A 57,671-nucleotide genomic window follows, 5' to 3' on the forward strand; every position below is an offset into this window, starting at 1 on the left:
TTCTCGGACTTCTGCAGAAGTACATCATAAAACAGCATCCGATTTTTTTGTGAAACTGTACGAACAAGGTGATTTTATTGAAGAGGAAACCGAACAATTGTACGACGATGAGGCCAAACAATTTTTGGCAGACCGCTTTGTCGTCGGAACTTGCCCCAAATGCGGCAACGAGGAAGCGTATGGTGATCAGTGTGAACGCTGCGGGTCTTCGTTGAACGCTACGGATCTCATCAACCCAAAATCGACCATCACGGGAACAATACCCTCCCTAAAAAAGACCAAACATTGGTTTTTGCCTTTAGATCGATATGAAGGATTTTTAAAAGAATGGATACTGGAAGGACATAAGTCCGATTGGAAACCCAACGTATATGGCCAATGCAAATCCTGGATCGATGACGGTTTAAAGCCTCGTGCGGTGACCCGTGACCTCGACTGGGGTATTCCCGTACCTGTTGAAGGAGGTGAAGGCAAAGTGCTTTATGTGTGGTTCGATGCCCCCATTGGTTACATTTCGTCTACCAAGGAATGGGCCGAACGGGAAGGCAAGGATTGGGAACCTTATTGGAAAAGCAAGGACACCAAATTGGTCCATTTTATCGGGAAGGACAACATCGTCTTCCATTGTATCATCTTCCCAAGTATGCTAAAGGCACATGGCGACTTTATTTTACCTGAAAACGTTCCTGCCAACGAATTCCTGAACCTGGAAGGCAACAAATTGTCCACCTCCAAGAACTGGGCAGTGTGGTTGCACGAGTATTTGGAGGAATTCCCGGATATGCAGGATGTGCTTCGTTATGCCTTGACGGCCAATGCCCCCGAAACGAAGGACAATGATTTTACCTGGAAGGATTATCAGGCACGAAACAACAACGAATTAGTGGCCATTTTTGGCAATTTTGTGAACCGCGTTGCGGTACTGACCCATAAATATTACAACGGGGTGGTTCCAACGCCAAACGCCTTTTCTGAAGTGGATATTGAAACTTTGGAGGCCCTGAAGGGATTTCCTGAAATCTTGTCCAACTCTTTGGAGCGTTACCGTTTCCGTGAAGGCAGTCAGGAACTGATGAACCTGGCACGTTTGGGCAACAAGTACCTGGCCGATGAAGAGCCCTGGAAACTCATCAAAACAGATGAGGAGCGGGTAAAGACCATCATGTATGTAGCGCTTCAGATCGCAACAGGACTTGCCGTGTTGAGCGAACCGTTTTTACCGTTTACCTCAAAGAAGTTAAAAGGGATTCTTCGCATTGCTCAGAATGACCAAAACAGTGTCATTTCGAGCGCAGTCGAGAAATCTATTGGTTGGGATGATATTTCTTCAGAAGACATCTTACTCCCTGCCGGACACACCATCAACCCAAGTGAACTGCTCTTCCGAAAGATTGAGGATGCCGAGATACAACAACAATTGGACAAACTGGAAGCCACTAAAAAATCGAACGCACAAATGGAAAAAGAAGTAGCACCACAAAAAGACATCATCACCTACGATGATTTTGCCAAGATGGATATGCGCGTGGGCACCATTGTGGAAGCGGAAAAAATGCCCAAGGCCAACAAGCTGCTGGTATTGAAAATCGATACGGGTCTGGATACCCGAACCATTGTTTCCGGTATTGCCGAAAGTTTTAAACCAGAAGAAATCATCGGTAAAAAAGTGACTGTTTTGGTGAACTTGGCCCCAAGAAAACTACGTGGTGTGGAAAGCGAGGGCATGATCTTGATGACGGAAAACCAAGAGGGAAAACTCGTTTTTATGAATCCCGATGAGGATGGGGTCGGGAATGGTGAAACCATCAATTGACATAAAAAACAATAACGTTTTATAACCTCTTTCAAAAACCCCAAGAACAAGAAAGAGGTCTAACCTACTTAACATTTAAAAGAAAATGCAACTCGTACCCTATATCGTACAACACACCCAATTACCGGAAAAAAGTGTGGAGAATACCGTGGCACTTTTGAACGAGGATTGTACCATTCCGTTTATTTCGCGATATCGAAAGGAACGCACTGGAAATTTGGATGAAGTCCAAATCGGCGCCATTGTGCAGTATAAGAACCAGTTTGAGGCCCTGGAAAAAAGAAAAGCGGCCATCATCAAGGCGGTGGAAGAACAGGGAGCCCTCACTCCGGACCTCAAGGCCAAGTTTTTGGGCTGTATGGACCTGACCAGTCTGGAAGACCTGTATTTACCTTTCAAAAAGAGTAAAAAGACAAAAGCGGAAACCGCCCGTAAAAATGGGCTGGAACCCTTGGCGAAAATCATCATGGCACAAAACGCGGATGAAATCGAATTTATCGCCTCCAGATATTTGAGCAAGGAAGTCCAAAATGAAGATGAAGCCTTAGAAGGCGCCCGCCACATCATAGCCGAATGGATCAACGAACGGGGCGATATCCGCAATCAATTGCGCAGCCAATTGGAGCGACATGCCTTGATTACGACCAAAGTCATAAAAACTAAAAAAGAGGACGAAAAAGCCCAAAAATTCCAAGATTATTTTGACTGGAGCGAACCTTTGGACCGCTGCCCCTCACACCGATTTTTGGCCATCATGAGAGCGGAAAAGGAAGGATTCATCCGGGTGAAAATCGAAATTGATGAAGAAAGGGCCCTTCAGAATATGGAAAGGCGCTTAATCAAATCGAACAACGCCTGTGCCGAACAAATCGAAATGGCCATCGCCGATGCCTACAAAAGGCTTTTGTTTCCTTCCCTTTCCAACGAACTTTTAAACGTTGCCAAAGAGAAGGCCGACTTGGCCGCCATTCAAGTGTTCTCCAAAAACCTAAAGCAATTACTGTTGGGTGCGCCTTTGGGCGAAAAACGCATTCTCGCCATCGACCCTGGGTTCCGGACGGGGTGTAAAGTGGTCTGCCTGGATGAACAGGGCGACTTAAAACACAACGAAACCATCTATCCCCATGCGCCACAAAATGACCGAACTGGGGCCATCAAAAAAATAAGTTCTTTGGTGGATGCCTATAAAATCGAGGCCATTGCCATAGGAAATGGGACCGCATCGCGCGAAACCGAGCAATTGATCAAACGCATTACTTTTAAAAAGCCCCTTGAAGTATTCGTGGTGAGCGAAGCAGGGGCCTCCATTTATTCGGCTTCCAAGATTGCCCGGGATGAGTTTCCCAATTATGATGTTACGGTACGGGGAGCGGTTTCTATTGGTCGCCGATTGGCCGATCCATTGGCCGAACTGGTAAAAATCGATGCCAAATCCATTGGGGTGGGGCAATACCAGCACGATGTGGACCAAACCCAATTGAAATCCTCCTTGGACACGGTAGTGGAAAGTTGTGTGAACGCCGTAGGCGTCAACATCAATACGGCCAGTGTTCCCTTACTCAGTTATGTTTCGGGTATTGGTCCCAAATTGGCCGAAAACATTGTGGCCCATCGCAATGAAAATGGAGCTTTCAAAAACAGGGATGAAATTAAAAAAGTGGCCCGTTTGGGCGGTAAGGCCTTTGAACAGAGTGCCGGCTTTTTGCGCATCAAAAATGGCGATAATCCTTTGGATGACTCGTCGGTACACCCTGAAAGTTACAATCTGGTGGCCAAAATGGCCAAGGATCAAAAAATTCCACTTCAGGAAATCGTTGGGAACAAGGCCGCCCTGCAGCGCATCGACCTAAAATCCTATTGTACGGAAACCATTGGAATGCCCACTTTGGAAGATATTGTAAAAGAGCTGGAAAAGCCAGGTTTGGATGTGAGGGAAAAAGCCAAGGTGTTCACGTTTGACCAGAACATCAGGGAAATTACAGATTTGAGACAAGGGCAATTGCTGCCCGGTATCGTGAACAACATCACCAACTTTGGATGCTTTGTAGATGTTGGGATCAAGGAAAGTGGTCTGATCCATATTTCCAACCTATCCGATACATTTGTAAAGGATGTCAATGAACATGTAAGCCTTCATCAACAAGTGATCGTTAAGGTGTTGGATGTGGATGTCCCCAGAAAACGGATCCAGTTGGCGCTGCACAAATAACTTTTTACATGCTCAAGATTGCCTATCATCCCATCTACAAACATCATTTACCGGATGGGCACCGTTTCCCCATGGCCAAATATGAGTTACTGCCCCAACAATTGCTGCATGAAGGAACTTGTGGCGAGGAAAACTTTTTTGAACCCTCCATTGCCGATGATGAGCACATTTTAGCCGTGCATGCTGAAGGGTATTACCGCGATTTGTTGAACCTGGAGATTCTTCCAAAAGAAGCCAGAAAAATAGGGTTTCCCCTGAGTAAAGAACTGGTTCTCCGGGAACACATCATTGCCGATGGCACCATAAAAGGATGCGAATTCGCCCTGGAACATGGCATCGCCATGAACATTGCCGGGGGCACGCACCATGCCTATTCCAATCGAGGGGAAGCTTTTTGTATGTTGAACGACCAAGCCATCGGTGCCCGATACTTACAGCGTAACAAGCAGATTAACAACATCTTGATCGTAGACTTGGATGTGCACCAAGGGAACGGAACCGCTGAAATTTTTCAGACCGACCGTTCTGTTTTTACTTTTTCCATGCATGGAAAGGGCAATTATCCTTTTAAAAAGGAAGTTTCTGATTTGGACATTGCTTTGGAGAAGGGCACTACGGACCAGGAGTATCTTTCCATCCTTAAAAACACCTTCCCTTCGTTGATCAAGAAGGTACAACCCGAATTTATCTTTTATCTCTGTGGGGTCGATGTTTTGGAAACGGACAAACTGGGCACCCTTTCCCTTTCTTTGGAAGGATGCAAGGAACGGGACCGATTTGTATTGCAAACCTGCCACGATGCCAACATTCCTGTGCAGTGTAGCATGGGTGGCGGGTATTCGCCTGAAATCAAGATTATTGTAGAGGCCCATGCAAACACCTTTCGTTTGGCACAGGATATTTATGCGTAATTTTGCCTATCCTAGCTTTCAACCTTGATGAGAATATTAAAATACCTGTTTGTCTTGATGATGGCCTATCCCATGTTTGGCCAAGAAAAGGAAACCAACCTCTGGAACGATTTCACCTATGACATCGGGAATATTTTTGGCGGAGTAGGCTATGCCTATTCCAGACCCTTTCACTGGCAAGGGAACGATTGGGCCAATTTAGGATATTTGACAGGAGGCACCCTTTTATTGGCCACCGTGGATGATGAAGTGAACCATTGGAAAAATGGGTTTAGGGAAGATATCCCCAATTTGGTTATCGATTATGGAAACGAATACGGAAGCCCAGAGAACAATTACATGCTGACTGGCGGGGTGTATCTGGCAGGATTGTTCACCAAAAACGAGAAATTGAGGAGAACCGGGGTCTTGTTGATTTCCTCGGCAACCGCTGGCGGATTTTTGCAGCAAGTGAGCAAACGTATCATTGGGCGGGCCAGACCTAAAAGTGGGGAAAGCTCGGATACGTTTGATCCCTTCCACCTGAACCGCGTCTACAATTATGATTCGTTTCCTTCGGGTCATGCCATGCTGGCCTTCAGTAATGCCTATGCCATTGCAAAGCAATTCCGAAGTCCTTGGGTAAAGGCCGGAATTTATACAGTTGGGTTGATCCCCGGTTTTGTTCGGGTGGTGGATGACTTCCATTGGTTTTCCGATGTGGCCTTCAGCACGGTGCTCAGTATTTTCATTGTGGAATCCATTGACCGGTATCTGGATTCGAAATATGATGAAAAGTATAACAACAATACCAAACAGGTCAGTTGGAACCTTTCCTTCGGCCCCAATACGATGGGTGTATCCCTTCGGTTTTAATCCAAGCTAAACTATAGTGTTAATTATTTATTTAGATTGAATTAAAATAATTAGTTTTGCCTTCTCTACTCCAAGTGATGGGTAAAAAGAAGAAGGAAAAAAAGAAACTCAAAAAAGCATTGTTGAAGAATTTGTCCAACCAAGGCAAATTGAAATCCAAATGCTGTGAAAAATTCAAAAAAGGGGAAAGCAAACGTTGTTCCAAATGTCCTTGTTTTGACCTTTTGAAGAAAGTGGCCTAGCCTCTTCCCCACCTCCACTACTTCTATTCCATCCCTTTTCCTGGTTGTCCCATTTCCCAAGCTCCCGATTATGTTCTATTTTAGGGACAAATTAAAAACCATCATGTTACGGAAAACCTCTCTACTCATCGCACTGCTGCTGGCCAACAGCGTATTTCTTCTGGCCCAGGAACAAGACCCTGTCATTCAAGCTATCTTAAAGGAAGCCAATGAAAACTCCCAACTCGAAACGCTTGGTCACGAGTTGATGGACGGTATCGGACCTCGATTGGTCGGAACCCCACAAATGAAAAAGGCCCATGATTGGGCCGTTGCCAAATATGCTGGCTGGGGTATTTCCGCCAAAAACGAACAATGGGGCGAATGGAAAGGCTGGGAACGCGGCATTTCGCATATCGATATGGTATACCCAAGGGTACAAAGCCTGCAAGGGACCCAATTGGCATGGAGCCCCGCCACCCCTAAAAAAGGGACTACCGCCGAGTTGGTGGTGTTACCTATGGTAAAGGATTCCATGGAATTTGTAAAATGGTTACCTACGGTTAAGGGCAAGATGGTCATGGTCTCCAAATTGGAGCCTACGGGAAGACCTGATTACAACTGGGAAGAATTTGCTACCGAAAAGTCCTTCGAAAAAATGAAAAAAGAGCGCGACGAACAGGACAAGGCATGGAACGCCAATATGAAGAACATGGGGTATAATTCCAGAACCCTCCCCGAAGCCTTGGAAGCCGCAGGAGCTGTTGGTATCGTTGCTTCCTATTGGTCCAAAGGTTTTGGCGTAAACAAAATCTTCAGTGCCCGTACCAAAAAAATCCCTACAGTGGATTTGGAATTGGAAGATTACGGGATGCTATACCGTTTGGTGGAATCCGGTCAGAAACCACAGATCCATGTGGTGGCCGAATCCAAGGACTTGGGGGTATCGCCAACCTTTAATACCATTGCAGAAATCAAAGGTTCCGAAAGACCAGATGAATACGTGATCCTGTCCGCCCATTTCGACTCTTGGGACGGAGGCACCGGAGCCACCGATAACGGAACCGGTACTTTGGTGATGATGGAAGCCATGCGCATCTTGAAAAAAGCCTATCCCAACCCAAAGCGAACTATTTTGGTGGGACACTGGGGCAGTGAGGAACAGGGACTCAACGGTTCTAGGGCCTTTGTAGAGGACCACCCTGACATTGTATCCGGTGTACAGGCCGTTTTCAATCAGGATAATGGCACTGGACGGGTTGTTCGCATTTCCGGTGGTGGATTCCTAAATTCCTATGACTATTTGGGCAAATGGCTGCATGCCGTTCCGAAGGAAATCACGGATGAAATCGAAACTACCTTCCCCGGGACCCCGGCGAGGGGAGGCTCGGATTACGCCTCATTCCAAGCAGCAGGTGCTCCAGCATTCGGCCTAAGTTCGTTGAATTGGTCGTATTGGAACTATACCTGGCACACCAACAGGGATACCTATGACAAGATTATTTTTGATGATGTTAGGAACAATGCCATCCTCACCGCTATCTTAGCTTACATGGCGAGTGAATACCCAAAAAAAACAGATCGTGAAAAAGCTGTTCTGCCCATTAGCGACAGAACAGGTGAACAACTAGAATGGCCCACCCCACGTTCACCCGAACGCAAAGGAGGTTTGGAGGAAAACTAAACGGTATAAAATAAAATCGCCCCGAAAATTCCGGGGCGATTTTTATTATGGACGAACTCAACTAGAAGATGCTAATTCCAACTCTGGGAGAGGATACTTGGAGTCCAGTACCCACATACGTTCTTCTGGGATACTGATAATCGTAATAGGTGTAATAGAAATGCGCATGACCGTAATATTCCCTGCTATGATGGCAATGATCATCACAATGTTGGGCATGTTCGGCATAGGCATCCTGTTTTCCTTTCATATAAGCTTTGTAGGCTTCCTTGTCCCGCTTTCTTAAATCCTTTTCATATCGTTTTTGGTCTTTCCAGAAATCCTTTTCATCCTCTTCATTGTTGGTGGTCAACGACTGTTCGTAAACAGCATCTTCTTTGGCGCGTTGTTCGTAATAGGAAAGTTTGTCCTGTTCCTTTTCTTGACTTTCTTGGGCCGAGACCGATGCCGAGATGAACAAGGCCAACATCGCAGTAATCGTTCCTATATATTTCATAGCTTCAAATTTTAGGGTTCTTATAGTAATTACGGAAGAACCGTTCATTTGGTTTTATAACAACTTAAAATGGATTTACCCTAATTGCATAAAAAAAGGGGCGCAATGGCCCCCTAATTGTTTTTAAAGTGAAATGCTACTTCCCAAGCATCAATAGTTCATTGCACTTGATCTCCGTGATATAGCGCTTTTCGCCCTCCTTGGTCTCATAGGCACGGGACATTAATTTGCCTTCGATCATGACCTCTTTTCCCTTGGCGAGATAATTTTCTGCGATTTCCGCAATCTTGCCCCAGGCCACAATGTTGTGCCATTGCGTATCGGTCACCTTTTCGCCTTCGGCGTTTTTATAGGTTTCATTGGTGGCCAAAGAGAATTTGGCCAGCTTGTTGCCATTGTCAAGCGTTACCATTTCAGGGTCATTGCCCAAGTTCCCAATCAACTGTACTTTGTTTTTAAGTGAATTCATGATGTAAGATTTTAGCGTTAAACAGTTCATGCCATCGAATTGTCATCATTCGACAGGGCAAACATAGAAACGGTCCAAAACCTCATTCGGTTTGAAATCATTTGCTTTCGTTTGTAATCGGATGTAAACAATTAAAAATAAATATAGGTGCCCAATATGTAGCACCTATCAAGAATTTACCACAAGAATGAATAATATTTATGGGATTTACCGGGAAGTAATTTTTTTTGGGGAGTCCCGTCCTCATGGTTGGATGCCCACCGAATCAGGCAAACAGAGCATTACAGGAACGGTATCCAGTCATTAAAGAGCGTAACGCCTCGCCCACCAATTCAAAGCTAACATTGGCGGCTACTCGTCCTTCTTCTTATCGACGCTGATCTTCAACACATCGTCCAACGTCCCGTCGATCTTCAGCTTCTTTTCGTACTTTTTAGTACTTTCTTTTGACTTATTGTGATTTTTTTTGTACTTCATACAATACAAATTTAAAAAAGGTGTTGTATATTTGCATTGATTTATCAATCAAATTTTGATTTTTCCAAAATTTTTCGTATGAACATGTCTAAACAAGCCAAAAAAGCAAAGTTATTGGACTTTGACTTTGTTGGAGAGGAACACTTTTCCCTTGAAGATATGTTGCATAATGCTTATCTCGAAGGGAAAAAAGATTTTCAGAAAGAACTTGTGCAAAAGTTGCAAAAAGGATTGCAGCACTCCGCTGTTACTTCATCCTTATTTAAAGAAAAACTAAAGGACGCAGAAATTACCGTTAAGGATATGTTTCTTCGTATCGTAGACTTTTCTGATTTTGAGTGTCTTGTAGTCATTGATGATCCTGATTATTATGACAAGGATAAAAGATGGAAAGCTTATGGCATTTCGAGAAACATCAATGAAAATATTGATGATATTAATATTAATTTCTCGTTGATGCCCTTTTCAGAAGAGATGTCTAAAGACACCATGATTTCAGAGGGCTTTTGTTATAAGTATGCCGGAAACTCCGAAGCCTAGCCCACCATTTGAACACGCAGTACATAATTGGGAGGTTTGTAAAGAACTTCACAAACTCACAAAATATGGTGATTGGGTAGTTACCACCGCATTTTATTCAGGAATGAAATTCATGGAGGACACCTTGTTTCCAAACACCTATGACCATCCTGTCAAACCAGGAGAACAAAATGAGTACAAAACATTTAATGCTTATGTACGTGATTTTGGAAAAACATTGGGAGCAAACAAGCATAAAATAATGTCTGACATGGTGAACGCTCATATAGATGATGAAGAGGTTGTAAATTCTTATGAAGATTTAAAACAATCATGCCATACAGCGAGGTATATCAATTATAAAGTCGGCGAGGATAGGGTTAAAATGGCACTTGAAGCAATAGAAACCATTAGGGTTTTTTGCGTCCAATGATTTAATAGTTTTCCGTTAATGCCTTATAACCGAGAACACTCTCCGCATCTTCCAAAAACCCGTCAAACCTTTCCTGTGGTGTCAACTCCCTGGTGTTGAACCTAGCCGCAAATTCATCCAAATAGCGGCTCACGTGCTTGTCGCTCACTTGGTGGTAGATACCATTGATTCCACGCTTTAGAACACTCCAAAAGTTCTCTATGGTGTTTGTGTATACATTTCCATCGACATACACTCCAACGGCGTGTTTAACGCTCTTGTGCGTATAATTCTTTCTTAACTTTCTGTATACAGGGGCTTCGTCAGTATGTATTTCCGCCCCCTTAACAACATGAGTATGGATAAATGGAACCATATTGCTAGTGGTAGCATCGGGTACATGCTTGATTACTACTTTGCCGTTACGCTCAATCAATCCTAAAATTACCTTTTTAGCCTTGTATGGCTTCCCTTCATTAGTAAGTTCAGGATTTTTCTGTGATCTTTTCTTTCCATAATGTTTGAACTTTTCAGAACCGCCCAAATACGTTTCATCCCCTTCTACCATATTGTTTTCCCCTAACATTCTTGGGCTTTTGTCTTTCAGCATTTCACGTATGCGGTGCAACAAAAACCAAGCGGTTGGCTGAGATATATTAAGTTGAGTGGCTAATTGGACACTTGAAATCCCCTTTTTACAGGTGGTGGCCAGATAAATAGCAGCGAACCAAATCCTAAACTTGATGTTGGAACTTTGGAATATAGTTCCGGTCTTGACCGTGAAATCCTTTTTACACTCTTTATCACTACATCTCCACCCTCTTTTTGTCTTATAGGGTTTCAATGACCCACAATGTGGGCAAGCAGGGTTTCCGCCCCATCTTATTGCTTCATAATGGGCTATACATGTTTCTTCATCTTTGAAGTGGTCGAGAAGTTGTATTAGTGACTTGAAATCCATCTGTTTTAATTATCTATACAAATATAATCGAATATATTGATATGTACAAATATTATCGAATTATTTTGTATTTTTGACCTATGGCTACATACAAGGAACAGCAAAAGGGCAAAAAATACTTTGTTCTCATTGAGGATGGTGTACCGCTAGGTACGTTTGGAAACCTAAAAAAGGTTGTCGAGTTCATGGATGGAAAGGATTTTCCAAGTTATTGGACACTGGTAAGGTATAAGGTATATCCAATTGTCCACGGTAATTATAAGATTTACAAGGTGAGCCATTTTTAATAAGATTTTTTTATCAACACATATAACATCTTTAAGACCCTTACAAATAGAGTTTTCAACTTCTGGTGTTAATAAATAATCGTTGTATAATCTACTGTAGATCAACTATAGATTATGAAATACATTACCTTTGGAGTATAAAATCAAAAAAGCCTCTACTTTGGTCGGCAGGGCTTTTGAGATTTTAAATGATAATACAAAAATTGGGGAGTACATGGTGTCGGAGCATCATTTGAAAGGTCGCAACCGCTGGGTTCAAGTCCCAGACTCTCCACTTTTTTGTATTGCAAATGTAAGGTTTTTGTTTAGAAGTATAAAAATAATTTTATAGTCATGTCCGATATATCGCTTGAATCCCTTGAAAAAGAAAGAGATAGTCTCATAAGAAAAATTGAGGCTATTGAGCGAATGATCCATGAGTATCATAAAGATAAGGATAAGCCTTTTTTTTATGTTTTGGATAAATCTGGCAACTATAAAATGATATTTGAATCCAATTTAGATACAAAAAAGCCATTGGACGGTTTTCCTTTTAAAGAAACGTGGTTGAATCAAATTGTTTATTTGCTGAAGGATCGAGGTAGATTTATGGGAAACGAAGAAATAGCAAATGCATTGACAGATTACCACTATAGTTTTAATGTAGATAAAATGAAAAGAAAGGTTTCCGTTGTAATTTCAGCAGCATATAAAGCGAAAAGGATAAAAGGGTTGATAAAGGTAGGGGTTACGAAATCCGCTAAGGATGCTTTATGGGGATTTGATAAATGGCTGACAGAGGATAAAAAAATTAAAGAAGAGCACCGTCCCTTTGAAATGGGACACATTGAAGAAATAATAATGGTATAAAATTAAGGTGGCACTGAAAAGATAGGTCCAGATTCACGGTTGACGAGCCAGAACTGTACATTGCTTTAAGTGCCACTTTTACAATCTTCGGTGATGAAAGGCCCTGCAAACATATACAGGGCTGAAAGTCAAATCAGGCTTTGTCTCAATAGCAAATGACCTGAACATTCCTTTATCATCATCAAGGGAAGGGAGTATGTCTTCACGGGCTGCTCCCTTTTTTGATTCTTCAAATCTATATAATATACGACTTTGATCCAAATTTTTGGGCCACTTTTCGCTGATCCACCATGTCAAGCTTGATTTTTTTACTGGCACCGGTGGTTTTCTTGTGGTAAATTCTTGATAGGTGCTCAATATGTGACCTCCCCTCCCATTCCTGTGTCTTAACAGAAATACCAAACCCCCAACGCTATGCCCATTCGCTGTATCAACAAATACTCCGTGATCAAAAGGTTCAGTCTTGGTAAAAGAATGTACGACCAATTGGAGATCATTTATATCCAGGAACACGATGCCTTGCACGAGGAGCCGCAAAAGGTCTTCGACAGCCAAAAGGAATATGTAACGGACATCTCCGCAGATATTTATAAGTGCCTGAGAAAGGGGTTTATCGTTCCCTCTGGAGACAATCAGTAAATTTCTCATCCATGGTGCACCACATTATGTTAAATCATGTTAAATACTTGATTTTCCGATATATAAGTGTATATTGATAGTATGGATGTAGCACTAAAACATAGCACAGTCTTCTAGGTCGACGCCCCGACCGACATCCTTGTCATGGGAACATCTTTTCCCATCATTTAAACAAAAACCAGCGCATCGCAACATTTTAGGTCGGATACCTTCCACCCCATTGTTTGCGTGCCAGTATCAACTGAAGTCAAATCAAAAATTCAAAAAACATGGAAACCGTAAAAGCAAAAAACAAGACATTCAAAAAATTGGGATTCACCTATTTGGAAACCGCCGAGATCGTGGTCACCTTGAATACGCTGTTGGCCAATTACCAAGTATTCTACAACAAGTTAAGAAACTTTCACTGGAACGTAGAGGGTCCCGACTTCTTTGAACTTCACGAGGAGTTCGAGAACGAATACAACACTACCAAAGAGCAAATAGACATTGTGGCGGAACGTATCAGGGCCTTTGGCATAAAGCCAAACTTCACCCTGAACAAAACCATGGAGATGGCCCACATCAAAGAGCCTACCAAGGAGCTTACCGCCATTGAAATGGTACGTGAGGTGCTTCGGGATTACGAAACCCTGCACAACAATATGTTGGATGGCATCAACGCTTCCCTGGAAACCGGTGATGTGGTCACGGAAAACATGTTGACCGATTTCTTGACCCGATTGGAAAAAAGAAACTGGATGTTCACTTCCTACCTCAAATAATCCAACAGAGACCCTTAAAACGATTCATTAACTATAAAAAAAATAAAACCATGAAAACATTGACAACCATACTATCACTTTTTTTACTGACCGGACTTGCGGGTTACGGACAGAGCAAGGATTCCGGCCAAATGAACGCCACCATACACAAAACCTTTGCCGTTGAGCAAAATGGTACCGAGGTCCCATACAACGTAAAGGTCTTGGAACACAGGAACTACCCTTTGGTCCTGAACCAAAAGGAGCAAAAAATGGTCAATCAAGACCGTAACGCAAAACCTGCCCAAGTCACCAAGCTCATTGCAGTAGACTCTGACAACGACAATGAATATGAGCACTATATGGTGTTGAAGTACAGAAGGTCCGTTACCGACAGTTTTAAAGTAGTCCCTACCAAAAAAGGGTTTGCCGTTAAGGTTGACGACAAGACCATGCAGTACTTCGTGAACAAGGGAATCTATTTTATCGACAATAAAGACCAGGATTTCTTCCTCGTGGAGGAGTTTAAGGAAATAGGATAATTTTTAGGTTTTGTTTTTTGATTGACAAAGGGCCGGGAGTTTTTTCCCGGCTTTTTTGTTTGCCATTATCGAAGGATTTCCTCCTATCTTTGGGGCAAAACACTATCTATGCAACCTTGGTTGAAACCCGTTACCCTTGAAGGAAATTTGGTAAGACTTGTGCCCATGAAAAAGGAACACAAGGTGGATCTAGCCTTTGCCGCATCTGATGGCAACCTTTGGGAACTTTGGTACACCTCCGTCCCCACTCCTGCTACCACGGATGCCTACATCAACACTGCCTTGTTGGAACTAGAGTCAGGCAAATCGCTCCCCTTTACCATTGTGGACAAAAAGACCAATGCCGTGGTGGGCACCACCCGCTACATGAATGTGGACGCCGCACATAAACGGCTGGAAATCGGCTCTACCTGGTATGCCAAAAAAGTACAGCGCACCGGGGTGAACACGGAATGCAAATACCTGTTGCTGAAATACGCCTTTGAGAATTTGGGCTGCGTTGCCGTGGAATTCCGCACCCATTTCCATAACCATCCGTCCCGAAATGCCATTCAGCGCTTGGGCGCCAAACAAGACGGAATTTTGAGGAACCACCGCATTGATGCACTAGGAAATTTAAGGGACACCGTGGTATTTTCCATCTTGGAGAACGAATGGAAAACGGTGAAAACGTCCTTGGAATTCAAGATGCAAAGAGGACCGTTGCACTAGCCAAAAACACCTAAGCTTTGCTTTTTTTGAGCAGATGGGCAAAATTATAGCTGGTCAGTTCCAGGTTTTGAAAGCTTTTGGCCTTGGCCTCATCCAAATTGCCGATCTGGTTTAAAATGGAAACAGCATAATCCAATCCCATGTGTTGCATTTCCGCAATGGTCACATCTACCGAGCCACAAAACGCGGCCACGGGAACCTGATACTTTTGGGCAGCCTTGATCACCCCGTTGATGGTTTTGCCAGAAAACGTTTGTCCGTCCAACTGGCCTTCCCCGGTGATGACCCAATCGGCTCCTTGCACCACTTTCTCAAAATTGGCCAGCTGCATGACCAAATCCACCCCAGAGGTCAGGCTGGCGTTCAGGAACACCACGGCTCCTCCCCCAACGCCCCCAGCGGCACCTGCCCCGGGAATTTGCTGTACATCCATATCAAAAGTGGTGTGAAGCACTTTGGCGAATTGTTCCAAACCTTGATCTAAAAAGGCCACCTCATCGGGTGAGGCCCCTTTTTGTGGACCGTAAATTTTGGCGGCACCTTGTTCCCCGTAAAACGGATTGTTCACATCGCAGGCTACTTGAATTTTGGCTTTAGCCAACTGTGGACGCACCTTTTCGGTATCGATTTGAGCCACCAACCCTAAATATTTACCGATGGGTTCTAATTCTTTGCCTTTGGCATCCAAAAACCGATACCCCAAAGCCTGGGCCATGCCCATGCCGCCATCGTTGGTGGCGCTTCCGCCGATGCCTAAAACTAGGGTTGTCGCCCCTTTTTCCAGGGCATCCAAAATGAGTTCCCCGGTGCCCAAGGAAGTAGTGTGCATACAGTTCATTTCAGCCTTTTGGAGCAGCTTGTAGCCCGAGGCTTCGGACATTTCAATAAAAGCGGTGTGTTTGTCTTGGGAAAGCAAATAGGGCGCTTCTATTTCTCTGAACAAGGGATCATGCACCCGCACGGGAACGGAAGACGCATTCAGGTAATGGCTCACCACCTCAATGGTGCCATCCCCGCCATCCGCCAAAGGTCTTTTTACGATTTCCGCATGGGGAAAGACTTTTTGGATTCCACTGGCCACCGCATCGCAGAATTCCTGCCCGGTGAGGGAACCTTTGTATTTATCGGGTGCGAGGAGGAATTTCATGGTCTATTTAATTTTTGTAACGGTTTCGGCCAGGTGTAATGGTGAAATCGGGACTGCCCCATGATGGGAACTTAATATCGAAATTGATCTAAAAAACTTGTTTTTTTAATATCTCACATCAATATTAAATCCGACTCCCATACTGCTATGCTTCTTAAATTTTGCCTGACTTGATTTTTTATAGAGCGTTCCGCTATTGAACATTCCAACAGAAAAAAATATAGCTTCCCCTTTGTTGTTTTCCCCTTCCGTTTCCACCCATTCCAAGGTAACCATAACATCGTCGTTCAAAACAATGTCATAGGGTTTTAAATCCACGGTTATTTTGCCGACTTGTTTTGGCTCAATGGGAACGATAATATTCTGCGTAAGCATGTTTTCTTTTGGTCTGTTATTTTCAATGTTATAAAAATTAACCCTAAAAATAGCTGTTGCACTTAATCTATTGTAAGAAATATTGAAATTAAAGGCATCTACAAAGGCCGGGGTTTTCCTAACGTTGATCTTAACACCCATTTCAGCGCCAAGTTGGTCATAACTAAATCCCGTACTTATAAACTTCGACTCCGTTTTGTTCCCAAGTGTTTTTTTCTTGAAAGCCTTTGCGGTGACGACTACTTCGTTCAATGTACTTATTTCTTCTTCCAGTTCTATGGATATAGGCTGTTTTCTTGACAAAAAATCGTTGACCAAAATTTCAACCGGTTTGTACCCAATGGACGAAAACCGTAGGGTATCCTTCTCCAATTCCTTATTTAAACTGAACATAAATTTTCCATGGGTATCTGTAACCGTCCCGATTTCTTTGTTCAAGATCCCGATGTTTACGTAGGGCAGTGGCTCATGGCTTTCATCATCGAGAACCATACCTTCTATGTCGGTCCCAATTTGGGGTGTCCCGGATATACTGTAAAGTTCTTCGGTGACGTAGCTTGATTTACTTAAATTCTTCCAAGCAGATTGAAAAACAGCTTTGTTCCCAAACGATTCCTTGAAAAAAGCCGTGGCCAGTTTTACGATATCGTCATAGATCAGCACCGAGCTTTTTGAAGCTTCCAGTATCGAGGGAATACATGTAAAATCGGCATGGACACTCTTTTTGAAGCGCAAATAGTATTTTTCGGAATTCAGTTGCCTGAAGTAGTTAAAGTCTTTTGAGGGTTGAAACCCGTCAAGTTTATCACCACTTTCCAAATAAAGGTACTTGATAGGTTGTGTTTCGGGATCCAAAAGATTTGAATCAAGGATTTCCTGAATAAATCGGTCATTTTCATCCTCTTCCCCAAAATAATGGGTTTCTGTTCCGTCGAGCGATACAAAGGATTTTGTATTGGGGTTTCTATCGATGAAAACGGCTGAACTCATTCCGCCCCAACTATAGCCAATAATGCCAATAGTATTAAAATCGGCATTGAACAGGTTGTTCTCTTTGAGATAGCGTATTGCAAATTCAGCGTCATAAACTTGTTCAAGCATATCCTCTTTTTGATTGGTCATATCGCCAGGATAGCGACCCACCGACCAAACAGAAACCACCAAAAATCCATTCTGGGCCAATGCCTCAAGGATTTTATAGTTTTCAAATCCCATTCCATTAAAACCTGCCATATAAATAATGACGGAGTGTTTAGACGGGGAAGGTTCGAGGTCCAAAAAGCTATTTGTTTCAATATCCAGCAGTTGTTTGCCGTCTGCACCAATACCTAATTGGGCCACATAAAACTGGGCCAGTTCGTTCGTTATTCCAGAATAATCTTCGGTATCTTGATAGTTGACCGCTCGCTGTTCAAAAAGGTTGAACAGATTCCCGAATTTTAAGGTGCTTGCCTTTTCGTCATTTGATGGATACCAAATGTCCAAATCCACGGGTCTATAATAGAGTTTGTCCGTCTGTTCCGTGTTTGGTTTATAGGTTCTTGTACTGTCTTTTAGTTGGAAAGATCTATAGCCAGCGTTATAGGTTTGGGCAAGGTTAACCCCAAAAGTCAGTAGGGATACAAGGATGATCAGTTGGTTTTTTTTCATTAAAAAGTACATCTATGTTATAGACGTTCATAATATGCAAAGGGTTGTCTGTGTTTTTCAAAATGCGGTACAACACCTAAGCTAAGAGGACTTGAGAGACCTTATGGATCCCACTGGCCACTGCTTCGCAGAATTCCTGCCCGGTGAGGGAGCCTTTGTATTTATGGAGTGCGAGGATGAATTTCATGGGTTTTGGGAATTAGGCAAGAACAAGCAATTACTGATAGCCATTGTTAGGCACAATTAGTTTATTAATTCACGTTTTAATTTGAACTCATATTGTTCCTTTTTCGCTTGATAAACAGGAATTGTTTTTTCCTTGCAAAAAGAGATGATTTCTTTCTTGTGTTCATTAGATGTATTCAATCCTATTACAACTTCACGAATACTATTTTCTGGTAATATTATTACTCTGTTCGGTTCTTCATTGGGTTTGTCAAAGTATAATTTAGTTAGTCTGTACTCTTCTTCATATTCCCAATCTTTTGCTTTAAAATGAGTTTGATAAAAACTTGTCATAATTTCATTTTCTGCATTTATTGGGTCAATTTTAGGTAGGTCATTCGTATATGTTACTCTACCTCCTTTTCCAAAATATCCACTGGTTCTTATAATTTCCTCATCAAATCCTAGACAATAACCTTTATGAAAATCTCCATAATGGCTCCACATAAGTATAGAATTCCATCTTTCGCTCAATGATAAAACACCAAGATATTTATCTGTGTATTCAATATCTAAAGCTTCAAATTCTTTTTGATATTGGTCAAGATTTTGAAGTCTTTCTCTTAAATGATTTCTTTCAAATTCGATATCTCTTCCTTGTGATATGAGATATCCTAAATTACCTTTAATTCCCTTTTCAATATATTCTTCTATTCTTTCAGGTGTATTTAATAAGTGATGATTTTTTGTTACACGACAATCGAAAGGATCATTAAAATCAGATGGTGGCGAAAGAAAAACTTGTCTTTTAAGCAACACGTCTTTATGGTAGTCATTTGTCCAACTTCTATATTTATATACTATTTCAGGTAATTTCGGTTTCATAGAATTTTTTGGGTCATAATTGTGCCTAACTGTTTGTATATGAGGCGCAGCATCCCAAAGGGTGCTATGATTTCATATACCGTGTTGGTGATTCGTGTTTATTTATTCGGGTAAGCATCACTGTATTCATCTGTTTTAAAGTCGTAGATTAAAACTGGATAGTTTGTTGAAAAAGTCAGTTTCCATTTTTGCTTATATGCTTGAATTGTATAATCTTCATTGAATGAGTCTAGAAGATATGGACTGTATCCTCTTTTGTCAATTCCAGGATTGTGGAAAATGGGTAATTCTATTTTGATTACTTCTTGATTGGAATTGTCAGATTCAAATTTAGGTTTCATCTTAGCAACATTCTGAAAAATTGAAGAAAGAATGGAAGTGAAGTTCTTATTTAAACCTCCAATAATAATTTGGCAATTATCAAACTGTAATTTTAGTTTTTGAATTCTTAATCCACCAAAAGGCTTATTAACCGTGTTTAATTCTTCAAGCGCATTAAATAGTGGCTTTAGAATATACTTTTTTCCTCCTGCTTTTATAGTATCCCATAGCAATCCTCCTGCAATAGCAGCAATAAGAAAATCTTTAAGCTCGGAGTTAACGAAAATTGTTATCCACATTTCACCTCCTTCAGCTGCTGCAGATATAAATTCTGATCTAATTTGATAATTGTATTCTTTATCTAATGAGGCCTTGAATTCACTTATTCCTTCAAATTCGCGATTGTTATATTCTATTGTAACAAATAGGTCATTCATATTGTAAATTTATTTTCAATCAGCAAACTCGATTTTTCATGATTGCCAACTTATTTATATAAATATAAAATACATCCCTATACCCCAAATATAGAGTACTATCGACGCATCCAATCACCCTCTTCCACATCCCCTATTCAGTACTCAAGATAATCAAACAATTCCAACCCTTTTACGGAATAGCATATTCGCATGTGTAAAGTGGTACAGGTTTTGTATCTCACAGGGAAGTATTTACCTTTAAACAAAAATGAAACTATGAAAAACATTATCCTACCGATTGCCGCTTTGCTATGCACCACCGCCTTTTTTGCCCAAACCAAGAGCTTTTTAGATGTGCCCTATCTGGAAACATCCGCCCAAGTGGACACCTTGGTAACGCCGGACAAAATCTACCTCAGCATCACCATTCAGGAAAAGGACACCAAAGGCCGTGTGTCCGTAGAGGAGCAGGAGAACAAAATGGCGCAACGCTTTAAGGCCATGGGCATTGATATAGACAAACAATTGGTGATCAAGGATTTTAGCAGCGATTTTAAAAAATATTTCTTGCGCGACAAGGAAGTGCTGAAAAGCAAACAATATGCGTTGGAAGTCCACTCCGGTAAGCAGGCCGGGGAGGTCATGGTAGCCTTGGAGCAATTGGAGATTGCCAACGCCTATGTGGAAAAGACCGAATATTCCAAAATGGATGAACTGGAACTGGAACTGAAATCCAGGGCCGTAAAAAAAGCCCAGCAAAAAGCGGTTGCCCTGACCAAACCGTTGGGCCAAAAAGTGGGCATGGCCATCCATATTGTGGACAACTCACAACCGTATTACCCCCGTTACAACCAGCCCGTGATGATGGCCAAAATGGAAATGGCCGCAGATGCGAGCATGGAACAACCCCTGAACATCGATTTTGAAAAAATAAAAGTGGAATCCATGGTGAACGTCAAGTTTGCCTTGTCCAATTAAACCCGCTTCATTCGTCTATCCTAAAAGACAAAACTCATGAGAACTATCTTGATCATTTTTTTAATGGGTATCGGATCGGTTTCTGCCCAAAACACCATGCAACTGTCCGAAGGACAGGAATCGCCCAGTGCTTCATTAAAAGAGGTGGCCTGGATCGAGGGTTCTTGGAGCGGGGAAGCCTTTGGCGGAACGGCTGAAGAGATTTGGAGCGCGCCTTTGGGCGACTCCATGATGTTCGTGTTCCGTTTGGTGAACGACAATAAGGTTTCCTTTTATGAGATCGGGCACATTCAACAACTAGGGAATTCCCTCATTCTTCAACTAAAACATTTTGATGGCAACCTGAAGGGATGGGAGGATAAAATCGAGACCGTCGACTTTAAATTGGTGAAACTGGAAAAGAACAAGGTCTATTTTGAAGGGCTTACCATGGAGTTGGTGGATAAAAACCACATGAACGTCTACGTGCTCATCGAGGAAAATGGCGAAGCCGAGGAAATCCTTTTTGCCTATTCCAAAAAACCTTGATGTTTCCCTAGGGATACTGTCCGTTTTACTTTTCTTGTTCTTTTTCCAATAGGTTTGAATTAGTATCTTTAACAGGATAACTAATTCCAACACTCGTGAAACCAAGACTACTACTCCTATGTGCCCTACTGCTGGCCATTTACCCTTCGCGTGCCCAAAAACGAAACAAAAAATCCGACACTCCCGCTGTTGTCGTCAACGATTCCCTTTTCCCGGGACTGAAATGGCGTAACATTGGGCCGTACCGTGGGGGTCGAAGTGTTACCTCTACCGGGGTAGTGGGTCAACCCCACACCTATTACATGGGTTCTACCGGGGGTGGGATTTATAAAACTACGGATGATGGTATCAATTGGGAGAACATTTCCGATGGATTCTTAAAAACAGGCACCGTAGGTGATATTGCGGTTTCCGAAACCAATCCCAACTTGGTCTTGGTGGGCATGGGAGAACATCCTGCCCGTGGGGTAATGACTTCCATGGGAGATGGTGTCTATAAATCTACCGATGCAGGCAAAACCTGGAAACATATCGGTTTGGACAAAACCCGCCATATTGGTGATGTGATCATCGACCCAACCAATCCCGATATCCTTTTTGTAGCGGCCCAAGGCGCACAATATGGCCCTTCCGAAGATCGTGGCGTGTATCGTTCCTTGAACGGAGGCGAAACTTGGGAAAAAGTCCTTTATGTGGATGAAAACACAGGAGCTTCCTCCCTTTCCATGGATATGAACAATCCCATGATCCTGTATGCCGCTATGTGGCAACACCGCAGGTATCCTTGGACCATGGAATCCGGTGGGGCATCTTCCGGACTGTACAAATCCACCGATGGGGGTGCCACTTGGACCAAGATGGACAAGGGCATTCCAAAGGAATTTGGTAAATCGGGCATCTCGGTTTCCAGGGCCAATTCCGATATTGTTTATGTGGTTTTGGAGGCCGAAGGCGAAAAAGGCGGGGTCTACAAAAGTGTGGATGCCGGTAAGACTTGGCAGCAGACCAGCAAGGACCGCATCAACATTGCCCGTTCTTGGTACTACATGGAAATCTTTGCCGATACCCAGGATGAAAATGTGGTGTACGTATTGAACGCTCCCGTGACCAAATCCATTGACGGTGGAAAGACCTTTGCGCCCTTATCCACTCCGCATGGGGATAACCATGACCTTTGGATCCATCCGCACGACAACAAGATCATGATCAACTCCAATGACGGAGGTGCCAACATCAGCAATAATGGAGGAAAGAGCTGGAGCTCACAGGAGAATCAGGCCACTTCCCAGTTTTATCGCGTGATCACGGACAATTTGGTGCCTTACCATGTGTATGGTGGCCAGCAGGACAATACTTCGGTGGCCATTGCCAGCAGGACCCATGACGACGGTATCGATTGGAAGGATTGGTACGCCGTTTCGGGTTGTGAAAGTGCCTATTTGGCCTTTGACCCCAATAATCCCGATTTTATTTATGGAGGCTGTTACCAAGGGATCATCGAGAAATGGGTACGGGCTTCACAGGAAGCAAAACCCATCAAGGAATATCCTGAGTTGGGACTCAGTAAAGTGCCAAAAGATTTTAAGTTCCGTTACAATTGGAACGCGCCTATCATCAGTTCGCCACACGACCCGAATACGATTTACCATGCCGGGAATGTGGTCTTTAAAACACAAGATGGTGGCAATACATGGGAAGTGGTGAGTCCCGATCTTACCCGCAACGACCCAGAAAAACAAGGTCCCGGAGGTGGGCCGTACACCAATGAAGCCGCTGGGGGCGAAAACTACAACACCCTTATGTACTTGGTGGAATCTCCACACGAGAAAGGGGTTCTTTATGCCGGTTCGGATGATGGTTTGGTGCATATCACCAAAAACGGTGGCCAAAGTTGGGAAAACATTACTCCTCCTAATTTGAAGGAAAGCATCATCAACAGCATTGAAGTGTCTCCCCATGATCCTGCAACGGCCTATATGGTGGCCATGCGATACAAGTTCATGGATTTGGACACTTATATTTTCAAGACTTCCGACTATGGTAAAACTTGGACCAGGATCACCCAAGGTATTGATGGCGAACACAACTTTGCCCGTGTGGTCAGGGAGGATCCAAAACAAAAAGGACTGTTGTATGCCGGTACCGAAACAGGCCTGTTCGTCTCCTTGGATGATGGACAACACTGGCAGCCCTTGCAACTCAACCTACCCCTAGTTCCAATCAACGACTTGGCCATTCATGACAACGATTTGATCGCTGCCACGGCGGGACGTTCTTTTTGGATCTTGGACGACCTTGGGGCCATTCAAACCAGTTTGAACCCAGCCACAAAGTTGAGCATTGTGACCCCGAAACCTTCCTACCGCATTTTTAACGGCAGTACCGACAAATCGGTTCAAGGGTTGGGGCAAAACCCAAAATCGGGGGTAACCTTTGATTATTATCTGCCCAAAAAATTGGATTCCACAGAGCTGAAACTGGAAGTGCTTTCCGGAGGAAAAGTGATCCGGGCCATCACCAATCAAGCGCCAAAAGATTTCAAAAGTTGGCCCGGCGGACCGTCAAAACCAGCCGTTCTGCCTTCTTTGAAGGGTTACAATCGATTCACTTGGGATTTTAGCCGTGAGTCCGTGATTCCCGTAGATCAGGTTTTTGCCTATGGAGGGTATCAAGGGGCCCGTGTGGCGCCTGGCACCTATACCTTAAAACTATCTATTGGTGATGAAACCGTAGAGACCAATGCCGTGGTTTTGGCCGACCCCAATGTGGAAGGTACTCCAGCGGATTACGCGGAACAACAATCGGTCCTTGTTAAAATTGATGAGACCATCAACAGTATGCACAAGGGGGTTAACCAGATTCGAAAGGCCAAAAATCAGCTCAAAACTTACAAAGACTTGTTGAAGGATAATGAGAAAGCCAAAGGCTTGTTAGAAAATGGGGATAAGCTTTTGGAGCGCATTACCACTTGGGAAGAAAAGTTGATTCAGCCCAACCAAAAGACGTTCCAGGATGTGATCAACTTCCGGAACCAGCTGAATGCCGAATTCATGCATTTAAAAGGGTTTGTGGATGTGGCCGAACCGAAGGTGACCAACGGCGCCAAGGAACGGTTACGAGATCTTTTGGCCCAGTGGAAAACGTATGAGGATGAAAAAAACGCCATTGTAAACGATGGCATGAAAGCCTACAACGACATGTTCAAATCGCTGGAAATTCCGGCTATCATATTATCCGAAGAATAATGGCACAACCCTTTTGGTTCGATCAGGAGTTCACAAAGCAGGATTATACCCAAAACAAATTGCCCAAGGGTGATTATGAGAATTGCCGTTTTGTGGACTGCCTGTTCACCAAGGGATTTTTGGACAATCAAAATTTTGTGGAATGCACTTTTGAAGGTTGCGACTTTACCAACACCAACATTGCCCATACCATTTTTAACGAGGTGACTTTTGTGGATTGCAAAATGGTTGGGGTGCAGTTCGAGACCTGTAATCCAATGGTTTTGGCCTTTCAATTTACAGGATGTAATCTTTCGGTGGCTTCCTTTTACAGCATGGAAATTCCAAAAACCACCTTTTTAAACTGCAAACTGCACCAAGTGGATTTTTCCGAAGCCAATCTCAAAATGTCGCAATTCCCCAATTCAGACTTGGAAAACGCCATTTTTAACCATACCCAACTGGAACAAGCAGATTTTTCATCTGCCTTTAATTTTTCCATTGATCCTTCCATCAACACCTTGAAAAAAAGCAAGTTCAGTAAGGAAGGATTGATCGGTTTGTTGAAAAAGTATGATATTGTGGTCACCTAATCTTATGCCATGTCTGAAAGAAAATGTTTGGAGTGCAGTGCAAAACTGGTCGGCCGGGTGGACCAAAAATTCTGCTCGGACCATTGTAGGAACTCCTATAACAACCGACTGAACCGCGATAGTAAAAACCTGCTACGGAACATCAACAACAAACTCAGGAAAAATTACCGCATACTCGATAGCTTTCCCTTAAAGGAAGGAAAGACCAAGACCACCAAAATGCGTTTGCTGGATAAAGGTTTTGATTTTGAATACATCACCAACCTGTACACCACAAAAAAAGGGAGCACCTATTATTTTGTGTATGACCTGGGTTATCTGCCGCTTGACAATGATTTTTATATGATCGTAAAAAGGGAATAGCCTATTTCCAACTATGGGCAGTCAGTTTTAAGGCCGCTACCACGATATCCTTCCGGCTGATCTGACCCACCAAAATGTCGTTTTTCATGACGGGCAACCTGCGCCTGTTATGACGATCGAACACTCCTGCAGCATCAAAAATGGACATATCATGGGGAATGGTCTCCACATTCTTGGTCATAAAACGCTCCACGCTCTTGTCCAATATGGGCTGGTTGAAATATCTACTCTCCGAAATTTGCTTCATACAGTCCGCTTCGGAAACAATTCCCACCAAAAAACCATTATTGTCCACAACCGGCCCTCCGGAAATATGGTGCTTTGCAAAAGTCTCCATCACTTCCAAAATGGATTGGTCGGGGGAAAAAGTGATCAATTTTTTGGTCATATAGTCTTCCACCAAGATAGGGGCATTGTATTTCTTCTTGTTCTCCTCTTTGGATCGCACGCCTTGAAAACTTTTGATTGCCATATGGTTAGAATTTAAAGTTGAATATTAAATATAGCTTTTTTTAGCGAATAACCTAATTTTTCACGTCAAAATATGAGAACCTTTCATAAATTCATACATTTATATTCCAACATGACCAAACCATGAAATTCTCCCGGACGCTTGCCCTTTTGCTCCTCTGTATTGCCGTGTATTGGAGCTTTACATCTTTGATGCCCACTTACAGACCAGATTCGGATATTTCCGATACATCCTTTTCTACCGACAGGGCCCTGGTACACGTGAAAAACATATCCATGGAACCCCACGCGGTAGGTTTTCCGGGACATGACCGTGTCAAAAGCTATATCATTGCTGAATTGAAAAAAATGGGGTTGGAGACCACCACCCAGGAAGGTTACACTGCCGGGGATTGGGCCAATCTAAGCAAGGCTACCAACATTTTGGCCCGCATTAAAGGTTCCGGTCAGGGCAAGGCGCTACTTTTATTGTCCCATTACGATAGCGGTCCCCACTCATCTTTTGGTGCCAGTGATGCAGGAAGTGGGGTGGCTACCATCTTGGAAGGGGTACGGGCCTTATTGGCGAGTAACGAAACCCCGAAGAACGACATCATCATCCTCATTTCGGATGCGGAGGAATTGGGCCTGAACGGGGCCGACCTTTTTGTGAACCACCATCCTTGGGCCAAAGATGTAGGTCTTGCGCTCAATTTTGAGGCACGGGGCAGCGGCGGCCCAAGTTACATGCTCATTGAAACGAACAGGGGCAATGGCACCCTGATCAAGGAATTCACCAAGGCAAATCCCAAATATCCCGTGGCCAATTCACTGGCCTATAGTATTTATAAGATGTTGCCCAACGATACGGACCTGACCGTTTTTCGCGAAGATGGTGACATTGATGGCTTTAATTTTGCCTTTATCGATGACCATTTTGATTACCATACGGCTTTGGACACCTATGATCGGTTGGACAAAAAGACGCTGGCCCATCAAGGTAGCTACCTGATGCCCTTGTTGCATTATTTCGGCAATGCCGACCTCAACAACCTGAAAAGTCTGAATGATGATATCTATTTCAACCTTCCCCTCTTTAGGTTGGTTTCCTATCCTTTTGAGTGGATTTGGCCCATGTTCGGCATGGCCTTGGTGGCTTTTGTAATCCTATTGGTCATCGGATTTAAAAAACAGAGACTGAACACAAAGGAAATCCTGAAGGGATTTTTGCCGCTTTTGATTACTTTGCTGGTCAATGGAGTGGTGGGTTATTTCAGTTGGACTATCATTACGTGGTGGTACCCTGGTTTTAAGGACATGCTGCACGGCTTCACCTACAACGGCTATACCTATATCGCCGTTTTTGTGACCTTTTCCCTGTTCATCTGTTTTTATACCTATCACAAGTTCAAAAAAATAAGCACTCCCAATCTTTTGGTGGCCCCTATCCTTATTTGGCTTATCCTCTGCGGATTGGTGGCCGCGTATTTAAAAGGGGCCAGTTTTTTCATTATCCCTTTGTTTGGACTATTGGCCGCTTTTATGGTGACCATCAACCAAGAGGAACCGAGTCCGTACCTTTTGGTGTTTTTGGCCTTGCCCGCTGTGTTGATGTATTCCCCTTTCATCAAAATGTTTCCCGTAGGGTTGGGCCTAAAAATGATGGTGGCCGCTACCCTCTTTACCACCTTGCTGTTCGTTCTGGTCCTTCCCTTTTTTAGTCAATTGAAAAGTAAGGGGCGATTGGCCTATCTGTTCCTGTTCCTCTTTTTTGTTTTTGGCATTTCGAGCCATCTCCAATCGGATTTTAACGAAAAACGCCCAAAACCCAGTAGCTTGGTATACATCTACAATGCCGATAGTGGCTCCTCGGTCTGGGGTACCTATGACCAAAAACTGATTTCCTGGAACGCCCAATTCTTAGGGGACAACAAAAGAAAACCAGAAGCGGAGACCCTTTTCAGCAAGTACCGGACCAAGTTGAGCTACATTGCGGATGCCCCAAAAAAGGATCTTGCCATGCCAAAGATTGACAAGGTAAAAGATACCATCATTGGTGAGAATCGCATCATTGAGCTCTGTATTACCCCAAAACGGAATGTGAACCGGTTGGACGTGTATACCAATTCCGTGCCTATTCATGCTGCCACGGTGAACCGCATCCCTTTGTCCCCTTATTTTCTGGAAAACCGGAGCAGTAGGTTGATTACCCATTACATCACCAATAATGATTTTACGGAACTGGAGCTAAGCTTTCCGAAAGATTCGGTTTTGGAACTCAGTTTTTACGAAGCTTCCAACGACCTACTTACCAACAAGGAGTTCAGTGTTCCCAAAAGACCTGACACCAGTATCCCCATGCCCTTTGTTCTGAACGATGCCATTTTGACGATAAAAACCTTAAAATTTGAGTAACAGGATAGGGGTTTTAGGCTGTGGTTGGCTTGGTCTGCCCTTGGCCCAGAGATTGGTCGAAAAGGGGTTGGAGGTGCACGGAACCACCACCTCTTCCGATAAATTGGAAGCACTTCAAAATTTGGGGATTGTTCCCTATCATATTTCCTTATCGAAAAATGGCATTGACGGGGACATCGAAACCTTTTTGTCCCAAATCGATATTTTGGTCATCAATGTACCGCCCAAACTTAGACAGGGCAATGCGGAAAGCTTTATAGAAAAAATGAAGCAGCTTCAGGCCCAAATAAAGAAAAGCCCTGTCTCCAAAATCCTTTTTGTAAGCAGTACAGCCGTTTATGGTGATGAAGATGGCGATGTTACGGAAGCCACTCCTCCCAATCCTGTAACGGAATCGGGCAAGCAGCTTTTGGCCAGCGAACAACTTTTCCGGAACGATTCCAGCAGATTGACGACTATTTTAAGGTTCGGGGGGCTTATTGGCCCAAACCGTCATCCCATCAAGCAACTATCAGGGAAAAAAGATTTGAAGAACGGACATCATCCCATCAACCTGATCCATTTGGACGATTGCATCCATATGATCGGCACCATCATCAATGAAGGGTATTGGGGTCAAATCTTCAACGGGGTATATCCCCTTCATCCCAGCAAAAAGGACTATTATTCCGCCGAAGCAGTCAAGCGTGGTGTTGCACCCCCTGAATACCTAGACCTGCCCGTACATGACACGGGCAAACGCGTAAAAAGTGAAAACTTCCTACAAAAAGGCCATCAATTCACCACTTCAATCATTTCTTCATCCACATAACCTTTACTTATGTGATTCTTAACAGAGTGGTACCGATTATTTTTTTAGTTTTGGCGCACTAATTTGAAGTTCAATGAAAAAGATTGTTTTTGCGCTGTTGCTGTTCATGGGAATCAATGGGTTTTCTCAAACCAAGAGCGAACTATTGAAGCATTATGAAGCCTTTTACAACGAAATGCGCATGCAGGGCGATGTGAACGGGATCATTGGGGCCTTGACCCATTTGAATGTACTTTCCCCATCCAAGGAAAGAAAGGATACCCTTGCATTTGTGTACATGAACAACGGACAGCACATTCAGGCCTTGAACACCATAGGAATCGAGAAAAACACTGACGATTCCGATTTGGCCGTACAGATCAAAGCGGTTTCATTGAAGGCACTGAACCAACCCAAAAGGGCATTGGAACAATTTGAGGAACTCTTCAAAAGAGAACCTTCTCCTTACGTGGCCTACGAAATGGCCGACCTAAAAATACAGACCGGTGATATTGCAGGGGCGTCCACCAATATCGAATATGGCATTGCCAATGCAAAGGACGATATGCAATATGCTTTTTATGAAAGACAACAACCTTACGAAGTGCCTTTAAAGGCGGCTTTCTACCATCTTAAGGGCCTTGTGGACTTTAACCAGGACAAAGAAAACATTGATGCGGCCATTGCATCCATAGACGAAGCCCTTAAAATTGCACCGAATTTCAATTTGGCCAGTTTGAGCAAACAGGCTTTGGAAGCCAGAAAGAAAGAAGGCACTACCGAAGGAAACTAGTTTTGCTGCTTGCTCCTTAGTTCCAGAAGCAACTCGTCATCTTTTTTCTCCTTGATCTGGACCAATTCGTCCACATTTTCATTGGGAACGGCAATCGACAATACATAATGGGCAATCTTCCATTGCCCATTTATTTTTTTGAGTACTCCCGAACCTCTACAGATTTTCATTTGGGTGTCCAACAACTCATCGAACCAAGCAAAGGTTTTGGCTTCGTTCATATATACATTTCGTTGTACGGAAGTAAAACTCCACGCCTTGCCCCTATCAAAATAAGGTTTTGAAAAGTTTTTGAATGCTTCGTTCTGCCAATTTTCCATGGCATCGGTGCCTATGAACACAGCGTCCTTGGTCATCAACCCGAAGTAGGCATCAAAATCGGCATTGGCTGCGGCCAGGTGCCAATGGTCCAATACTTCATTGATTTTCTGCTTTTCGGTCACCTGTGCACTGACCACTATAGTAACTGTCAAGAACCACAAAAGAATAAGGGTTTTAGTTTTCATCCAAAATCAATTTTTTGTCCAACTGACTGTTTACGATTACATTGAACTGTTTGCGCATGGCATTATAGGCCTGTAACATGTCAACGGTAGGCTCCGTAGTGGGCTGGTTCTCCAGAATACTTGCTTTCACCTTGTACAGATAGGTTCGGACCACCTGTTGCCTGCTCTTAATCTGAAAGGTATCGAACAATTCGGGATAATGGCCTTTGTTCAGTTCCTTTTCCTTTTCGATGAGATCGTCGATGGCCAAATCCAAGTCCTCATTATTGGTTGCCTTATATAGCACATCGATACTGGCATTGAACGCCTTGAACTCTTCCCAACCTTCCATAATTTTGGTAGCTTCGGGATTGATGGTGGCCCGTTCGGGCATTTTTTGGTAGTCGAAAGCAAGTTCCTCCCCACCAGAGTTTTCCGTGGTACCTTCATCGGTTTTCCTGCATCCGCCCAAAACCGAAAAAACAATTAGTACAGCCAACAATTTTCGCATAGGCGAATGTACAAATTTTAATAAAGGGTATCTTTGCCCCCAAACCGAATTAACTTCAATTTTAATGCACAAACCTATTCTCATTATTGGCGCTTGTGGCCAAATAGGAACTGAACTTACCATTGAACTCAGGAACAAATATGGTGCGGACAACGTAATTGCCAGTGATATCCGCGAAGGCAACGATTCCCTCATGCAATCGGGTCCCTTTGAGTTATTGGACGCCACCAATTATGCCGCCATTGAGGATGTGGTGATGCACTATGAAATTGACGAAATCTATTTAATGGCCGCCATGCTCAGTGCCACGGCCGAAAAATTCCCGATGAGGGCCTGGAACCTGAACATGAACTCCTTGTTCAATATCCTTAATTTGGCCAAGGACAGTAAGATCAACAAGGTTTTTTGGCCATCGAGCATTGCGGTGTTCGGCCCCAATACCCCAAAAGAGGGAACCCCCCAAAGCACCATCATGGAGCCGAGTACGGTCTATGGCATCAGCAAGCAATCAGGGGAACGTTGGTGCGAATATTATTTTAAAAAATACGGGGTCGATGTGCGAAGTGTACGTTACCCAGGACTCATCAGTTGGAAGACCATGCCTGGAGGGGGTACCACCGATTATGCCGTGGAAATCTACCATGAAGCACTCAAAAACGGACATTATGAGAGCTTTTTGAGCAAGGGTACCAAATTACCGATGATGTACATGGACGATGCCATTAGGGCCACCATCAATTTAATGGACAGTCCTGCAGAACAAATAAAGGTGAGGTCCTCATACAACTTGGGAAGTATGAGTTTTGCGCCCGAAGACATGGCCGCCAGTATCCAAAAACACATCCCTGATTTTAAAATAAGCTATGCCCCCGATTTCAGACAACAAATCGCTGATTCCTGGCCAAGTAGTATCGATGACTCCCAGGCAAGGGAACAATGGGGCTGGGAGCCTAGGTTCAATTTGGACCAGACTACCGAGGAAATGCTAAAAAACTTAGGGAATTAGGGACTGATCAATAGTCGTCTTCGTCGTCATCCTCATCGATGTCGTCAGCGACATCATCCACATCGTCGTCTTCATCATCACGGTCATCACGGTCATCGTCGTCGGTATCAGCATCTGAATCGGAAAAATCGTCGTCGTTGCCAGGGATTTTACCCAAGTCCCCAGTGTCCAAATCGTCATCTTCATCATCTTCATCATAATTGGCCATACTATGTTCCAATTTCAAACTGATCTTTACCAAATATTTGGTGTCGTCCGTGGACACTTCAACGGCTTCTATCAATTCTCCCTTTAAATTTCTGAAAGTGATCACATCATTGTCCCCATAACCATCGGGGTACTTTTCCACCAATAGTTTGAGTACCTCTGGGGTCAACTTCTTGTAATCCACTATCACACGTCTGAGGTTATTGTTCATGGTGCTTTTTTTATCTTAATGATCGAGCTAAAATTAGAATAAAACTGATTCCTTGGAAAAAAATTATGAAAAAAATCGTTCGATACCAATTTTTAGCAATTCTGCAATTCACAAACCAGCAGAAACAGAGGGCAATACCCTATTTACATGGGTAAGATTTTTTATCCATTTTCATGGTGGACAAACCTCCACAAAATTCAAAAACCTATCCCTTGTTGGTTTTACGTTTTGTAATTTCCCTGCTAAAACAAACCAATCCTCTAAATTAAACCTTATGACCAAATTTTTATCCGCTCTATTTTTCTTGGCCGCGTTGTTTACGATACAAGCCCAGACCACCATTAAGGGCACGGTCTCCAATAATGAAACCAACCAGCCTTTGGAAGGAGCCTCGGTATATGTGAGTGCCATAAATAAGGTGACTGCTACGGATGCTTCAGGAAATTTTCAACTATCAGGATTCGGAAAAGGCGTTTACGCTATACAAGTGAGCTTTGTGGGATTTGAAACAGATGTAGAAACCTTTGAAGTTGAAAATGAAAAGGAATTGATCCTGAACATTGCCCTTGCTCCACAGCCTTTTGCCATTAACGAAGTGGTGGTCGCGGCGGCGTACGAAAAACCCCAACAAGAGGAAACCTTTAAAATTGATGTGATTCCCAAGCAACAACTGGCCAAAACGGGAGGCATGAGCGTTATGGACATCATCCCAAAAACACCTGGGGTAAGTGCCGTATCCACAGGTCCTTTGGTCAGTAGACCCGTAATTCGGGGCCTTTCGAGCAACCGCGTGTTGACCGTGGTGGACGGTATCCGCTTCGAAACACAACAATGGGACGACGAACATGGTATCGGCATCAACGAATTGGGATTGGATCACATTGAAATCATCAAAGGTCCCTCATCGCTGCTTTATGGTCCCGAAGCCATGGGAGGCATTGTCCGTTTTGTGGAGGAAAAACCGGCAGAAGTGGGCACAACACAGGCCGATATGGAAGCCATGGCCTACTCCAACAACCGTGGTGGAAGAGCCGAGGCCGGGGTGAAAAGTTCTTCGGAAAAATTCAATTGGGGTGTCAGCGCCCTGGGCAAACTGCTCTCCGACTACTTTTATGACGGATTCGATTTTAGGGTTCCCAACACCCGCCTGTTGGAATACGGCGCCAAAGGCTTTGCAGGCATCAACAGGTCCTGGGGTAATTCCAAACTTTCCTACACCTTCAACCAGGCCTTTTACGGTATTTTGGATGGTAAGGATATTGTAAAGGACGAGGATGGTCGTATCATCAACATTGATAGTTTGGAAAAGGAAAAATTCCCTTTTGAGACGGAAGCGCCCTACCATGGGGTCATCGACCACAGGATCATATCCAAAACCACTATTTTGGCCGGAGCCTCTACCATAAAGGCCACCTTGGGGTACCAGAACAACCATCGCACCGAAAACGAGGAACTCGCTGGCAATAAAAAAGGATATACCTATCTGGACATGATCTTAAAATCATACACCTATGATGTAAAATGGTTGCTTCCCGAAATGGGCCATTTTCACACCATTGTGGGATCACAGGGTATGCACAAGAACAACACTAACGGCAATAAGGGCACAACACAACTGATCCCGGATGCGGATATCAACGATATTGGCTTTTTTGGGGTTAGCCGATGGGAAAAAGACCATTTCAACCTCAGCATAGGGGCGCGCTATGACCATCGAAACCTAGACACGGAGGAGAGCACCAATGCAACCGTGACCCAACCTGCCATTTCCAGAACCTATGACAACCTTAGTTATTCCTTGGGCGCGGCCTACGAACCCTTGGAACACTTGGTATTCAGGGCAAGCGTGGCCACCGGTTATCGGTCTCCCAACCTCAACGAATTGATGTCGAACGGGGTAAAACTGGAAAGCCAACGGTATGAAGTTGGTAACCCCGATTTCGTAAAAGAGACCAATACCGAATGGGATGGGAGCATTGCCTATGAGGGGAAACAGGTATCCTTTGAGGGCAGTGTCTTTTATAATGCCATCAACGATTATATCTACATTACCCCAACAGGAGAGGAAACCAATAGCAATCTGGATCCGGAAGTATTGGTTCCCCTTTATGAATTTCAGCAACACGACGCTACCATTTATGGGGGTGAAATTATGTTGAACCTTCATCTAAACATCATTTCTTGGGGACATTTGGAAACATCCCTTTCTACCCTAAAAGGGAAACTTGCCGATGAGGACGAGTATCTGTACCAAATGCCGCCGACCAAATGGAACAACGACCTGTTCATCACTTGGGACCATTGGGGCAAGTTGACCGATTGGACATTCAATATTGGCACGAACACCAGTTTTGAACAACATCAGGTGGCATCCAATGAAATGGAAACCCCTGGTTATACCCTGGTGCATTTGGGTTTGGATACCAATTACAGAAAAATGGAGTTTTTCCTGAATGCCAACAATCTCTTGGATAACAAGTATTTGGATCACATGAGCCGGTTCCGCTCGTATGAAATCTATAGCCCGGGAAGGAATATTTCATTGGGCGTTAAAATGCCTTTACTGTAGAAAAACAGGGTATTTATTGGTATTATGGTCAAAAAACAAAGGAATCGGTGAGCTTAAGATGACCTTACTGATTCCTTTATAGACCGGAAAACAGCCTCTACCGATTTTTCTGTTCAGTGGAATGGCAACATCATGCCTTAAATTTGATCGTAAAAGTAGTCCCTTCATTCACCTTGCTGTCCACATCAATGCTGCCCTCTAGGCTGGTAACGTAATTGTAAACCAAATAAAGGCCAACCCCTTTACTGTCCTCATTGTCATGGAATTTTTGGTTCAAGTTGAAAATAAGGTGTCCCACTTTATCCAGATCAATGCCAAGCCCGTTATCGGAATAGGTCAAAGTTTTTTCTCCGTTCTTTTGGTCCGTAACGATAGAAATGATCGGCGTAACATTAGGCCGTGCATATTTGATGGAATTGGTAATGAAATTCAGAAAAATGCTTTCCATATAGGCTGCATTGAACCGAACACTTTCCAGACTCGAAAAATCCAAATGGAATTCCACTCCCGCATTTTGGATCAAAGTGCTGATGGAGTTTCGGACTTTTTGAAGCGAGGCCCTAAAATCGACTTCTTCCAAGTTTCTATTTGAAATATCATTTTGTTTAAACGTGTCAACAAAGGAATTTAGGGATGTTTTTAACCCTTCTGCAGACAGCCTTATATAGCGGATCAGATCCAATGTTTCCACGTCATCGATTTTCGTCAAATCGATTAAATCGACTAAGGACAGTATATTGTTCAATGGAGATCTTAGATCGTGCGAGGTAGTATAGTTGAGTTGCTTGAGTTTGTCGTTCGCTTCGGAAAGTTCGCCTAAATGCAATATACGGTCAGCCTCCAGTTTCTTTTTATGGGTGATATCCTTGGCAATTGCATATATCAACCGTTCATTCTCCATCGGAGTCGATGTCCAATGCAACCAAACAACATCTCCAGATTTACACACATAGCGGTTTTCAAAATTGACCAGTGGAACATTCTTCTTGAGTCGTTCCCTATGTGCCGCCGTAAGTTCCTTGTCCTCAGGATAAATAAATTCAGAGATTAATCTTGACTTTAATTCCTCTTCAGAATATCCCAATAACTCTATAAAGGCAGGATTTACCTTAACAAAATACCCATCATAGTCGGCAATGCAGAGACAATCTTTAGATAGGTCAAAAAAAGGGTCCAATTGGAGGTTCATTGGGTCTGACTGCTTCACTTCCATATGGTAAATCAATTCTACTTTTTGTATAAAACGAATTTAAATGCGCTGTAATACACTGGGATTACAACAAATAAAAATAGGAGGTTATTGTCTGGTCTTCAAAAAAGTCCGAATAATTTAACAAGAGAATGCTTTTTTGCAAAGAAGGAATACATCGGGTTGATGCGTATTGAAGGTAAAAAAGTAGCCTCGGCAAGAATCGAACTTGCATCTAAAGTTTAGGAAACTTCTATTCTATCCATTGAACTACGAGGCCGTTCCAAAATAGGATTGCAAAAATATGCTTTTTTGAAAAACTTTACATAACCCTTGGGTCCTATTTAATGATATTTTCCATACTGGCTTCCCAGGGATACCTAGCTTACCGTCCTTTTTTTCTCATCTTCCTTAAGGATTTTTTGCAAGTATGATCTGGATAGGGGCTTATCCACATAGCCGGCAATCAATCCGTGGCCTTTGGCAATGGTACGGTCACTGGAATTGGTAAAAGCCGAAAGTACATAAACGCTGGGCAAGGAGTGTTCCTTGAAGAGATTCTGCAAGTTTTCAAGGAAATCCCATCCGTTCATACCATCCATGACCAGGTCCAAAAAGATGATATCAGGGAGCTTGTCATGCTCCTCCACAAAACTCAAACAGGCCTTTAATCCTTCTTCTCCGCTGGAACAGGTTATGATCTCGAAATCTCCCGGGGATTGTTGTATGCAATATCGAGTCGCGAACTGCGACACCATATCATCGTCAATAATGCACGTGGTAAGTTTCATTAATGGGACTTTTAAGTAAGATTGGGACCTACAAAGCTATACGCATGTCCCCAATGAACCATCCAAAATCGTTGTTCTGACCAAATATCCCGTTGAGGAAACCTAATGGGGCAATTTATCCCTCAAAATTCCATAGACAAAGGCTCCCACTACCGCACCTAAAAGAACAATGAGAATGGGCCAATACCCTGCTCCAACCAAAATGTACATGGGTCCTGGACAGGCTCCTGCCAATGCCCATCCCAATCCGAACAAGGTGCCTCCAACAATGTATCGTGTGAAAGACCTTTCCTTGTCCTGAATATTGATCGGTTCCCCAAAAAAGGATTTTACCTTGGATTTTTTGATCCACTGGACCAAAACAATACCAACTGCCAATGCGGAGCCAATGATGCCGTACATGTGGAACGAATCGAACTGGAACATTTCATAAATGCGGAACCAAGAGGCCGCTTCCGACTTGTATAGGATTACCCCTAAAAAGGTGCCTACGATAATATACATTACACTTTTCATGATCCAAAGATTAAGGGGAAAATAATATGGACCATCATAAGGCCTCCGATAAAAAAGCCGATGACGGCAATCAAGGAAGGGCGCTGAAGGTTGCTCAATCCAGAAATGGCATGGCCCGAGGTACATCCGCCGGCATATCTTGTACCGAAGCCAACCAAAAACCCTGCCACCAAAAGAATGATCCAAACCGAAGGTTTGGTCAAGGCTTCCATGCTGAACAATTCCGTTGGCAAATAAGCAGTCCCAGCACTTTCAAAACCGAGCTCGTTTAACTTGGTTACGGTCTTCTCCGAAATTTGAACAGCAGGGTTTGGCGAAAGCAGATGGGCACCCAAAAACCCACCAATCACGGAGCCCAATACGACCAAAAGGTTCCAACTACGAGATTTTAGGTCCACCTTGAAATAATCCGTGAACTTACCGGCGCCACCTATTGAACAGAACGTCTCTAGGTTAGAGGACATGCCAAAGCGTTTGCCCATAAGGATCAAAACCGCCATGACCAAGGCAATGAGGGGCCCTGATATATACCAGGGCCAAGGTTGATAAAGCATTTTCTCTGTTTTTAGACAAAAATGGACAAAATGCCTTAAATAACAAACTCAGTTCCCTCTTAACAACAATTCTTATCGGAATCGGAAACCCCGAATTTTTTCAGAATGTCTTCCAGCAAGCACCATTTGGTCAAGGAAGATTGCAACAAATTGGCACCTACAAAGGCCGTAAACCACAACCAATTGATGTTCACATATATGGCCAAGGCCAAACTTATCAAGATAAAGGTTCCTGCTACACCCCTTACAATTCTATTTCTCATATATTTCTTTTAAACAGTTCTTTGTACCGGAAGCTCTACGGCCCTGATTGGGTTGGTCGTTTCGCTTTCCTCATTGAATTCTTTTAACAATTTGAATACTTCGGTCACCTTTTCCTCCACGCAGAAGGAAAAAAACAGATTGGATGCTGCACCTCCCTTTTCACTTGGAAACCAGCTACTGGTGTACAACAAGGGCGATGCACTTTTATATCCATCAATGTCCGAACCACTAAAGCTTTCGATACCGGCTTTCTTAAAAATCTTGAGGACCTCTTTTTTGTATTCCTCCACTGTGGTAACAATGATCATTTTCATGCGTTAATTTTTATTGTTTTTCAATGGTCACATGGAATCTTTGATGACTAAAAGAATCATTGCACTGTATGTCAAAAGATTCTTTTAGTCATGCCGATTTCATCTTAGTTGTAGTTTTTACGTTCAATCATATAATACACCAATGGCACCACCAATAGGGTCAAAATGGTCGACACTATGGTTCCGCCCATGAGTGAGATGGCCAATCCCTGGAAAATGGGGTCGAACAAAATCACAAAAGCTCCAATCACAACAGTTCCTGCTGTCAACAAAATAGGTGTGGTACGGACCGCTCCGGCCTCGATTACCGCTTGTTTCAACGGAATACCCTCATTCAGCCTTAGGTTGATAAAGTCGATCAGCAATACCGAGTTCCGGACCATGATCCCTGCCAAAGCAATCATACCGATAAAAGAGGTGGCGGTAAAGAAGGCTCCCAAGAACCAGTGACCGAGTACAATCCCAATCATGGACAAAGGAATCGCCACCATCATCACCATAGGTGCCTTGAAGTTTTGGAACCATCCCACGATCAACATGTAAATGATCACGATGACCCCCAAAAAGGCAATTCCCAAATCTCGGAACACCTCCAAGGTTATCTGCCACTCCCCGTCCCATTTCACGGTATAATCATCCTCAAACTGGGGTTGTTCCATGTAGAGTTCGTTCATGGAGTATCCCTTCGGCAATTCCAATTGGTTCAACTTGTCGGTCATTCCCAAAATGGCATACACCGGACTTTCCAACTCCCCTGCCATATCGGACATCACATACACTACTCTTTTTTGATTCTTCCTGTAGATGCTTTTGGCCTTGGTACCTTCATTGATGGTCACCAAATCCCCTACAGAAATCATATTGCCCTGTTGCGAGGCCACTTTCAGTTGTTTGATTTCATCCAAAGTGGATTTATCCTTTTCGCTAATGGAAAGCACAATCCCGATCTGATCAAAGGAATTTTCATCGTATACGTGAGATACAGGCATTTCACGGAAAGCCATGCCCATAACCTGAACGATTTGTTGGGGAGTTACCCCATAGAGCATGGCTTTTTCCTTATCTACAACAAAATCATATTCCACTTGATCATCCTCAACCATCCAGTCCACATCTACCACATCGGCAGTATTGTTCAAAATGCCTTTTACCTTATCAGCGACTTCAATCTGTTCATTATAATCAGGGCCATATACTTCGGCCACAATGGTAGACAATACCGGAGGACCTGGTGGCACCTCAACAATCTTGATATTGGCATTGTACTTTTTGCCGAGTTCTTGAATTTTTGGCCTGAGCAATTTGGCAATATCATGACTTTGCTCGCTACGATCGTGTTTGTCGGTAAGGTTGACCTGAATGTCGGCCATATTGCTGCCGCCTCTCAAGTCATAATGCCTTACCAATCCGTTAAAGGTAATAGGTGCCGATGTACCTACATAGCTCTGATAGTTCATCACTTCTGGTCGGGTTGACAGATAAGCACCTACTTCCTTGGCCACCGCCGAAGTACGCTCCAAAGTGGAGCCTTCGGGAAGGTCGATCACCACCTGGAATTCGTTCTTGTTATCAAAAGGAAGCATTTTTACGGCAACCGATTTGGTAAAGAACATGGCTACGGAACCGAACAGCAATACCACTGTGATACCGATGAACAACCATCTCTTTTTACGGCTTTCGATCAAGGGTTTTTCAAATCGCTCATAAGCTTTATAGATGAACGTATCTTGAATCTCAACGGGTTCTTTTTCCTCCTCTTTTTTCTTGTCCTTTTCCCTAAGGAAAATGTATCCCAAATACGGGGTAATGGTCAACGCTACGAACAAGGACAACAACATGGCGATGGACGCACCGATAGGCATTGGGGACATGTAGGGCCCCATTAAACCAGACACAAACGCCATGGGTAACACGGATGCAATTACCGTAAACGTGGCCAAAATGGTCGGGTTACCTACCTCGTTGATGGCGTATAATGCCGCATCCTTGAACGGCAATCGTTTCATCTTAAAGTGGCGGTGCATGTTCTCCGCGATAATGATGGAGTCATCCACCACGATACCCGTTACGAAAACCAAAGCGAACAAGGTAATTCGGTTCAAGGTATAGTCCAGCATGTAGTAGCTCAGCAACGTCAAGGCGAAGGTGATCGGCACGGAAAGGAACACCACAAGGCCTCCTCTCCAGCCCATGGCCAACATCACCACAAAGGTCACCGCGATGATGGCACCGATCAAGTGCATCAAAAGTTCGGATACCTTTTGAGAAGCAGTCTCTCCATAGTTACGGGTCACTTCCACATGAACGTCATCCGGAATCAAATTCTTTTTCAAATGTTCCACTTTCTCCAATACCACATCGGAAATCTTCATCGCATCGGCACCTTTTCTCTTGGCAATGGAAAGGGTAACCGCTGGATACTCTGACTTGTACTCGGATGATTTCTCATTGGCTGCACCAAATCCAAGGGAAACATAATTTTTGGGCAACTCAGGGCCATCCAAAACGGTAGCCACCTGTTTCAAATAAATGGGTTGACCTTGTTTGGTTCCCACGATCAAGTTTTCCAAATCCTCTTTGGTCTCCAAGAACCTTCCGGTGGCAATATGAAACTCAGTATCATTGGACAAAAAGTTGCCGGAATCCATCTGCTGGTTATTGGCCTTGATCATCTGGGCAACCGCTAAAAGGTCAATACCTGATTCAGCCATTTTATCTTTGTCCACCATGACACGAAGTTGACGGCTACGCCCCCCTATCTTTTTGGTAATGGAAACCCCGTTCACTTTCTCGATCTCGTTGATCAATTCCCCTGAAATTTCACGCAATTGGAAATCGTTGTATTCATCGCTCCAAAGCGTCAATGCCAACATGGGCACATCGTCAATGGCACGGGTCTTCACCAAAGGCATGGTGACCCCTTCGGGCATTTGGTCCATGTGCTTGTTGATTTCATCGTACAAGCGTACCAAGGAACGTTCTATATCCTCACCCACATAAAACTGCACAATGGCCATTCCCTGCTCCTGCATGGAAGTGGTGTACACATACTCTACCCCTTTTATGTTGGATATGATCTTTTCAAGCGGTTTGGTGATCCTGGATTCCACCTCGGTTGGGCTGGCTCCGGGATATCCCACAAATATATCCGCCATGGGCACATCAATCTGTGGCTCCTCTTCCCTTGGAATCAGGAAAGAACTATACACCCCAATGACCATGAACACGATCATCAAGAGTACCGTTAATTTAGAGCTGATGAACCCTCTCGCTATTTTTCCTGCAAGTCCGTCTTTCATTATTCCCTTTTTTAGGTTATTGAATGGTTACTTTAGCTCCATTGTACAGCTTGCCTTCGGCAGAAACAATATAGGTTTCTCCTTTGGAAAGGCCGGACAATACTTCCACCTCGTCGCCATAGGTCTCACCCAAACGCAACCAACGCAATAGGGCCACATTGTCTTGACCCAAGGTATAGATCCCACTCAACTGCCCTTTTTGGATCAAGGCTTTGGACGGAACCGTAACAATGGTTTTCTCATTGCTAGCGTTGCCCGTCTCCAGCCTTACGGTTGCATACATACCTGACAAAATTTTGGCATCCGTTTTATCCAATTGTACTTTCATCAAATACTGCCCGCCTGTGTTTTGGGCAGAGGCACTCAATTCGGTCACTTTTCCTGTAACAATGGTATCCAAGGCTTTAACTTGAACCAAGGCTTTGGTTCCCACTTGGATCCCGGTGATGTTGTTCTCGGCCACTTTGGCCACTACTTCAAAACCTCCTGGAGATTCCACAGAAACCAATGGCACCCCTGGGTTGGCCATATCACCTTCGTCTATGTAGGTATTGGTCACCACTCCACTAAATGGGGCTCGAATGTTGGCGTAGGCAAATTGGGAATTGACCTCGTTCTTCATCTGGTTGGCCGATTCCAATCGAGCCTTGGCCATTTCATAGCGGGCGGTCATATCATCCAGTTCCTTTTGGGAAGCACTGTTTTCGTTGAAAAGATTCTGGAACCTTTCGTAATCTTTCTTTGCATTGTTGAAAGCCACTGTTGCCTCAGCGATAGAGGCCTCCACTTGTGCTTTTTTGGCACGTAGGTCCACATTGTTGATCGAAATCAATAGATCCCCTTTATTTACTTTTTGGCCAATTTTCACGGGCAATGATTCCACATAGCCCATCATTCGGGTACTGAGTGTGGCGTTGTTCAAGGCGGTTATCTGTCCGCTTCCGGCCAAAATGGTGTTACTGTCACCTGTTTCCACTTCGGAAACGGTCACGGGAACTGCCGGTCCACCATCCTGTTTCTGCTCCTTGTCACTTCCGCAACTTGCAAGGATAATCCCCAATGCAAGGGCGATAAAGGCATTTTTATATATCGTAGTGTTTTTCATATCGCAATTATTCTTTGGTTAAAAATGTTAGTAGGGATTGTGCTTGGTTATATTCGAAAATGGTTTGGTAGTAGGCCAATTGCTTTTCGGCGTACATGGCCTCTGCCATCAATAGATCGGTTGCTTTTTCCAAGCCTTCCTTAAATCGGTTTGTACGTATTCTCAAGGATTCTTCGGATTGGTCCATAGCCAATTTTGAGGTCTGGAGCCTGTTGTGCGCATCTTCGACCATCCTTCTGGTGCGTTGTAACTCCATAGAACTTTTGGCAACGTACTGCTCGTATTCTTGTTTCGATTTCTCATAATTTGTTTTGCTCTTGCCCACTTTAGCAAAGCGTTGGGCCCCTTTAAAAACATCCCAGCTTAAACTGGCCCCGATGATATATCCCTTGGCATCTGCACGGAAAATTTGGTCATCGTACATTTCGTAACTGGCAAAGGCATTCAACCTTGGCAAAAAGGTCATGTTCTCTGCCCTCATGTTGGCCTTGTATGCTTCGGAAACCAAGTCCATGGCCCGTACATCGGCACGATTTTCCAAAGTTGCCTCGGCAGATTCTCCTAAATCATTGGGCATCAATTCTTCGGTAGGTTCATATACCACGTTACCTTGTTCGTTCATCAAAAAAGCCAAATAATCAGATGCATTCTTTACATTGCTTTTGGCCGAGTTCAGTTGGTTCTCCACTTCAGTGACCCTTACCTGCACCTCCAACAAGTCTGCTTTCTGTAGCAATCCCTGATTGAAACTGTTCTGGGCCGTGTTCAAGTTCGCATTGGCTGCTTCATAAGCTTTTTCCAATACCTGTACCGCCCTGTGGGCCAATTGCAACTGTCCAAAGGCCTTTTGTGCCTCAAAATCCAAATAATCCCTAGTGCGCGAAGCCTGAAGGTCTTTGGCCTCCATGGTTGTTTTTGCGGCCTTACGTTGGAAGAAACCATCCATATTGATCAAGGGCTGCTCCACCGAAATTTTAGTGGCGAAGTTTTCTATTTGATCGGGATCGTTCAACAAAGCAGGGTTAAAATCCGCCTGGGTCAAAATCTCTTGGTTGAGTTTGGAACCGAAGGCCATCAATGGGTTCGTGGTGGTAATCCCTGTGTGGGAGACCGATATCTGTGGCAAAAAAATGGAACTCGAAAATTGGTAGTCATATTTTGCCATCTTCGCCTCCTGTTCGGATACCTTGATACTTGCATTGGATTCCTGCACTCTGGCCAGGACATCCCCCAAGGAAATCTTTACATGGTCTTGTGCCAGCAAAGTTCCCTGTGCGCAAATAAGTGTGATTGCTATAAGTATTCGCTTCATATACTATTTTAATTTGAGCCAAAATTAGAATCGTTCCAAGTTCCACACAGTAACCTGTGTTACTAAGAAAATCGGGCAAGAAAAAACCCCAATACGAAGAAGTCCCCACAAAGGAAATCCGTATTGAGGTTTTGTACAATGATGAATGTCAGGGTTTAAGCCTTTCTCGTACCTCCGTGTCCCCCAGCTACGATCACCAACACTTTAAGACTCAAAAAAATGAACTTAAAGAACTGGACGATGGGGTTCATCATCATAAATCGCTTGTATTTGGATATGCGTCGTGTCATGATTTTTCTATTCAGGAATTAACCACCAAAAAGGTTTCATTTTTGCTTTGTAGATGAAGGCATAGTGCAATGCCAGTTTCAGCCAGTGCCCGGCAAGACCGATGGAACCAAAGGTTTTACCCAGTTTTCTACCATGGGTATCCGGATATTTTTTGAAATCGGGCACAATGGGATAGGTTGTGATGCTGATGCCACTACCCTTGGTCATTCCAAACCCGGCCGAAGCGATACAGGCGGCTCCCATGTTGCCCATGGAGCCTTTGTGATGCAATTCGTGGTTCGGGTTTTTGATCATCTCAATAATGTTATCGGCCACTAATTTCGCGGTGATCCCCGAAGGCATCCCTGTACGTGGTGGTGCAGGAGTGATGTCCGTTCCATTTTTGCTCTTTCTCGGTTTTGAAATGCCATGGGGAGGTGCAAAGGCTATCCCCGGTGCAAAAATATTGGCGTACGATGGGTTTTGATAGGTTTCCGGCCAGTCCTGAACCGTCCATTCCTCGTAAGGTTTGGGCGTGTAGTCGGCATCAACGATCATAAACCCTTTAAAGAGTTTTTCCGTAATATCACCCCCATTCTTGTCATAGGCCTTAAATCCATGACCGGAAAAGGAAGGAATCAACATGGCGAAATCATAGCTTTCCTGTTTGTATTCGCCATCAAGCGTCTCGTAATGGGCCAACCCATCTTCCACTTTGTTGACCCCGGCTCCCAAAATCCAATGGATTCCCCGGTCTTCAAAGACCATCTCCACCATTTCGTTGGATTTCATGATATTGCTTCCGTAGCTCAACAGCATTCCGTCCATCCCAAAATCCCCTAATTGGTATTCATTGGAAATCCAGGTGATTTCTGCCATATCCCTTACCTTATGCCTTCTAAGCTCTTGTTCCACATTCAAAATATATTCAAAAGCAGCACCTTGGCAGGTGGCCTTGGCATGACCTGTACCAATCAAAATCTTGACCTTTTTGCCCTGCTTCATTTGTTTGATGACCTCTTCCAGGGCCACCCAAGCTTCTTGGGCGTGGGTATAGGTACAAACGGAATGGGCCTTGTTCTTACCTGGCGAAAGCCCCTCGGTTGCCTCAAAATTGAGTTTTGGCCCCGTTGCGTTGATCAAATAATCATAGGTGACCTTCTCTTGCTTTCCTTTCTCGTCCCCTGTCACATATTCTGCCAAGACGTAGGGTTTCTGCTCATCATTATCTCCTTCGGGATAAAAACTGATGGCTTTGGCCTGTTTATAATCGATATGTTTTTTGGCGTACAGGGGGGCCAATGGAAATATGAGATCCCTGGGTTTCATCCTACCGATCCCGACCCATATATTGGATGGGATCCACTGGTAGTTACTATTGGGTGAAACCACCACCACTTCATGCTCTTTTGGGAGCTTTCTTCTGAGATGCGAAGCGGCCACATGACCCGCTATTCCGGCTCCCAGAACAACAATTTTTGCCATTGATTATAGTTTAGTTAAAAATTATGGTGCCCATAATCACATGGGCAAGTTCATACTCTTATGCATTTCAGTTGCATTGCTCATGGGAATCGTCCAAAATGGACTGGTATTCTTCCACGGTCAAAAACTGGGGCTCATAAGATGACCCAATATTTTCGAGGCTCTGGGTGAAACTCCTCAGATGGTTCCTGGAACCACATTGTAAGCTGGCAAAAACACTGGCAATGTCACTATTGGTAGTCGCTTGGATGTGCTCTTCCAAATCCACAATGTCCAAATCCTCTATGGTGGCACCAATCTTCAGTGCACTTACCTCATCCATCACCCCATCTTCCTCAAATTTGTTGTACAACGCCTGTAAATCATTATTATCAAATTCACCGTTGGGCAATATTTCATAGTCAACATTAAATGCATCGAGCAAAGTGACAACGGCGGTCATATGCAACTCTTCACTCTGTTTTATATTGTTAAACTGAACCATACCCCATGTGTCATAAAGAAACGCGTAGGTATCCCTGGCCAGCTTCTCTTCTTCCAGCATAAACAACAACGCATTTTTGTCTTCTTCAGAAATTATGGCAGTTGCTTCATCATCAATAATTGCATTTTCCACAACACTGTCCCCATTATCTGAACATCCCCAGAACATGGGAATGGATATCAGTATGGAGAGAACAACCCAACTGAATTCCTTAACTTTTACTTTCATAGCTTTTTCCAGTAAAAATCAGGAATAGCCCAATAAACCACAGTAACAATTGTTACTGAAAACAAGTCACTTAAAAAACAAAGGCCCCGCAAAATGCAGGGCCCTTTATGTAAAATAGTGTTTGTTCAATAACTGGTCTCGTCCAACTTGACCTTACCCCAGAATGTTTTGTACACAAATATGGTATAGAACAGTACCAGAGGGGTTCCGATGGCCACGATCGTCAACATGATCTGCAACGATTTGGTAGAGGAAGCGGCATTGTATATGTCGATATGAAACTTAGGGTCTATGGTGGAGCGAAGGAGTACGGGATACAATTCAACCGCCACCAAAACCAACAAAAAGGCAATGGTCAATGATGAAAACAGGAATGCCCATTTGTATTTTCTCCGCTCTGCCAGACGAGGCACGTTGGCAATACTCAAAAAGGTCAAGAGTGGAATCACAAAAAGGGTTGGATTGCTCTTAAAATCATCCGAAAGGTGGGGAATGTAGATCAACGTGTATAGGGTGGTAATGGAAAAACTCACCATAAAAAAGATCATTCCCCTTTTCAACAGTCTCGTCAGTTTGGCAAACAATCTGCCTTCCGTCTTCAACAGTAGAAAAATAGCTCCATGTGCCATAAAAAGTGATAAGGTGGTAAATCCGGTCATCAAGGCGTATGGATTCAAAAATTCAAAAAGGACACCACCTTTATATTGATAATCCTCCCCTATCGGGATGCCTTGCAGCACATTTCCGAGTACCACCCCAAGCAAAAAGGCCAGCATGATACTGGAGATGCTGTAACAGATATCCCAAAGCCTTCTCCACCACAACATGGGTTCCTTCCCCCTAAATTCTATGGAAATAGCCCTAAAGATGATGAAGAGCAAAAACAGCATAAAGGGGATATAGAGCGATGAGAACAATGTGGCGTACATCAACGGAAAACCGGCAAAGAGGGCACCTCCCCCGATTACCAGCCATACTTCATTACCATCCCACACGGGGCCCACTGCATTCAAGGCAATCCTTCGGCTCTGTTCTTTCTTTAGAAAGAGATGCCAAGCACCCGCCCCAAAGTCGAACCCATCCAAAATGGCATATCCGGAGAACAAACCGCCAACGACCAAAAACCACCATGTGGGATAATCCAATCCTAAAAATGTTTCCATATTGCTTAGTTAATCATGTGAGTCAATGTTCCTCCAAAAGGTGTTTCGTCGCTTTCCGCTTCTTCGTATGGCCCGTGTTTGATCTTTTTATGCAATAGATAGATGAACAAGGTGAACAACAAGGCGTATATCAAAAAGAATAGAATCAACGAAAACATGATCTGATTGTCAGAAACAGCCTGTGAAAAGGCTTCGTCGGTTCTTAAAAGACCATAGACCACCCATGGCTGCCTTCCCATTTCTGCGGCAAACCAACCCACCTGATTTGCTATCTGAGGTAGGAATACCGCAAATACAAATATCCAGAGCAACCATTTTTTTTGAAAAAGCTTTCCTCTCCACAACAAAAAACTGGCAAACAAGGTCAGGAAGATCAGAGTCATTCCTATGGCTACCATAATATGATAAAATTGGAACACGGCATTTACTTGCGATGGGCGTTCATCCTCGGGAAAGGCATTGAGCCCCGTTACGGGTGTTTCAACATCATAATCCAACAGAAAAGAAAGGCCTCCAGGTATCTTGATTCCCGATACTTCTTGGTTTTTTTGGTCTACCCAACCCATAATGTACATATCCGCAGGTGCCGATTCCTCATAATGTCCTTCCAATGCCGCCAATTTTGCAGGCTGGTTTTTGGCCACCCCATCTGCGGATTGATGTCCTGTGAACAACTGCCCCAATGAAAATATGGTCGCCACGATCAGCGCAATCTTAAAGGCCTTTCTTGAAATTTCAATATATTTTCCCTTGACCATGTAATAGGCATGGACACTCATGACCAAAAAGGCTCCTGCCAAAAAGGCCCCAAGCCAAACGTGGGTCAATCTATCCACGCTGGAAGGATTGAACACCATGGCCCAAAAATCGGTAATCTCTGCCCGGGCTTCCATCCCTTCTCCCACAATGTGAAACCCTGCTGGGGTCTGTTGCCAACTGTTGGCCACCACAATCCATATGGCGGAGAACATGGATCCCAAAAACACTCCTATTGTGGAAACCAAATGGACCCAAGGTTTTACTCGGTTCCACCCGAAAAGCAATATGCCCAAAAATCCACTTTCCAAAGCGAAGGCAAAAATACCTTCGGCAGCGAGTGCACTTCCAAAAACATCGCCCACATAACGGGAATACACGGCCCAGTTGGTCCCGAACTCAAACTCCATGACTATACCTGTCACCACACCGATTCCGAAAGTGAGTGCAAAAATCTTGGTCCAGAATCGGGCCAATTTATGGTAGATTTCCTTTTTGGTCCTGATGTAGATACTTTCAAAAATAACCAACAGCAGACCTAGGCCAATACTTAAAGGGGGGTAGATGTAATGAAACGCAACTGTGAAGGCAAATTGAATACGGGCGAGTATTTCCGTTTCCATGGATATGATTTTGACAACAAAAATAACCCTGATAACTCTCTTGTTAGGTTACCCATGTTACAAAAAACAAAGTTTTAACACGACAACGCCAAATCATCGTGTTAAAACTTCATATATGAGGAAAGTTCTATTTTTTTCCACTGTTCATCATGGCCAGAACCGCACCTACAAGTACAATGACGACCAGAACAAACAGCCCGATCATCCAGATGCCATTTTCCCAAACCACTAAAGGTATATTGAGTGTTTTCACAATGTATTGGTTTTTGAAGTTTGACCAAATTTAGCGGCAAAACAGTTTTCAAAACATGATAATTCTCATGTCCCTTCAAGGCTAATCGTTTGAATCTAAACGTTTTTACCCTTCATCATTTTATTCCAATACAGATTGGGCAACCCGTATTTCTTCAACATCCAGAGTCTCCAATGTTCCTTATCGCTATTGAACACGAGCATTCGCTTCAGCTTTGGATCTGGTATAAAGTTATTGTTGTAATCGAACTCGGCCAGCGTCATTTTTCCATAACCGGTTACCAGTGGACAAGAGGAATAACCATTGTAGGATTTGTTGTCGGCCGATTTGTGTTCCATCAATTTTAGGATGTTATCCACCACAACAGGAACCTGTTTCCTGACCGCAGCTCCTGTTTTGGCCGTTGGAAGGGCCGCCACATCTCCCAAACCGAAAATGTTGCCGAACTTGTTGTGTTGCATGGAATGATGGTCCACATCCAACCAGCCGGATGCATTGGCCAGAGCAGAGTCCCTTACAAATTTGGGCGCCGCCTGTGGAGGGGCCAAGTGCAACATATCGAAAGGGACTTGAATGTCCACGTCACCAATCATTACTTCACCCAAATCATTGTCTTCGTTAATGATACACCGATTTTCTTCTGGGGCAGTATGGCTAAAGTGTACAATCTTGTTCTCTACATCGATTTCCTTTGGTGCATAAAACGGCTTAAAATGGATGCCGTACCTATCAATGACCTTCATTAGGGTTTCCCGGATTTCTTTTACACCAAAAATTACCGATCCCGGGGTGGCAAAAATCACGTTGGTTTTGTTCTTCAAACCGTTTTTACCGAAATAATCGGCAGCCAAATAGGCAATCTTTTGCGGTGCACCACCACATTTGATAGGGGTTGTAGGTTGGGTAAACAAAGCATTTCCTCCTTTAAAGTTTCGGATGGTTTCCCAAGTAAAATCTGGATCGATGTAATTGCTACAGGCCACCCCTTTTTCGAAAGCTTCCGGCAAGCCTTTGATCATACTGGGTTCCATGACCAAGCCTGGGGCCACGACCAAAAAATCGTAGGTAATGTCACCACTGCTTTCCGTGGATACGGTATTCTGTTTAGGTTGAAAGGCTTTGGCCCTGTCCTTTATCCAATCCACACCACTGGGCATTACATCTGCCATGGGTTTGGCGGTCTTCTTAAAATCATAGGCCCCAGCTCCAACCAAAGTCCATGCGGGTTGGTAATAGTGTGTTTCCGAAGGCTCGATGATGGCAATGTCCAACTTCCGGTTCTTCCTCAATAATTGGGCTGCCGTCATAATCCCTGCCGTACCTCCCCCAATAATCAATACTTGATAATGTGATTTCATCGTTTGCTTGTTCTGTTAATTTTTCTTGTAAAATATTGAGGAAAGTCATAAAAAAATGTAACTCAGGTTACATAATCCTCAAAAAGAGGGTTTTGTAAATTGAAATTTGTCATTTTTAGTCCATAAAAAAAGCCGTTCTTCAAAAAAGAACGGCCCTTTTTTATCAACCAACCAAAAAACCTAGTTCTTGACCTTGCACGTGTTGATCCCGAAAAGGGTGTACAAGGGACAAAAACTAACAAAACTTGTCAAGACAAAGATTGCCGCCAGTGCGAGCAATACATATGCCAATGTTCCTGTAATCACATTAAAATAATACAATGCTCCAACTACCAATGCTAGGATGATTCGGATTACGCGGTCTGCACCGCCCATGTTTTTTTTCATAATGCTTCGTTTATGATTCCTATACAAGTTACCAAAAATTGCATCACCTCACGTTCCACATTAACTTTTTTGAGTATCAGAACATTACCCCAAAAATAGATAACCAGCATATACCATATAGTAACCTTGGTTACACAGGCTGTATTATTTTTGCTGTATATTTAAGTTAAGCACTTTAAAGTGCTTTTAAGCTTAAACTTACAATAATTGGTAAGGCTCGGGTCGTGTTCCACGACATATTGATCAGGAATATGCAAGATTATATAAACGCTTTTGTAAACGGTTTGATGGGTACCTTAAATTGGACCTGGAAGTCCATTTTGTTCGAGGTGCCTTGGTACACCAATTATTTTTGGGGATTGATCGCCATTTCCCTTTTGGTATGGGGGTTGGAAATTTTGTTCCCATGGCGAAAGGAACAATCCATCGTCAGAAAGGATTTTTGGCTTGACGGATTTTACATGTTTTTCAACTTCTTCATTTTCGCTATTGTCATCAGTGGAGTGTACAAAATGCTGGGCGTTTTGTTCGGGGACATTGGTATCACGTCCAAGACGTTATCCATCGTCGATATTGCGCATTGGCCCCAATGGGTACAGCTTTTGGTATTTTTTATCATTTTGGATTTTGTACAATGGTTCACCCATGTCCTTTTGCATAAATATCCTGTGCTTTGGGAATTCCATAAAGTGCACCACAGCGTAAAAGAAATGGGCTTTGCAGCACATTTGCGCTACCATTGGATGGAAAACATCCTGTACAAACCCCTAAAGACCTTGGGAGTGATGGTACTCGGTGGCTTTGAACCCGAACAGGCCTATATTGTGCATTTTGCCGCCATAGCCATAGGGCATTTCAACCATTCCAACATTAAATTGACCTACGGCCCCTTGAAGTATATTTTGAACAATCCAGTGATGCACTTGTACCACCATGCCTACACCATTCCCGAAGGTTCGTACGGCGTGAATTTCGGGATCAGTCTGAGTATTTGGGATTACATCTTCAAGACGAACTATATTCCAGAAGACGGCGGGAAAATTGAATTGGGGTTCCCAGGGGACGAAAAATTACCGAAAGGTTTCTGGGGGCAATTGGTATACGGATTCAAAAAGCCGACAAAGCCATGATCAAGGCTTAATTGGAATCTTCTGGAGCATCAAAAACAATACTCCAAATTCCCCTTACTTCGTTCACATCATAGCCAGTGGCCTTGTCATCTGGATATAATCGGGATAGATGTTGAACCACGTCGGTCTGAATGGTTTTGCCTGGGGTTCCATGGCAATTCAGACACATGCTGTTGGTGACAATAGGATAATAGAAATAGACCTTTCCATTTTCCTCCTTTAGAATGGGCTCTATGGAACCCCCAGCAGCCACTTCCTTTTTAAACGTTTCAATATAAGCCAACTCTGATGTATTGGCCGCATTCTCAGGATTACGCGGTTTGTCCGACACTCTTTTGATTCGCGCATTGAAATTTGTGGACATGCTATCGGTCAACGGATAGGCCCTTTCGTTGCAAAAAGCAACGGCCTCATCAACACTTTTATTCTGGATGGTCCCCATGAGGTTCTTGCCCAGTACTTTCTGTGTTTTCTGTGCAAATTTCATTCCCATTTCCTTGGGAGTTTGTTTTACCGGGGCAACTTCCAATTTTTTGCCTTTGTTGTACAGGGAGTCTCCCCTTCTATCCATCCAATGTTCCTTGAACCAATCGGGCTCCTCAATTTGATAGTCGTATAGGTACTCGGCAATCTTTCGGATTTCTTCTTCGGGGAATTGCTGGGTGGGCATCAACCCAAATCGGCGTACCGCGCCGCGCATCATAGTCTTTTCTTCGGAAGGTGATTTCACGAATTCCATGATGCCCTTAACGAAAGACTCTTTATCCGTGTACGCGTCAAGATAATGGGCCTTAACGGCAACCATTGGCGGTGCAATCCTTTGCCCGTTTTCCGGTACAGAAGGATTATGGCACAGGTAGCATTTGGTTTCCATTAATTTTTTGCCCTCTTCGGGTGTGGTGGCCAATTGTGCCACGGGTTGTGGGTCCTCTTCAGATGTTTTGGGTCCCTGTTTGCAGGAAAATAGCAACAATACAACCAGTAAAGAAATGGAAAAATGTTTCATCAAAGTCCTAGTTTGCCGTTGGCACAACTTACAAAAGATTTTGCTTTTAGAACCATACCGTTCTCATCATCTATTGTGGGGTAACCCATTTGTCTGAGGGCTTCTTTAACTAAGGAAGCGCCATCGGCGCCTTGATGATCAAAGCTAACCGATGAGCGTTCCTTCTCCACAATCACATCTTTAATACCTTCCATTTCCGAAAGTTTATTGGAAATGGTTCTCGCACATCCACCACATTTAAGGTTTTGTACTTGAAATGTCGTTTTCATATCTGCCTTTCAATAGATTAATAGGTCCAAATCCTGTACCCCCCACGAAGGTCATATACTTCTTGGAAGCCCATATCGACCAGCATTCTGGCCGCCTTTTGGCTCCTGTTCCCGGATTGGCAATAAATATATAGGGGTTTGTCTTTTTTCAGTTTTGAAAAAGCTGCCCGAAAGGCGGAACCTTGGAAAAAATCAATATTGCTTGCCCCTTTGATATGGCCGGACATAAATTCCCCTCGGGTCCTTACATCCACCAATTGCACCTTTCCTTTGGAAATGGCCATTTTATAATCCTCCCGGTCCAAAATCTGTACTTGATCGGGAAGTGCCTGCCCTTTGAACAAAAAGCTTAGTAGCGACATATTTTCTTTTATTTATGGGCTAAAATACCTAGGATCAAAATGACGGTCAGTAACGATGGTTACACAAGGCGAAAATGAAGTAAAATTGGTCTAATTCTTCATCCAATCATTGTACCCTCCCGAATAGTCATAGATTTTTGTAAATCCCTTACTTCTAAGGATTTTTGCGGCATAAGCGCTTCTGGACCCAACCAAACAATAGACATATACGGGCTGGTCCTTGTCCAAGGTCTCCACTTGTTTCATAAAGGCACTTCGGTTGCTCAGATCAAAATTGATGGCATCATCAATATGGCCGGCATTGTACTCCTCTGGGGTGCGTACATCCACAAGTTGCACATCCTTTCCAATGACCTCGGCCTTGATGGCTTCCTTATCCACCCTTGTAATGGTCGTATCTTGCGATTGACATGAAAGAATACCTACGAAGAATACCAGAAACAGGCCCTTCTTAAAAATATGTTGCATGGTTGCTCCTATTTTAGCGTGGAAGGGCAAACGTAATCCGTTACAGGAATCCCTACATTCTTGATTTCGGCAAAACCACCGGAAACATCCACCAGATTATGGATTCCCCTGCTCTTCAAAATAGAAGAGGCGATCATACTTCTATATCCTCCTGCGCAATGAATGTAAAAAGTTTCTTCACTTGGGAATTCGGCCAAATGGTCATTCAAATAATCCAGTGGCGTTAAATGGGCGTCCACTACGTGTTCTGCCTTATATTCCGATTCTTTTCTTACGTCAAAAACGGGAACTCCCTTATCCACCATTTCCTTGAATTCCTTGGCATTCACATTAGGCACGGTATCAAATTCCTTTCCGGCCGCTTTCCATGCTTCGATTCCACCTTTTAAGTAACCCAAAGTGTTATCGAAACCAACCCTTGAAAGACGGATAACGGTCTCTTCCTCCTTGCCTTCGGGCACTACCAAAAGAATGGGCTGTTCCACATCGGCAATCAAAGCTCCTACCCAAGGGGCAAAGCTGCCATCCAAACCAATGAATATGGATCTTGGCACATGGCCTTTGGCAAAGTCATCTTGGTGGCGTACATCCAATACCACGGCCCCTGTCTCGTTGGCGGCGACTTCAAAAGCATCAGGACTCAAGGCATGTGTTCCTCTTTTCAATACTTTGTCGATATCCTCATACCCTTCTTTGTTCATTTTCACGTTCAAAGGGAAATATTGTGGTGGAGGCAAAAGCCCTTCCGTAACCTCATCAATGAATTCATCCTTGGTCATATCGGCACGAAGCGCATAGTTCATCTTCTTCTGGTTCCCCAAGGTGTCCACGGTTTCCTTCATCATGTTCTTTCCGCAAGCGGAACCTGCGCCATGGGCAGGATATACGATCACATCATCGGCCAAGGGCATAATCTTATTGCGAAGGCTTTCATATAGCGTACCTGCCAATTCTTCCTGGGTCATATGGGCCGCTTTTTGGGCCAAATCAGGTCGACCTACATCGCCTAAGAACAAGGTGTCCCCACTGAATATGGCATGGTCCTTTCCATTTTCATCTATCAACAAAAAAGTGGAGCTTTCCATGGTATGTCCAGGTGTATGCAAGACCTTGATGGTCACCTTGCCCAATGTAAACTCTTGGCCATCTTCAGCAGTAATAGCATCAAAAGAAGGTTTTGCCGTTGGACCATATACAATCGATGCGCCTGTTTCCTTGGCCAGGGTTACGTGTCCGCTGACAAAGTCGGCATGGAAATGCGTTTCGAAGATATACTTGATCTTTGCGCCATCTTCCTCGGCTTTTTTAATGTAGGGCTTTACCTCTCTCAAGGGATCCACTATGGCGGCTTCCCCTTCACTTTCTATGTAATAAGCCCCCTGGGCCAAGCATCCGGTGTAAATTTGTTCAATTTTCATGTGATAATGGTTTTTATCAAATATAAACTTGTGTACCGTAACGTTCTGTGACCAAAGTTACAAACTCTTAGTCTTGGATTGAAGTGATATCTTTTTTTGAATGGTACTTCTTTCGGTGTGATTGGAGCAACAATCCACGGCATCAAAGGTCTGCGCAAACAGGTTTTCCTTTCCTAGAATATCGATGATACCGCTGCTATGCAAGATATCCCTAGTGGGGCCTATTGCCCCGGCAATCATAAATTGGATACCCCTTTCCCGAAGCTCCAAAATGGTTCGTTCCAGCATTACGGCGGCACTACTATCAATATAATTGATGGGTTCCGCATTAAGGACCACAAACTTGAGTTCAGGGCCTTTCTTCTCTATTTCCTGATATAGTTGTTTTTTAAAGTAATCCTTGTTTCCAAAGTATAATTGGGCATCGAACCTCAAGATCAAGATATCGCTAAATACCTCCACATCTTCCGAAAATCGGTTGATGTTCTTGAAATAATTGGTGCCCTTGATCCTTCCTAAAATGGCAATATGGGGTTTGGAGATACGATAGACCAATAATAAAAGGGAAAGCAGCACACCCAAGAGGATACCTTCTATCAACCCGATAAAAAGGGTCATCAAAAAAGTGGCCACCAGCAAAATGAACTCATCCTTCCTATTTTTCCATAGGTTGATGGGGTATCTCACATCGATCAATCCAAAAACGGAAACAATAATGATACCGCCCAAAGCAACAGTGGGCAAATTATAGAACAGCGGAGTGAGGAACAACAAAATCCCCGCAATGATCAACGTACTAAAAATGAGCGACATGCTCGTTTTGGCCCCGGCCTCATCATTTACGGCACTCCTTGAAAATCCTCCGGAAACCGAAAAGGACTGAAAAAGGGAGCCCATGATATTGGACATTCCCAAAGCCCTAAGCTCCTGATTGGCATCCAATTCATATTCCGGATGTTTTTCTTCCAAGGTCTTGGCAATGGAAATGGATTCCATAAACCCAAAAAGGGCCACGGTAAGGGCAATGGGCAGAAACTGACCTATCTTGTCCCAGTGGCCCACTGGAAGTTCAAACTTGGGCAATCCTCTTGGGATATCACCCACTATACGGATGCCCTTGGCCTCCAATCCGAACAAGACCACTCCTAAAATTCCCAACACTACGATCAGCAGGGGAATAGGTAGTTTTTTATTGATTTTTTTCAATCCGATGATTAGAAGGATCACCAAAACCCCTAAACCTAAAGTCAATGGATCAATCTGATTTAAATTTTGGAACAAACTTGCCAATAACACATGTACTTTTCCCGATTGGGGCAGGTCTATCCCCAATACATGTTTTAATTGACCCAAGCCTATGAGTATGGCCGCTGCGGAAGTAAACCCATTAATCACGGGTTTGGATAAAAAGTTGACAAAAGATCCCATTTTCAGGAACCCAAAAAGCAACTGTACCAACCCGATAAGCAACGTCAAAAATATGACGGCCGAAATGTATGCTCCTTCTCCCGACAACTGCATGGCCCCTATACCAGCGGCCACCAAAAGGGAATCCATCGCCACGGGCCCCACGGCCAATTGACGGGATGTTCCCGTAATGGCATATATAAATTGGGGCACCAATGCGGCATAAAGTCCATAAATGGGAGGCATACCCGCAATCATGGCATAGGCCATTCCCTGTGGTACGAGCATGATTCCCACGGTAATCCCTGCAATCAAATCCCCGTACAACAACGAACGATCATAATTGCGGATCCATGATAAAAAAGGAAAAAACCTTT

Annotated in this window: 59 protein-coding genes and 1 tRNA gene (2 of these 60 cut by a window edge); 25 read left to right on the forward strand and 35 right to left on the reverse strand. The window is 43.7% G+C overall.

Going from position 1 to position 57,671, the window contains the following annotated elements; translation table 11 throughout:
* The 6 genes from metG to D2U88_RS03295 all read left to right on the forward strand — a co-directional run.
* A protein-coding gene (gene metG / locus D2U88_RS03275) for a methionine--tRNA ligase (RefSeq protein WP_119638873.1) crosses the window boundary here: on the forward strand, positions 1–1,813 show its 3' portion. Its footprint begins 293 nt before the window's first position; only the last 1,813 of its 2,106 coding nucleotides appear in the window; its start codon lies off the left edge, out of view; its stop codon occupies positions 1,811–1,813.
* Between the two features lie 85 nt (positions 1,814–1,898).
* Positions 1,899–4,022, forward strand: coding sequence for a Tex family protein (locus tag D2U88_RS03280; RefSeq protein ID WP_119638874.1), 2,124 nt, complete (start codon positions 1,899–1,901; stop codon positions 4,020–4,022).
* Positions 4,023–4,030: 8 nt separating this feature from the next.
* Positions 4,031–4,933 (forward strand): histone deacetylase family protein, encoded by a 903-nt coding sequence (locus D2U88_RS03285; protein ID WP_119638875.1) that lies wholly within the window; start codon positions 4,031–4,033, stop codon positions 4,931–4,933.
* A gap of 27 nt (positions 4,934–4,960) precedes the next feature.
* Positions 4,961–5,788, forward strand: coding sequence for a phosphatase PAP2 family protein (locus D2U88_RS03290; RefSeq protein WP_119638876.1), 828 nt, complete (start codon positions 4,961–4,963; stop codon positions 5,786–5,788).
* Between the two features lie 56 nt (positions 5,789–5,844).
* A complete protein-coding gene (locus D2U88_RS19370) occupies positions 5,845–6,030 on the forward strand; it encodes a hypothetical protein (protein ID WP_147378513.1) in 186 nt (61 codons plus the stop codon).
* 103 nt (positions 6,031–6,133) lie between these two features.
* Positions 6,134–7,693 carry a M20/M25/M40 family metallo-hydrolase gene (locus D2U88_RS03295; protein WP_119639022.1) on the forward strand — a complete coding sequence of 520 codons (1,560 nt, stop codon included), beginning with the start codon at positions 6,134–6,136 and terminating at the stop codon, positions 7,691–7,693.
* Between the two features lie 61 nt (positions 7,694–7,754).
* Here the strand turns inward: D2U88_RS03295 and D2U88_RS03300 are convergent, their stop codons facing one another.
* The 3 genes from D2U88_RS03300 to D2U88_RS19745 form a co-directional block, all read right to left on the reverse strand.
* Complete coding sequence (locus D2U88_RS03300; RefSeq protein ID WP_119638877.1) at positions 7,755–8,189, reverse strand: hypothetical protein; 435 nt, start codon at positions 8,187–8,189, stop codon at positions 7,755–7,757.
* 136 nt (positions 8,190–8,325) lie between these two features.
* The gene (locus tag D2U88_RS03305; protein ID WP_119638878.1) at positions 8,326–8,658 is read right to left on the reverse strand and encodes a single-stranded DNA-binding protein; all 333 of its coding nucleotides are present in this window, start codon (positions 8,656–8,658) and stop codon (positions 8,326–8,328) included.
* 351 nt (positions 8,659–9,009) lie between these two features.
* Positions 9,010–9,135 carry a hypothetical protein gene (locus D2U88_RS19745; protein ID WP_262696583.1) on the reverse strand — a complete coding sequence of 42 codons (126 nt, stop codon included), beginning with the start codon at positions 9,133–9,135 and terminating at the stop codon, positions 9,010–9,012.
* Positions 9,136–9,213: 78 nt separating this feature from the next.
* Between D2U88_RS19745 and D2U88_RS03310 the strand changes: the two genes are divergently transcribed.
* Entirely contained in the window at positions 9,214–9,675 is a 462-nt protein-coding gene (locus tag D2U88_RS03310) for a hypothetical protein (protein ID WP_147378514.1), read from the forward strand.
* A complete protein-coding gene (locus D2U88_RS03315) occupies positions 9,653–10,087 on the forward strand; it encodes a hypothetical protein (protein ID WP_119638880.1) in 435 nt (144 codons plus the stop codon). Before D2U88_RS03310 ends, D2U88_RS03315 begins: the two co-directional genes overlap by 23 nt.
* A 1-nt stretch (position 10,088) precedes the next feature.
* On the opposite strand, the gene D2U88_RS03320 is transcribed toward D2U88_RS03315, so the two are convergent.
* Entirely contained in the window at positions 10,089–11,027 is a 939-nt protein-coding gene (locus D2U88_RS03320; protein ID WP_119638881.1) for an IS1595 family transposase, read from the reverse strand.
* 80 nt (positions 11,028–11,107) lie between these two features.
* Between D2U88_RS03320 and D2U88_RS03325 the strand changes: the two genes are divergently transcribed.
* The 6 genes from D2U88_RS03325 (at position 11,108) to D2U88_RS03350 (ending at position 14,798) form a co-directional block, all read left to right on the forward strand.
* Complete coding sequence (locus D2U88_RS03325) at positions 11,108–11,314, forward strand: hypothetical protein (protein WP_119638882.1); 207 nt, start codon at positions 11,108–11,110, stop codon at positions 11,312–11,314.
* Positions 11,315–11,647: 333 nt separating this feature from the next.
* Positions 11,648–12,163: a hypothetical protein gene (locus D2U88_RS03330; protein WP_119638883.1), complete on the forward strand. Its 516-nt coding sequence runs from the start codon at positions 11,648–11,650 to the stop codon at positions 12,161–12,163.
* A gap of 414 nt (positions 12,164–12,577) precedes the next feature.
* Positions 12,578–12,802 carry a hypothetical protein gene (locus tag D2U88_RS19375; RefSeq protein ID WP_147378222.1) on the forward strand — a complete coding sequence of 75 codons (225 nt, stop codon included), beginning with the start codon at positions 12,578–12,580 and terminating at the stop codon, positions 12,800–12,802.
* A gap of 269 nt (positions 12,803–13,071) precedes the next feature.
* Entirely contained in the window at positions 13,072–13,566 is a 495-nt protein-coding gene (locus tag D2U88_RS03340) for a Dps family protein (RefSeq protein ID WP_119638885.1), read from the forward strand.
* 50 nt (positions 13,567–13,616) lie between these two features.
* Positions 13,617–14,087 (forward strand): hypothetical protein, encoded by a 471-nt coding sequence (locus tag D2U88_RS03345; RefSeq protein WP_119638886.1) that lies wholly within the window; start codon positions 13,617–13,619, stop codon positions 14,085–14,087.
* Positions 14,088–14,195: 108 nt separating this feature from the next.
* Complete coding sequence (locus D2U88_RS03350) at positions 14,196–14,798, forward strand: GNAT family N-acetyltransferase (protein WP_119638887.1); 603 nt, start codon at positions 14,196–14,198, stop codon at positions 14,796–14,798.
* Between the two features lie 10 nt (positions 14,799–14,808).
* On the opposite strand, the gene D2U88_RS03355 is transcribed toward D2U88_RS03350, so the two are convergent.
* The 4 genes from D2U88_RS03355 to D2U88_RS03370 form a co-directional block, all read right to left on the reverse strand.
* Complete coding sequence (locus D2U88_RS03355; protein ID WP_119638888.1) at positions 14,809–15,945, reverse strand: glycerate kinase; 1,137 nt, start codon at positions 15,943–15,945, stop codon at positions 14,809–14,811.
* A gap of 105 nt (positions 15,946–16,050) precedes the next feature.
* Entirely contained in the window at positions 16,051–17,970 is a 1,920-nt protein-coding gene (locus D2U88_RS03360) for a carboxypeptidase-like regulatory domain-containing protein (RefSeq protein WP_182859090.1), read from the reverse strand.
* Between the two features lie 243 nt (positions 17,971–18,213).
* Positions 18,214–19,020 (reverse strand): DUF2971 domain-containing protein, encoded by an 807-nt coding sequence (locus D2U88_RS03365; protein ID WP_119638890.1) that lies wholly within the window; start codon positions 19,018–19,020, stop codon positions 18,214–18,216.
* Positions 19,021–19,118: 98 nt separating this feature from the next.
* Positions 19,119–19,778 carry a hypothetical protein gene (locus D2U88_RS03370; protein ID WP_119638891.1) on the reverse strand — a complete coding sequence of 220 codons (660 nt, stop codon included), beginning with the start codon at positions 19,776–19,778 and terminating at the stop codon, positions 19,119–19,121.
* A gap of 258 nt (positions 19,779–20,036) precedes the next feature.
* On the opposite strand from D2U88_RS03370, the gene D2U88_RS03375 reads away from it, so the two are divergent.
* From D2U88_RS03375 to D2U88_RS03395, 5 genes are all read left to right on the forward strand, one after another.
* A complete protein-coding gene (locus tag D2U88_RS03375) occupies positions 20,037–20,738 on the forward strand; it encodes an SIMPL domain-containing protein (protein WP_119639023.1) in 702 nt (233 codons plus the stop codon).
* Positions 20,739–20,774: 36 nt separating this feature from the next.
* Entirely contained in the window at positions 20,775–21,266 is a 492-nt protein-coding gene (locus tag D2U88_RS03380) for a DUF6265 family protein (RefSeq protein WP_119638892.1), read from the forward strand.
* Between the two features lie 95 nt (positions 21,267–21,361).
* A complete protein-coding gene (locus D2U88_RS03385; protein WP_119638893.1) occupies positions 21,362–24,511 on the forward strand; it encodes a VPS10 domain-containing protein in 3,150 nt (1,049 codons plus the stop codon).
* Complete coding sequence (locus D2U88_RS03390) at positions 24,511–25,083, forward strand: pentapeptide repeat-containing protein (RefSeq protein ID WP_119638894.1); 573 nt, start codon at positions 24,511–24,513, stop codon at positions 25,081–25,083. Before D2U88_RS03385 ends, D2U88_RS03390 begins: the two co-directional genes overlap by 1 nt.
* Positions 25,084–25,092: 9 nt before the next feature.
* Positions 25,093–25,446: a hypothetical protein gene (locus D2U88_RS03395; RefSeq protein WP_119638895.1), complete on the forward strand. Its 354-nt coding sequence runs from the start codon at positions 25,093–25,095 to the stop codon at positions 25,444–25,446.
* Position 25,447: 1 nt separating this feature from the next.
* Here the strand turns inward: D2U88_RS03395 and D2U88_RS03400 are convergent, their stop codons facing one another.
* Entirely contained in the window at positions 25,448–25,918 is a 471-nt protein-coding gene (locus D2U88_RS03400; RefSeq protein WP_119638896.1) for a CBS domain-containing protein, read from the reverse strand.
* A 122-nt stretch (positions 25,919–26,040) separates the two neighbouring features.
* Between D2U88_RS03400 and D2U88_RS03405 the strand changes: the two genes are divergently transcribed.
* The 3 genes from D2U88_RS03405 (at position 26,041) to D2U88_RS03415 (ending at position 29,894) form a co-directional block, all read left to right on the forward strand.
* Positions 26,041–28,311, forward strand: a complete 2,271-nt coding sequence (locus D2U88_RS03405; RefSeq protein WP_119638897.1) for a M28 family peptidase — start codon at positions 26,041–26,043, stop codon at positions 28,309–28,311.
* Positions 28,304–29,122 (forward strand): SDR family oxidoreductase, encoded by an 819-nt coding sequence (locus tag D2U88_RS03410; protein ID WP_119638898.1) that lies wholly within the window; start codon positions 28,304–28,306, stop codon positions 29,120–29,122. The genes D2U88_RS03405 and D2U88_RS03410 overlap by 8 nt, the downstream gene beginning before the upstream one ends.
* A gap of 73 nt (positions 29,123–29,195) precedes the next feature.
* Positions 29,196–29,894, forward strand: a complete 699-nt coding sequence (locus tag D2U88_RS03415; RefSeq protein WP_119638899.1) for a tetratricopeptide repeat protein — start codon at positions 29,196–29,198, stop codon at positions 29,892–29,894.
* On the opposite strand, the gene D2U88_RS03420 is transcribed toward D2U88_RS03415, so the two are convergent.
* Both D2U88_RS03420 and D2U88_RS03425 read right to left on the reverse strand, forming a co-directional pair.
* Positions 29,891–30,400: a nuclear transport factor 2 family protein gene (locus D2U88_RS03420; protein WP_119638900.1), complete on the reverse strand. Its 510-nt coding sequence runs from the start codon at positions 30,398–30,400 to the stop codon at positions 29,891–29,893. The genes D2U88_RS03415 and D2U88_RS03420 overlap by 4 nt on opposite strands.
* The gene (locus D2U88_RS03425) at positions 30,390–30,890 is read right to left on the reverse strand and encodes a hypothetical protein (RefSeq protein WP_119638901.1); all 501 of its coding nucleotides are present in this window, start codon (positions 30,888–30,890) and stop codon (positions 30,390–30,392) included. Before D2U88_RS03425 ends, D2U88_RS03420 begins: the two co-directional genes overlap by 11 nt.
* A 64-nt stretch (positions 30,891–30,954) precedes the next feature.
* On the opposite strand from D2U88_RS03425, the gene D2U88_RS03430 reads away from it, so the two are divergent.
* Positions 30,955–31,896 carry an NAD-dependent epimerase/dehydratase family protein gene (locus tag D2U88_RS03430; RefSeq protein WP_119638902.1) on the forward strand — a complete coding sequence of 314 codons (942 nt, stop codon included), beginning with the start codon at positions 30,955–30,957 and terminating at the stop codon, positions 31,894–31,896.
* Between the two features lie 7 nt (positions 31,897–31,903).
* On the opposite strand, the gene D2U88_RS19470 is transcribed toward D2U88_RS03430, so the two are convergent.
* Positions 31,904–32,314, reverse strand: coding sequence for a DNA primase (locus D2U88_RS19470; RefSeq protein WP_182859091.1), 411 nt, complete (start codon positions 32,312–32,314; stop codon positions 31,904–31,906).
* Between the two features lie 274 nt (positions 32,315–32,588).
* Here D2U88_RS19470 and D2U88_RS03440 point away from each other — a divergent pair, with 274 nt between their 5' ends.
* Positions 32,589–34,883: a TonB-dependent receptor gene (locus D2U88_RS03440; RefSeq protein ID WP_147378516.1), complete on the forward strand. Its 2,295-nt coding sequence runs from the start codon at positions 32,589–32,591 to the stop codon at positions 34,881–34,883.
* A 130-nt stretch (positions 34,884–35,013) separates the two neighbouring features.
* Here D2U88_RS03440 and D2U88_RS03445 read toward each other — a convergent pair whose 3' ends face one another.
* From D2U88_RS03445 to D2U88_RS03520, 17 genes are all read right to left on the reverse strand, one after another.
* Complete coding sequence (locus D2U88_RS03445; protein WP_235855711.1) at positions 35,014–36,096, reverse strand: PAS domain-containing sensor histidine kinase; 1,083 nt, start codon at positions 36,094–36,096, stop codon at positions 35,014–35,016.
* A gap of 184 nt (positions 36,097–36,280) precedes the next feature.
* A tRNA-Arg gene (locus tag D2U88_RS03450) sits at positions 36,281–36,352 on the reverse strand.
* A 100-nt stretch (positions 36,353–36,452) separates the two neighbouring features.
* Positions 36,453–36,863, reverse strand: coding sequence for a response regulator (locus tag D2U88_RS03455; protein WP_119638904.1), 411 nt, complete (start codon positions 36,861–36,863; stop codon positions 36,453–36,455).
* Positions 36,864–36,965: 102 nt separating this feature from the next.
* The gene (locus tag D2U88_RS03460; protein ID WP_119638905.1) at positions 36,966–37,379 is read right to left on the reverse strand and encodes a DUF6691 family protein; all 414 of its coding nucleotides are present in this window, start codon (positions 37,377–37,379) and stop codon (positions 36,966–36,968) included.
* Positions 37,376–37,933: a YeeE/YedE family protein gene (locus D2U88_RS03465; protein WP_119638906.1), complete on the reverse strand. Its 558-nt coding sequence runs from the start codon at positions 37,931–37,933 to the stop codon at positions 37,376–37,378. The genes D2U88_RS03460 and D2U88_RS03465 overlap by 4 nt, the downstream gene beginning before the upstream one ends.
* Positions 37,934–37,992: 59 nt before the next feature.
* Positions 37,993–38,196: a YgaP family membrane protein gene (locus D2U88_RS03470; protein WP_119620086.1), complete on the reverse strand. Its 204-nt coding sequence runs from the start codon at positions 38,194–38,196 to the stop codon at positions 37,993–37,995.
* Positions 38,197–38,205: 9 nt separating this feature from the next.
* Positions 38,206–38,511, reverse strand: a complete 306-nt coding sequence (locus D2U88_RS03475) for a hypothetical protein (protein ID WP_119638907.1) — start codon at positions 38,509–38,511, stop codon at positions 38,206–38,208.
* Between the two features lie 104 nt (positions 38,512–38,615).
* Positions 38,616–41,810 carry an efflux RND transporter permease subunit gene (locus D2U88_RS03480; RefSeq protein WP_119638908.1) on the reverse strand — a complete coding sequence of 1,065 codons (3,195 nt, stop codon included), beginning with the start codon at positions 41,808–41,810 and terminating at the stop codon, positions 38,616–38,618.
* Between the two features lie 16 nt (positions 41,811–41,826).
* Positions 41,827–42,915: an efflux RND transporter periplasmic adaptor subunit gene (locus tag D2U88_RS03485; RefSeq protein ID WP_119638909.1), complete on the reverse strand. Its 1,089-nt coding sequence runs from the start codon at positions 42,913–42,915 to the stop codon at positions 41,827–41,829.
* A 7-nt stretch (positions 42,916–42,922) separates the two neighbouring features.
* A complete protein-coding gene (locus D2U88_RS03490) occupies positions 42,923–44,227 on the reverse strand; it encodes a TolC family protein (protein WP_119638910.1) in 1,305 nt (434 codons plus the stop codon).
* Between the two features lie 155 nt (positions 44,228–44,382).
* The gene (locus D2U88_RS19750; RefSeq protein WP_262696584.1) at positions 44,383–44,517 is read right to left on the reverse strand and encodes a hypothetical protein; all 135 of its coding nucleotides are present in this window, start codon (positions 44,515–44,517) and stop codon (positions 44,383–44,385) included.
* Positions 44,518–44,524: 7 nt separating this feature from the next.
* A complete protein-coding gene (locus tag D2U88_RS03495; protein ID WP_119638911.1) occupies positions 44,525–45,982 on the reverse strand; it encodes an NAD(P)/FAD-dependent oxidoreductase in 1,458 nt (485 codons plus the stop codon).
* A gap of 67 nt (positions 45,983–46,049) precedes the next feature.
* Entirely contained in the window at positions 46,050–46,694 is a 645-nt protein-coding gene (locus tag D2U88_RS03500; protein WP_119638912.1) for a DUF2202 domain-containing protein, read from the reverse strand.
* 125 nt (positions 46,695–46,819) lie between these two features.
* Positions 46,820–47,857, reverse strand: coding sequence for a cytochrome d ubiquinol oxidase subunit II (gene cydB, locus D2U88_RS03505; RefSeq protein ID WP_119638913.1), 1,038 nt, complete (start codon positions 47,855–47,857; stop codon positions 46,820–46,822).
* Between the two features lie 5 nt (positions 47,858–47,862).
* Positions 47,863–49,236 (reverse strand): cytochrome ubiquinol oxidase subunit I, encoded by a 1,374-nt coding sequence (locus tag D2U88_RS03510; RefSeq protein WP_119638914.1) that lies wholly within the window; start codon positions 49,234–49,236, stop codon positions 47,863–47,865.
* Positions 49,237–49,584: 348 nt separating this feature from the next.
* Positions 49,585–50,847 carry an NAD(P)/FAD-dependent oxidoreductase gene (locus tag D2U88_RS03515; protein WP_119638915.1) on the reverse strand — a complete coding sequence of 421 codons (1,263 nt, stop codon included), beginning with the start codon at positions 50,845–50,847 and terminating at the stop codon, positions 49,585–49,587.
* Positions 50,848–51,027: 180 nt separating this feature from the next.
* Positions 51,028–51,234, reverse strand: a complete 207-nt coding sequence (locus D2U88_RS03520; protein WP_119638916.1) for a YgaP family membrane protein — start codon at positions 51,232–51,234, stop codon at positions 51,028–51,030.
* A 251-nt stretch (positions 51,235–51,485) separates the two neighbouring features.
* On the opposite strand from D2U88_RS03520, the gene D2U88_RS03525 reads away from it, so the two are divergent.
* Positions 51,486–52,364 carry a sterol desaturase family protein gene (locus D2U88_RS03525; protein WP_119638917.1) on the forward strand — a complete coding sequence of 293 codons (879 nt, stop codon included), beginning with the start codon at positions 51,486–51,488 and terminating at the stop codon, positions 52,362–52,364.
* Between the two features lie 7 nt (positions 52,365–52,371).
* Here D2U88_RS03525 and D2U88_RS03530 read toward each other — a convergent pair whose 3' ends face one another.
* The 6 genes from D2U88_RS03530 to D2U88_RS03555 all read right to left on the reverse strand — a co-directional run.
* A complete protein-coding gene (locus tag D2U88_RS03530) occupies positions 52,372–53,370 on the reverse strand; it encodes a Tll0287-like domain-containing protein (RefSeq protein WP_119638918.1) in 999 nt (332 codons plus the stop codon).
* Entirely contained in the window at positions 53,370–53,639 is a 270-nt protein-coding gene (locus tag D2U88_RS03535; protein ID WP_119638919.1) for a heavy-metal-associated domain-containing protein, read from the reverse strand. The genes D2U88_RS03530 and D2U88_RS03535 overlap by 1 nt, the downstream gene beginning before the upstream one ends.
* A gap of 17 nt (positions 53,640–53,656) precedes the next feature.
* Positions 53,657–54,001, reverse strand: coding sequence for a rhodanese-like domain-containing protein (locus D2U88_RS03540; RefSeq protein ID WP_119638920.1), 345 nt, complete (start codon positions 53,999–54,001; stop codon positions 53,657–53,659).
* Positions 54,002–54,091: 90 nt separating this feature from the next.
* Positions 54,092–54,469: a rhodanese-like domain-containing protein gene (locus tag D2U88_RS03545; RefSeq protein WP_119638921.1), complete on the reverse strand. Its 378-nt coding sequence runs from the start codon at positions 54,467–54,469 to the stop codon at positions 54,092–54,094.
* Positions 54,470–54,477: 8 nt separating this feature from the next.
* On the reverse strand, positions 54,478–55,887 hold the full coding sequence (locus tag D2U88_RS03550) for an MBL fold metallo-hydrolase (protein WP_119638922.1): 1,410 nt from the start codon (positions 55,885–55,887) through the stop codon (positions 54,478–54,480).
* Between the two features lie 57 nt (positions 55,888–55,944).
* Positions 55,945–57,671, reverse strand: the 3' portion of a protein-coding gene (locus tag D2U88_RS03555; RefSeq protein WP_119638923.1) for a SulP family inorganic anion transporter. The gene runs 7 nt beyond the window's last position; only the last 1,727 of its 1,734 coding nucleotides appear in the window; the start codon falls outside the window, past its right edge; its stop codon occupies positions 55,945–55,947.

It is taken from the genome of Flagellimonas aequoris (genome assembly GCF_003584165.1).
GTDB lineage: Bacteria > Bacteroidota > Bacteroidia > Flavobacteriales > Flavobacteriaceae > Flagellimonas > Flagellimonas aequoris.

Excerpts from the sequence above, each read along its gene's own strand:
- D2U88_RS03550 (WP_119638922.1), bottom strand. The coding sequence starts at position 55,887 with ATGAAAATTGAACAAATTTACACCGGATGCTTGGCCCAGGGGGCTTAT.
- D2U88_RS03285 (WP_119638875.1), top strand. The coding sequence starts at position 4,031 with ATGCTCAAGATTGCCTATCATCCCATCTACAAACATCATTTACCGGAT.
- D2U88_RS03445 (WP_235855711.1), bottom strand. The coding sequence starts at position 36,096 with ATGGAAGTGAAGCAGTCAGACCCAATGAACCTCCAATTGGACCCTTTT.
- D2U88_RS03370 (WP_119638891.1), bottom strand. The coding sequence starts at position 19,778 with ATGAATGACCTATTTGTTACAATAGAATATAACAATCGCGAATTTGAA.
- D2U88_RS03480 (WP_119638908.1), bottom strand. The coding sequence starts at position 41,810 with ATGAAAGACGGACTTGCAGGAAAAATAGCGAGAGGGTTCATCAGCTCT.
- D2U88_RS03305 (WP_119638878.1), bottom strand. The coding sequence starts at position 8,658 with ATGAATTCACTTAAAAACAAAGTACAGTTGATTGGGAACTTGGGCAAT.
- D2U88_RS03525 (WP_119638917.1), top strand. The coding sequence starts at position 51,486 with ATGCAAGATTATATAAACGCTTTTGTAAACGGTTTGATGGGTACCTTA.
- D2U88_RS03330 (WP_119638883.1), top strand. The coding sequence starts at position 11,648 with ATGTCCGATATATCGCTTGAATCCCTTGAAAAAGAAAGAGATAGTCTC.
- D2U88_RS03460 (WP_119638905.1), bottom strand. The coding sequence starts at position 37,379 with ATGAAAAGTGTAATGTATATTATCGTAGGCACCTTTTTAGGGGTAATC.
- D2U88_RS03310 (WP_147378514.1), top strand. The coding sequence starts at position 9,214 with ATGAACATGTCTAAACAAGCCAAAAAAGCAAAGTTATTGGACTTTGAC.
- D2U88_RS03395 (WP_119638895.1), top strand. The coding sequence starts at position 25,093 with ATGTCTGAAAGAAAATGTTTGGAGTGCAGTGCAAAACTGGTCGGCCGG.
- D2U88_RS03380 (WP_119638892.1), top strand. The coding sequence starts at position 20,775 with ATGAGAACTATCTTGATCATTTTTTTAATGGGTATCGGATCGGTTTCT.
- D2U88_RS03365 (WP_119638890.1), bottom strand. The coding sequence starts at position 19,020 with ATGAAACCGAAATTACCTGAAATAGTATATAAATATAGAAGTTGGACA.
- D2U88_RS03400 (WP_119638896.1), bottom strand. The coding sequence starts at position 25,918 with ATGGCAATCAAAAGTTTTCAAGGCGTGCGATCCAAAGAGGAGAACAAG.
- D2U88_RS03430 (WP_119638902.1), top strand. The coding sequence starts at position 30,955 with ATGCACAAACCTATTCTCATTATTGGCGCTTGTGGCCAAATAGGAACT.
- D2U88_RS03490 (WP_119638910.1), bottom strand. The coding sequence starts at position 44,227 with ATGAAGCGAATACTTATAGCAATCACACTTATTTGCGCACAGGGAACT.
- D2U88_RS03500 (WP_119638912.1), bottom strand. The coding sequence starts at position 46,694 with ATGAAAGTAAAAGTTAAGGAATTCAGTTGGGTTGTTCTCTCCATACTG.
- D2U88_RS03475 (WP_119638907.1), bottom strand. The coding sequence starts at position 38,511 with ATGAAAATGATCATTGTTACCACAGTGGAGGAATACAAAAAAGAGGTC.
- D2U88_RS03425 (WP_119638901.1), bottom strand. The coding sequence starts at position 30,890 with ATGCGAAAATTGTTGGCTGTACTAATTGTTTTTTCGGTTTTGGGCGGA.
- D2U88_RS03325 (WP_119638882.1), top strand. The coding sequence starts at position 11,108 with ATGGCTACATACAAGGAACAGCAAAAGGGCAAAAAATACTTTGTTCTC.
- D2U88_RS03315 (WP_119638880.1), top strand. The coding sequence starts at position 9,653 with ATGCCGGAAACTCCGAAGCCTAGCCCACCATTTGAACACGCAGTACAT.
- D2U88_RS03485 (WP_119638909.1), bottom strand. The coding sequence starts at position 42,915 with ATGAAAAACACTACGATATATAAAAATGCCTTTATCGCCCTTGCATTG.
- D2U88_RS03495 (WP_119638911.1), bottom strand. The coding sequence starts at position 45,982 with ATGGCAAAAATTGTTGTTCTGGGAGCCGGAATAGCGGGTCATGTGGCC.
- D2U88_RS03405 (WP_119638897.1), top strand. The coding sequence starts at position 26,041 with ATGAAATTCTCCCGGACGCTTGCCCTTTTGCTCCTCTGTATTGCCGTG.
- D2U88_RS03355 (WP_119638888.1), bottom strand. The coding sequence starts at position 15,945 with ATGAAATTCCTCCTCGCACCCGATAAATACAAAGGTTCCCTCACCGGG.
- D2U88_RS03455 (WP_119638904.1), bottom strand. The coding sequence starts at position 36,863 with ATGAAACTTACCACGTGCATTATTGACGATGATATGGTGTCGCAGTTC.
- D2U88_RS19470 (WP_182859091.1), bottom strand. The coding sequence starts at position 32,314 with ATGAACAATAACCTCAGACGTGTGATAGTGGATTACAAGAAGTTGACC.
- D2U88_RS03320 (WP_119638881.1), bottom strand. The coding sequence starts at position 11,027 with ATGGATTTCAAGTCACTAATACAACTTCTCGACCACTTCAAAGATGAA.
- D2U88_RS03420 (WP_119638900.1), bottom strand. The coding sequence starts at position 30,400 with ATGAAAACTAAAACCCTTATTCTTTTGTGGTTCTTGACAGTTACTATA.
- D2U88_RS03390 (WP_119638894.1), top strand. The coding sequence starts at position 24,511 with ATGGCACAACCCTTTTGGTTCGATCAGGAGTTCACAAAGCAGGATTAT.
- D2U88_RS03535 (WP_119638919.1), bottom strand. The coding sequence starts at position 53,639 with ATGAAAACGACATTTCAAGTACAAAACCTTAAATGTGGTGGATGTGCG.
- D2U88_RS03515 (WP_119638915.1), bottom strand. The coding sequence starts at position 50,847 with ATGAAATCACATTATCAAGTATTGATTATTGGGGGAGGTACGGCAGGG.
- D2U88_RS03345 (WP_119638886.1), top strand. The coding sequence starts at position 13,617 with ATGAAAACATTGACAACCATACTATCACTTTTTTTACTGACCGGACTT.
- D2U88_RS03375 (WP_119639023.1), top strand. The coding sequence starts at position 20,037 with ATGAAAAACATTATCCTACCGATTGCCGCTTTGCTATGCACCACCGCC.
- D2U88_RS03510 (WP_119638914.1), bottom strand. The coding sequence starts at position 49,236 with ATGGAAACGGAAATACTCGCCCGTATTCAATTTGCCTTCACAGTTGCG.
- D2U88_RS19750 (WP_262696584.1), bottom strand. The coding sequence starts at position 44,517 with ATGACACGACGCATATCCAAATACAAGCGATTTATGATGATGAACCCC.
- D2U88_RS19375 (WP_147378222.1), top strand. The coding sequence starts at position 12,578 with ATGCCCATTCGCTGTATCAACAAATACTCCGTGATCAAAAGGTTCAGT.
- D2U88_RS03530 (WP_119638918.1), bottom strand. The coding sequence starts at position 53,370 with ATGAAACATTTTTCCATTTCTTTACTGGTTGTATTGTTGCTATTTTCC.
- D2U88_RS03340 (WP_119638885.1), top strand. The coding sequence starts at position 13,072 with ATGGAAACCGTAAAAGCAAAAAACAAGACATTCAAAAAATTGGGATTC.
- D2U88_RS03280 (WP_119638874.1), top strand. The coding sequence starts at position 1,899 with ATGCAACTCGTACCCTATATCGTACAACACACCCAATTACCGGAAAAA.
- D2U88_RS03360 (WP_182859090.1), bottom strand. The coding sequence starts at position 17,970 with ATGAAAAAAAACCAACTGATCATCCTTGTATCCCTACTGACTTTTGGG.
- D2U88_RS03415 (WP_119638899.1), top strand. The coding sequence starts at position 29,196 with ATGAAAAAGATTGTTTTTGCGCTGTTGCTGTTCATGGGAATCAATGGG.
- D2U88_RS03440 (WP_147378516.1), top strand. The coding sequence starts at position 32,589 with ATGACCAAATTTTTATCCGCTCTATTTTTCTTGGCCGCGTTGTTTACG.
- D2U88_RS03290 (WP_119638876.1), top strand. The coding sequence starts at position 4,961 with ATGAGAATATTAAAATACCTGTTTGTCTTGATGATGGCCTATCCCATG.
- D2U88_RS19745 (WP_262696583.1), bottom strand. The coding sequence starts at position 9,135 with ATGAAGTACAAAAAAAATCACAATAAGTCAAAAGAAAGTACTAAAAAG.
- D2U88_RS03520 (WP_119638916.1), bottom strand. The coding sequence starts at position 51,234 with ATGAAAAAAAACATGGGCGGTGCAGACCGCGTAATCCGAATCATCCTA.
- D2U88_RS03470 (WP_119620086.1), bottom strand. The coding sequence starts at position 38,196 with ATGAGAAATAGAATTGTAAGGGGTGTAGCAGGAACCTTTATCTTGATA.
- D2U88_RS03300 (WP_119638877.1), bottom strand. The coding sequence starts at position 8,189 with ATGAAATATATAGGAACGATTACTGCGATGTTGGCCTTGTTCATCTCG.
- D2U88_RS03295 (WP_119639022.1), top strand. The coding sequence starts at position 6,134 with ATGTTACGGAAAACCTCTCTACTCATCGCACTGCTGCTGGCCAACAGC.
- D2U88_RS03350 (WP_119638887.1), top strand. The coding sequence starts at position 14,196 with ATGCAACCTTGGTTGAAACCCGTTACCCTTGAAGGAAATTTGGTAAGA.
- D2U88_RS03465 (WP_119638906.1), bottom strand. The coding sequence starts at position 37,933 with ATGCTTTATCAACCTTGGCCCTGGTATATATCAGGGCCCCTCATTGCC.
- D2U88_RS03545 (WP_119638921.1), bottom strand. The coding sequence starts at position 54,469 with ATGCAACATATTTTTAAGAAGGGCCTGTTTCTGGTATTCTTCGTAGGT.
- D2U88_RS03540 (WP_119638920.1), bottom strand. The coding sequence starts at position 54,001 with ATGTCGCTACTAAGCTTTTTGTTCAAAGGGCAGGCACTTCCCGATCAA.
- cydB (WP_119638913.1), bottom strand. The coding sequence starts at position 47,857 with ATGGAAACATTTTTAGGATTGGATTATCCCACATGGTGGTTTTTGGTC.